This window comes from Micromonospora sp. NPDC049801, assembly GCF_040656575.1.
Lineage (GTDB): Bacteria > Actinomycetota > Actinomycetes > Mycobacteriales > Micromonosporaceae > Micromonospora.
Window position 1 is genome coordinate 98,836 of the sequence record NZ_JBFAMS010000014.1, and the last position, 57,547, is coordinate 156,382.

53 protein-coding genes and 1 pseudogene (2 of these 54 running past the window's edge) are annotated in these 57,547 nt (G+C 71.3%); 25 read left to right on the forward strand and 29 right to left on the reverse strand.

Annotated features, from left to right (window positions below; genetic code table 11):
* The 17 genes and pseudogenes from AB0I89_RS24320 to AB0I89_RS24400 all read left to right on the forward strand — a co-directional run.
* Positions 1–185: the 3' portion of a hypothetical protein gene (locus tag AB0I89_RS24320; RefSeq protein ID WP_357130982.1), read on the forward strand. The gene continues 634 nt to the left of window position 1, outside the view; only the last 185 of its 819 coding nucleotides appear in the window; the start codon falls outside the window, past its left edge; its stop codon occupies positions 183–185.
* A 3-nt stretch (positions 186–188) separates the two neighbouring features.
* Positions 189–638, forward strand: coding sequence for a hypothetical protein (locus AB0I89_RS24325; RefSeq protein ID WP_357130985.1), 450 nt, complete (start codon positions 189–191; stop codon positions 636–638).
* 183 nt (positions 639–821) lie between these two features.
* Complete coding sequence (locus AB0I89_RS24330) at positions 822–1,028, forward strand: hypothetical protein (RefSeq protein WP_357130988.1); 207 nt, start codon at positions 822–824, stop codon at positions 1,026–1,028.
* The gene (locus AB0I89_RS24335; protein ID WP_357130991.1) at positions 1,022–1,267 is read left to right on the forward strand and encodes a hypothetical protein; all 246 of its coding nucleotides are present in this window, start codon (positions 1,022–1,024) and stop codon (positions 1,265–1,267) included. Before AB0I89_RS24330 ends, AB0I89_RS24335 begins: the two co-directional genes overlap by 7 nt.
* Before the next feature lie 17 nt (positions 1,268–1,284).
* Entirely contained in the window at positions 1,285–1,617 is a 333-nt protein-coding gene (locus AB0I89_RS24340) for a hypothetical protein (protein WP_357130994.1), read from the forward strand.
* Positions 1,618–1,660: 43 nt separating this feature from the next.
* On the forward strand, positions 1,661–2,176 hold the full coding sequence (locus AB0I89_RS24345) for a hypothetical protein (RefSeq protein WP_357130997.1): 516 nt from the start codon (positions 1,661–1,663) through the stop codon (positions 2,174–2,176).
* Positions 2,177–2,248: 72 nt separating this feature from the next.
* On the forward strand, positions 2,249–2,890 hold the full coding sequence (locus AB0I89_RS24350; protein ID WP_357131000.1) for a hypothetical protein: 642 nt from the start codon (positions 2,249–2,251) through the stop codon (positions 2,888–2,890).
* A 98-nt stretch (positions 2,891–2,988) separates the two neighbouring features.
* Entirely contained in the window at positions 2,989–3,273 is a 285-nt protein-coding gene (locus tag AB0I89_RS24355; protein WP_357131003.1) for a hypothetical protein, read from the forward strand.
* Positions 3,270–3,641, forward strand: a complete 372-nt coding sequence (locus AB0I89_RS24360; RefSeq protein WP_357131006.1) for a hypothetical protein — start codon at positions 3,270–3,272, stop codon at positions 3,639–3,641. Before AB0I89_RS24355 ends, AB0I89_RS24360 begins: the two co-directional genes overlap by 4 nt.
* Before the next feature lie 20 nt (positions 3,642–3,661).
* A complete protein-coding gene (locus AB0I89_RS24365) occupies positions 3,662–3,988 on the forward strand; it encodes a hypothetical protein (RefSeq protein WP_357131009.1) in 327 nt (108 codons plus the stop codon).
* A gap of 113 nt (positions 3,989–4,101) precedes the next feature.
* A complete protein-coding gene (locus tag AB0I89_RS24370) occupies positions 4,102–4,494 on the forward strand; it encodes an endonuclease VII domain-containing protein (RefSeq protein WP_357131012.1) in 393 nt (130 codons plus the stop codon).
* A gap of 413 nt (positions 4,495–4,907) precedes the next feature.
* Positions 4,908–5,354 carry a winged helix-turn-helix domain-containing protein gene (locus AB0I89_RS24375; protein ID WP_357131015.1) on the forward strand — a complete coding sequence of 149 codons (447 nt, stop codon included), beginning with the start codon at positions 4,908–4,910 and terminating at the stop codon, positions 5,352–5,354.
* Positions 5,355–5,923: 569 nt separating this feature from the next.
* Entirely contained in the window at positions 5,924–6,304 is a 381-nt protein-coding gene (locus AB0I89_RS24380) for a hypothetical protein (protein WP_357131018.1), read from the forward strand.
* 88 nt (positions 6,305–6,392) lie between these two features.
* Positions 6,393–6,857 (forward strand): annotated as a pseudogene (locus AB0I89_RS24385) (ATP-binding protein); the annotation flags it as partial.
* Complete coding sequence (dprA, locus tag AB0I89_RS24390) at positions 6,854–8,050, forward strand: DNA-processing protein DprA (RefSeq protein WP_357131021.1); 1,197 nt, start codon at positions 6,854–6,856, stop codon at positions 8,048–8,050. The pseudogene AB0I89_RS24385 and the gene dprA, both read left to right, overlap by 4 nt.
* Before the next feature lie 128 nt (positions 8,051–8,178).
* Positions 8,179–9,222 (forward strand): tyrosine recombinase XerC, encoded by a 1,044-nt coding sequence (locus tag AB0I89_RS24395; RefSeq protein ID WP_357131024.1) that lies wholly within the window; start codon positions 8,179–8,181, stop codon positions 9,220–9,222.
* Between the two features lie 44 nt (positions 9,223–9,266).
* A complete protein-coding gene (locus AB0I89_RS24400; protein WP_357131027.1) occupies positions 9,267–10,448 on the forward strand; it encodes an aminotransferase class V-fold PLP-dependent enzyme in 1,182 nt (393 codons plus the stop codon).
* Here the strand turns inward: AB0I89_RS24400 and AB0I89_RS24405 are convergent.
* The 3 genes from AB0I89_RS24405 to AB0I89_RS24415 all read right to left on the reverse strand — a co-directional run bounded on the left by AB0I89_RS24405 (position 10,369) and on the right by AB0I89_RS24415 (position 19,798).
* Positions 10,369–11,046, reverse strand: coding sequence for a M23 family metallopeptidase (locus AB0I89_RS24405; RefSeq protein WP_357131030.1), 678 nt, complete (start codon positions 11,044–11,046; stop codon positions 10,369–10,371). The two genes, AB0I89_RS24400 and AB0I89_RS24405, sit on opposite strands and share 80 nt — an antisense overlap.
* Before the next feature lie 202 nt (positions 11,047–11,248).
* Positions 11,249–11,695 carry a DUF4240 domain-containing protein gene (locus tag AB0I89_RS24410; RefSeq protein ID WP_357131033.1) on the reverse strand — a complete coding sequence of 149 codons (447 nt, stop codon included), beginning with the start codon at positions 11,693–11,695 and terminating at the stop codon, positions 11,249–11,251.
* Positions 11,696–11,728: 33 nt separating this feature from the next.
* Positions 11,729–19,798, reverse strand: a complete 8,070-nt coding sequence (locus tag AB0I89_RS24415; RefSeq protein ID WP_357131036.1) for a LamG-like jellyroll fold domain-containing protein — start codon at positions 19,796–19,798, stop codon at positions 11,729–11,731.
* A 413-nt stretch (positions 19,799–20,211) separates the two neighbouring features.
* On the opposite strand from AB0I89_RS24415, the gene AB0I89_RS24420 reads away from it, so the two are divergent.
* The gene (locus tag AB0I89_RS24420) at positions 20,212–21,372 is read left to right on the forward strand and encodes a sulfite oxidase (RefSeq protein WP_357131039.1); all 1,161 of its coding nucleotides are present in this window, start codon (positions 20,212–20,214) and stop codon (positions 21,370–21,372) included.
* Between the two features lie 36 nt (positions 21,373–21,408).
* On the opposite strand, the gene AB0I89_RS24425 is transcribed toward AB0I89_RS24420, so the two are convergent.
* The 21 genes from AB0I89_RS24425 to ftsY all read right to left on the reverse strand — a co-directional run bounded on the left by AB0I89_RS24425 (position 21,409) and on the right by ftsY (position 41,634).
* A complete protein-coding gene (locus tag AB0I89_RS24425; protein ID WP_018218957.1) occupies positions 21,409–21,732 on the reverse strand; it encodes a DUF2469 domain-containing protein in 324 nt (107 codons plus the stop codon).
* A complete protein-coding gene (locus AB0I89_RS24430) occupies positions 21,729–22,541 on the reverse strand; it encodes a ribonuclease HII (protein ID WP_355051579.1) in 813 nt (270 codons plus the stop codon). The genes AB0I89_RS24425 and AB0I89_RS24430 overlap by 4 nt, the downstream gene beginning before the upstream one ends.
* Complete coding sequence (locus AB0I89_RS24435) at positions 22,535–23,050, reverse strand: NUDIX domain-containing protein (protein ID WP_357131264.1); 516 nt, start codon at positions 23,048–23,050, stop codon at positions 22,535–22,537. The genes AB0I89_RS24430 and AB0I89_RS24435 overlap by 7 nt, the downstream gene beginning before the upstream one ends.
* Before the next feature lie 55 nt (positions 23,051–23,105).
* Positions 23,106–23,741, reverse strand: coding sequence for a signal peptidase I (gene lepB, locus AB0I89_RS24440; RefSeq protein WP_357131043.1), 636 nt, complete (start codon positions 23,739–23,741; stop codon positions 23,106–23,108).
* Positions 23,742–23,751: 10 nt separating this feature from the next.
* Entirely contained in the window at positions 23,752–24,621 is an 870-nt protein-coding gene (gene lepB / locus AB0I89_RS24445; RefSeq protein ID WP_355051576.1) for a signal peptidase I, read from the reverse strand.
* 181 nt (positions 24,622–24,802) lie between these two features.
* Positions 24,803–25,159, reverse strand: a complete 357-nt coding sequence (gene rplS / locus AB0I89_RS24450) for a 50S ribosomal protein L19 (protein ID WP_030335223.1) — start codon at positions 25,157–25,159, stop codon at positions 24,803–24,805.
* Positions 25,160–25,302: 143 nt separating this feature from the next.
* Complete coding sequence (gene trmD, locus AB0I89_RS24455; RefSeq protein WP_357131047.1) at positions 25,303–26,076, reverse strand: tRNA (guanosine(37)-N1)-methyltransferase TrmD; 774 nt, start codon at positions 26,074–26,076, stop codon at positions 25,303–25,305.
* A gap of 11 nt (positions 26,077–26,087) precedes the next feature.
* Positions 26,088–26,645 (reverse strand): ribosome maturation factor RimM, encoded by a 558-nt coding sequence (gene rimM / locus AB0I89_RS24460; RefSeq protein ID WP_357131050.1) that lies wholly within the window; start codon positions 26,643–26,645, stop codon positions 26,088–26,090.
* Positions 26,645–26,878: an RNA-binding protein gene (locus AB0I89_RS24465; RefSeq protein ID WP_013284588.1), complete on the reverse strand. Its 234-nt coding sequence runs from the start codon at positions 26,876–26,878 to the stop codon at positions 26,645–26,647. Before AB0I89_RS24465 ends, rimM begins: the two co-directional genes overlap by 1 nt.
* Before the next feature lies 1 nt (position 26,879).
* Positions 26,880–27,350, reverse strand: a complete 471-nt coding sequence (gene rpsP, locus AB0I89_RS24470; protein WP_355051573.1) for a 30S ribosomal protein S16 — start codon at positions 27,348–27,350, stop codon at positions 26,880–26,882.
* Positions 27,351–27,580: 230 nt separating this feature from the next.
* On the reverse strand, positions 27,581–28,228 hold the full coding sequence (locus AB0I89_RS24475; protein ID WP_357131054.1) for a DUF402 domain-containing protein: 648 nt from the start codon (positions 28,226–28,228) through the stop codon (positions 27,581–27,583).
* 74 nt (positions 28,229–28,302) lie between these two features.
* A complete protein-coding gene (gene proS, locus AB0I89_RS24480; RefSeq protein WP_357131057.1) occupies positions 28,303–29,709 on the reverse strand; it encodes a proline--tRNA ligase in 1,407 nt (468 codons plus the stop codon).
* 363 nt (positions 29,710–30,072) lie between these two features.
* Positions 30,073–31,152, reverse strand: coding sequence for an amidohydrolase family protein (locus AB0I89_RS24485; RefSeq protein WP_357131060.1), 1,080 nt, complete (start codon positions 31,150–31,152; stop codon positions 30,073–30,075).
* A gap of 79 nt (positions 31,153–31,231) precedes the next feature.
* Entirely contained in the window at positions 31,232–32,785 is a 1,554-nt protein-coding gene (gene ffh, locus AB0I89_RS24490; protein ID WP_357131063.1) for a signal recognition particle protein, read from the reverse strand.
* A 109-nt stretch (positions 32,786–32,894) separates the two neighbouring features.
* Positions 32,895–33,551, reverse strand: a complete 657-nt coding sequence (locus tag AB0I89_RS24495) for a response regulator transcription factor (protein WP_357131066.1) — start codon at positions 33,549–33,551, stop codon at positions 32,895–32,897.
* Entirely contained in the window at positions 33,548–34,726 is a 1,179-nt protein-coding gene (locus tag AB0I89_RS24500; RefSeq protein ID WP_357131069.1) for a sensor histidine kinase, read from the reverse strand. Before AB0I89_RS24500 ends, AB0I89_RS24495 begins: the two co-directional genes overlap by 4 nt.
* Positions 34,727–35,239: 513 nt before the next feature.
* Positions 35,240–37,516, reverse strand: a complete 2,277-nt coding sequence (locus tag AB0I89_RS24505) for a [protein-PII] uridylyltransferase (protein ID WP_357131072.1) — start codon at positions 37,514–37,516, stop codon at positions 35,240–35,242.
* Between the two features lie 17 nt (positions 37,517–37,533).
* Positions 37,534–37,872 (reverse strand): P-II family nitrogen regulator, encoded by a 339-nt coding sequence (locus AB0I89_RS24510; RefSeq protein ID WP_007456507.1) that lies wholly within the window; start codon positions 37,870–37,872, stop codon positions 37,534–37,536.
* Positions 37,873–37,897: 25 nt separating this feature from the next.
* A complete protein-coding gene (locus tag AB0I89_RS24515; protein WP_357131075.1) occupies positions 37,898–39,307 on the reverse strand; it encodes an ammonium transporter in 1,410 nt (469 codons plus the stop codon).
* 275 nt (positions 39,308–39,582) lie between these two features.
* Positions 39,583–40,446 carry an aminoglycoside phosphotransferase family protein gene (locus tag AB0I89_RS24520; protein ID WP_357131078.1) on the reverse strand — a complete coding sequence of 288 codons (864 nt, stop codon included), beginning with the start codon at positions 40,444–40,446 and terminating at the stop codon, positions 39,583–39,585.
* A 6-nt stretch (positions 40,447–40,452) separates the two neighbouring features.
* On the reverse strand, positions 40,453–41,634 hold the full coding sequence (gene ftsY, locus AB0I89_RS24525; protein ID WP_357131081.1) for a signal recognition particle-docking protein FtsY: 1,182 nt from the start codon (positions 41,632–41,634) through the stop codon (positions 40,453–40,455).
* Positions 41,635–41,717: 83 nt separating this feature from the next.
* On the opposite strand from ftsY, the gene AB0I89_RS24530 reads away from it, so the two are divergent.
* The 5 genes from AB0I89_RS24530 (at position 41,718) to AB0I89_RS24550 (ending at position 46,661) form a co-directional block, all read left to right on the forward strand.
* Positions 41,718–43,430: an alkaline phosphatase D family protein gene (locus tag AB0I89_RS24530; protein WP_357131084.1), complete on the forward strand. Its 1,713-nt coding sequence runs from the start codon at positions 41,718–41,720 to the stop codon at positions 43,428–43,430.
* A gap of 26 nt (positions 43,431–43,456) precedes the next feature.
* Positions 43,457–43,897, forward strand: coding sequence for a MarR family transcriptional regulator (locus tag AB0I89_RS24535; protein ID WP_357131086.1), 441 nt, complete (start codon positions 43,457–43,459; stop codon positions 43,895–43,897).
* An 82-nt stretch (positions 43,898–43,979) separates the two neighbouring features.
* Positions 43,980–45,590, forward strand: coding sequence for an MDR family MFS transporter (locus tag AB0I89_RS24540; protein ID WP_357131089.1), 1,611 nt, complete (start codon positions 43,980–43,982; stop codon positions 45,588–45,590).
* A gap of 9 nt (positions 45,591–45,599) precedes the next feature.
* Positions 45,600–46,094 carry a universal stress protein gene (locus AB0I89_RS24545; protein WP_355051558.1) on the forward strand — a complete coding sequence of 165 codons (495 nt, stop codon included), beginning with the start codon at positions 45,600–45,602 and terminating at the stop codon, positions 46,092–46,094.
* Positions 46,095–46,139: 45 nt separating this feature from the next.
* On the forward strand, positions 46,140–46,661 hold the full coding sequence (locus AB0I89_RS24550; RefSeq protein WP_357131092.1) for a DinB family protein: 522 nt from the start codon (positions 46,140–46,142) through the stop codon (positions 46,659–46,661).
* A 244-nt stretch (positions 46,662–46,905) separates the two neighbouring features.
* Here the strand turns inward: AB0I89_RS24550 and AB0I89_RS24555 are convergent, their stop codons facing one another.
* The 4 genes from AB0I89_RS24555 to AB0I89_RS24570 form a co-directional block, all read right to left on the reverse strand.
* Positions 46,906–49,119, reverse strand: coding sequence for a hypothetical protein (locus AB0I89_RS24555; RefSeq protein WP_357131095.1), 2,214 nt, complete (start codon positions 49,117–49,119; stop codon positions 46,906–46,908).
* Between the two features lie 313 nt (positions 49,120–49,432).
* Positions 49,433–50,053, reverse strand: a complete 621-nt coding sequence (locus AB0I89_RS24560) for an HAD-IA family hydrolase (protein WP_357131098.1) — start codon at positions 50,051–50,053, stop codon at positions 49,433–49,435.
* Positions 50,053–53,667: a chromosome segregation protein SMC gene (smc, locus tag AB0I89_RS24565; protein ID WP_357131101.1), complete on the reverse strand. Its 3,615-nt coding sequence runs from the start codon at positions 53,665–53,667 to the stop codon at positions 50,053–50,055. The genes AB0I89_RS24560 and smc overlap by 1 nt, the downstream gene beginning before the upstream one ends.
* 372 nt (positions 53,668–54,039) lie before the next feature.
* Positions 54,040–54,234 carry a hypothetical protein gene (locus tag AB0I89_RS24570; RefSeq protein WP_007456482.1) on the reverse strand — a complete coding sequence of 65 codons (195 nt, stop codon included), beginning with the start codon at positions 54,232–54,234 and terminating at the stop codon, positions 54,040–54,042.
* Positions 54,235–54,608: 374 nt separating this feature from the next.
* Between AB0I89_RS24570 and AB0I89_RS24575 the strand changes: the two genes are divergently transcribed.
* Together AB0I89_RS24575 and AB0I89_RS24580 are read left to right on the forward strand one after the other, a co-directional pair.
* Positions 54,609–55,700 carry a CAP domain-containing protein gene (locus AB0I89_RS24575; RefSeq protein ID WP_357131104.1) on the forward strand — a complete coding sequence of 364 codons (1,092 nt, stop codon included), beginning with the start codon at positions 54,609–54,611 and terminating at the stop codon, positions 55,698–55,700.
* A 110-nt stretch (positions 55,701–55,810) separates the two neighbouring features.
* Positions 55,811–56,653 (forward strand): endo alpha-1,4 polygalactosaminidase, encoded by an 843-nt coding sequence (locus AB0I89_RS24580; RefSeq protein ID WP_357131107.1) that lies wholly within the window; start codon positions 55,811–55,813, stop codon positions 56,651–56,653.
* Between the two features lie 80 nt (positions 56,654–56,733).
* On the opposite strand, the gene AB0I89_RS24585 is transcribed toward AB0I89_RS24580, so the two are convergent.
* Positions 56,734–57,547, reverse strand: partial view of an MMPL family transporter gene (locus AB0I89_RS24585; RefSeq protein WP_357131110.1) — the 3' end only. 1,406 nt of this gene lie beyond the right edge of the window; 814 of the gene's 2,220 nt are visible here — the last part of the coding sequence; its start codon lies beyond the right edge, outside the window — the gene reads right to left on this strand; its stop codon occupies positions 56,734–56,736.

Genomic DNA, 57,547 nt, shown 5'->3' on the forward strand with positions numbered 1-57,547 from the left:
GTTTCCACCTGCTCGGTATCGAAGAGTCCACCAACGCGCTGGTGGTGCTCGCCGAGGCGACCGCCCGGTACGGGAAGACCGTCAACCTGCCGCACCACTGCCTGAACATTCCCGACGATGTCCATCAAAGGTACGCCCCGACATCAACCCGCGCGGTTGCCGCCCTGCCCGATAACGAGGACTAACCGATGCCCACCTGGACTGTGATTTCCACCGTTGAACGCCTCGGCGGCCTCAACGACGCCTGCACCGGTCACCAGCTCGCCGCCGTCGAGGGCCGGGCCGAGGTCGCCGGGTTCAACATTCACACCGCCACCGTCACCGCCGACACGGCCGCCGCCGCGTTCGATGTGGTCCGTGAGGCGTTCCGGATCGCCGGCAACGTCGCCACCAACCGCGACCCCATGGAGTCGCCGATCGCAGCCGACCGGTGGACGGTCATCGGCGAGGCCGACAACGGTGTCTGCGCCAACTACAGCACCCTCGCGGTTGTTGCCGGGGAGCACACGGTGCACGGCCGGTACGAGTCGATGCTGTCGCACCGCTGGGAGCGGGTTGTGGACGCGCCGGACGTGCACGCCGCCGAAGCGGCCGGGCACAAGGCTGCGGCCGAGGTGTACGACGAGACGTGGGACTGACCATGAAGTCGAATCGACTTGCCGGCCACACCCTCCCCAATGAGGGCCGCATCAACTACAACAGTGGCTCGGCCTGCTGCGGACCTGCCGTCTGTTCGTGCGGGGAGCAGTCCGAGGTGCTGCATGGCGCGAACGCCCGGAAGCGGTGGCACAAGCAGCACAAGGACGACGTGCGGGCGAGGCGTGCCTGACATGCCGGTGATCAAGAACCGGGCAGCGTTCGCCGAGTACGCCGCCCCGGAGGCCGTCGCCGCGTACCTGCGCAAAGCCCAAGAGGCTGCCGCCAGGGCCAACGCCGAGGTGCGCTGGCTGACGCAACTGCTCGCCGACAAGACCAACGCCGCCAGTGAGGGCGGCACCCAACCGACGGACGGAGGTACCGCATGCTGACCGACCAGGAGATCACCGAAACCGCCATCCGGCTGATCGACGGGGAGCTTGACCGGCTCGCCCGCTACGACCGCACCGACCAGATCGACCGACTTGTGCGCGAGCACCACGACGTGCCCATCGAGTCGGGCCGGGACGTTCGCGCCGCCCACCAGCAAATCCGGGAGGCTGTCGCGTTCCTGCGCCTCGACCTGGCCCAGTACGCCGCAGCCCGCAACATCGCCATTCCTGCCACCTGACGGAACGGAGACACCACATGACCGACACCGCAGCCACCCTCGCCGAGGTGGAAACCGCCATCAACACCGCCGTCGCCGACGGCCTGCCGCAACCCGCCCGGAAAACCGTCGGTGCCAACCACGGCAACCACGGCCCGTTCGTCAACCTTGGGCTGAACACCCCCGCCGATGTCGACCGGTGGGCGGCGCACGTCGGCGCGACCGTCGGCTACGGCGACATCACCTACACCCCGGCCGAAGGTGACCCGTTCCACGAGTACGGCACGAACGCGGAGGGCAGCGTGTACGGCCGCTGGCTGGGTCGCACCGTGTACGTGTCGTGCCAGGTGCCCGGACCGCACCCGGCCTGATGGGCGTACTCAACTACCCGCCAGCACACGAACGGAGCACCGCATGACCGACCAGCAGACCACCACCAGCATCAGCCCCGAGGAGCAGAACGCCCGCCTCAACGGCCCCGTCCACGGCTGGTTCGAGCTGACCTACTCCAACTACCTCGTCCTCAACCGCTCCCTCATGCAGTCGATGCCCGTCGACTGGCAGGAACGCATGGTGGCGTGCCTCAACGAGATCCACACCGCCTACAACCACCTCGACCACCCCGAGGTTTACGACGTGACCGCCGCCGTGGAGTGCACCTACAGCGACCTCAGTGTCGATGACATGCGTGAGTTGGGCATCACCCAGCCGGACGCCCCGGCCGGCGACTTCGACGACTCGTGGGAGGACCGCTACTACGACAAGGCTGGCAACGGGCACAGCGGCGGCGAACGCGTGCTGGTGCCGCGTCGGGGCGGTGACCCGATCCCGCACTACAACCGGGGGCGGACGTTCGTTGAGCCGATTTTCCTGGACGACGAAGCGTTCTTGGACGACGACGCCGCGTGGGAGCACGCCCGCACGGCCTGACCGGCGTACCGCCGCACCGGAACCCGTGTCCGGCGCGAGCGGCAGCCGACCAGACCACCAGGGAGTCCCAACATGGCAGACCAGCGCTACGAGATACGCCCCCTTGGTCCGTGGATCGGACCTGTCACCCGCAACCGCCAGTCCGGCTCAGCCTTCCGCGCCCCATGGTCGGCAACTCTCGACCTGATCGCACGGGAAACCGTGCTGCTGGGTGCTCGCCTGGTTGTCATTCAGGTGGACGCCACCGAAGCGGACCTGCGCCGCGACGGGATGCTCCGCGCCAACGCCAAGGTGAACTTCCCCGGCGTCAAGGTGTCGTTCGAGTCGAAGCACGGCCCGCTGACGTACGCCACCGACGAGTACGCCCACTGGCAGGCCAACGTCCGCGCGGTGGCCCTTTCCCTGCAAGCGCTGCGCGCAGTGGACCGGTACGGGGTGTCGAAGTCGGGCGAACAGTACCGAGGTTGGAACGCCCTGCCGGCTGGCTCCCCCGACGGGCAGATGACCGCCGATGATGCGGCGCGGCTGCTCGCCGGCTACGCCGACGCCGGGGTGACCGCTGAGCGGGTGCTGTCTGACGCTGAGGTGCGCCGGACCGCGTTTCGGCAGGCGTCACGGCGGACCCATCCCGACCACGGCGGCGACGCTGAAGCTTTCGCACGGGTAACCGCCGCTCGTGACCTGCTGGACGCCGCTGTGGGGGTAGGACGATGACCTGCCTTGAGATTGTCGCTGGATGCGCGGAGTGCGAGTCTGCCCCTCGGCCTGCGCTCCCCCACGAGTGCCACGAGTTGTGCCGTATGACCGGGGAGATGAAGCGCGCCAGCGACAGCTTCCACCGGCTGATGCACCAGCCCCACCGCCACGACTGCGGCACCGTCCTGGACGACCGCAAAGGCAACCACTTCGAGGTGCGGGTGGTGTGCGGATTCCGGTGCTGCGTGCAGTTGTTCTGCCCCGGCTGCCGCCGCGAGACGGGCGGGTGGGGTCCGATCGGCTGCCTTTGCCAGGGACGCAACGGGCACGGCACCCGCGCCGAGTTCAAACGGCCGGGTGCCGGACGGTTCGTGAAGCCGTCGAAGCGGAGGGGTCGATGACCACCCTCAACGACCTCAGCCAGGGTGACAACGCCTGCCACGCCTTCGGGCGGCCCGACGTGATCCAGCCGGACGGCACTGTCCCACCGCATGACGTGCTCGGGCTGGCGTCACCGTGCGACACGGCACCGAGCATCCTGCCGGGTAACGCGCGTGTCCAGCGGCTGCGGCACCCGTCCGCGCCTTCCCCGATGGGTTGCCGCTGGTGTGGTGTCGCCAAGCAAGAGCATCCGCAGTTGTGGGTGCCCGGCAAAAGCTGGCACGGCTGGACGGAACCCACCCGGGCGCAGATCGCGGCACGCCTACGGTCGCGGCTGTCCCCATCGCAGTGCGCAGAGTTCGCCGACACCGTCAACCTGCCCGCCTGACCCACCGAAGGAGATCCGCCATGGAGATCGACGTTCGCACCACGGAGTACTCCGTGTGCGCCCTGCCCGAGGACCACATCGACGCGGGCATGTTCACCATCGAGGTCGCGTACCGGGGCCCCGGGTCGTGGGCTGTGCTGCGTGGTCGCCTCTGCCTCGGCGCTGACGGCACGTGGGAGCTTGAGCCCATCCCGTCGGAGCGCACCGACGAGTGGAAGGCAGCGCACCGCTTCGACGAGAAGACGGCTGTCCGTTTGGCATACGAGGCGGCCCCAAAGCTGCGGATCAACGGCTGGACACCCGAGGCGATCCTCGCCCACGACCGCGCGGTTCAGGCCCAGCCGTGACCGCCCCCGCCGCCGTGCCGCAGCCGGGCGACCGCCACGCCCGGCGGTGTGCGACCTGTCGACAGCCGCGCCCGGACGATTCGTTTCTTAGCGATGGTCCAAGGTCGCGGTGCATGCCGTGCCGTCTCGATGCCGCGAACCGAAATGACCCCCGATCTTCCAGGGCCCGGAACCTGTGGAGCAACTACCGGATCACGCTGAACGACTACCAGGAACTACTGGTGGAACAGGACTACCGGTGCGCCATCTGCGGTGTGCATCAGGACGACCTACCGGAGCGGCGTGCGGGTAGACCTCGCGTCGACGGTGCGCCGCCGGCCGAGAATCCCCGACTCGCCGTTGACCATTGCCACGCGACGGGACGAGTTCGCGGACTGCTGTGCGTTCCGTGCAACGCGGCTCTTGGTGTCTTCAAGGACTCGCCGGACGTGCTGCGAGCAGTGATTGCGTACTTGGAGCGCGAGCCGAGGTTCCAGCCGTCCGTGCAGCCGCTCTTCGCGGCATGACTCCCATTTACGGACGAGATCAACAGAGGAGAAGCGAGATGGACACCTGCACAGATCCGGAGTGCTCGGCTCAAACTGACCTTCGATGTGACGGTCCGACCGGGCAGGGCTGCCGTGAGCCGTTCTGTGGCGAGCACCTGTTCGCCACCACCCGCGACGGCTACCTATGCTCCGTCGACTACGACAACGTTGAAGGCCACGCACTTGAGGGCGAGACCCAGCCGTGACCGCTCTCGCCGCCGCGCCGCAGCCGGGCGACCACCACGCCCGGCTCCTGGCCGCCTACCTCGACGGCCTCCGCAGCCCACTCACCGCCGATACCTACCGCCGCGACAACCCGGCTGTGAGCTGCGGCAACTTGTCCGTACATGCCCGGCCGCTGCCCCACTGGGCGGTTGACACACAATCCCGACGTGATCAGGCGGGATCCCCCGGACATCAGCTCAGAGGAGCTGGCGGGTGTCCTACGTGAACAGATCATGTCCGGGCAGCTAGCCCCCGGAGCCCGCGTCCCCTCCGAGCGGTGGCTACGCGAAACCCACGGGGTGTCCCGCGCCCTGGTGCGCCTCGCCGTCGCCACCCTCCGCAACGAGGGCCTGGTTGTCACCCGTCAGGGCCAAACTTCGAGGGTGCGGCCCGTGTACGACAAGCGCCCGATCGACCTCACCAGCGTGGTGAGGATCGAGACGCGCATGCCGACGGCGCCGGAGCGGGAACGCCTGGACGATGTGCTGCCGGACGGCATGGGTGAGGGTGTGCCCGTGTTCGTGGTGTGGCGCTCGGCTGTGGACTCGCCGGAGCTGCTGCCGGGCGACAGGTGGATGCTGCCCGGACCTGCGCAGGATCGTGAGCAACGCTAACGAGTAGTCCCGTCGGCGGGATATGCGTTCATGGAACCTTTTCACCATGAGCATGTCCGTACATGCGGGGGTTGCTTGCTGCGTCGATTCGGGCAGCATCGACTACTCAAACAAGCAACATCAACTACTCACTGGTGCTGGTCACAGCGTGCGTGACCCCCGAACAGCCGTCAACCGAACGGACACGACTTAAGGGATCTTTAAGGCAACAGCACCACCCGCACACCGGATAGTTCCCACAGCAAGCAATTTGAGAACGTGAACGACAGGTAACACGTACTACCACCGGCATCCACGGGGAGGAAGCCATGGCACCACCCACGCAGTCCAGACGAAGGCCACGCCTCCTGCTGCCCACCGCACCACCAGGCTGACCCCCAAGCCAGCCCGGCACGCGTGCCCTCACCGCACACGAGCCAACCGCCGCACCCCACCGGTCGGGACGACCGCGGCGGGGAGACGCCACCACCAGCGACGTCGTCTCCGACCCCTCCCCACGACGAATCGGAGCAAAGCCGCTCATGAGCCATGAATGGAAGACACAACCGACAGACGCCGCACCGGGCTACGTGCGCGCCGCCAACATCTGCGGAATCGCCGCCGCCGTCCTCGCCGCCGTGTTCGCTTTCTACTTCGCGCTGTACACCACCGGCACGCTGCCCACGCCGTCGATCGGCCTGACACCGGTGTGGACGACCGGCGTCGGCCTGCTCGCTGCGGTGAAGATCGTGCAGTGCGTGGCGGACCGAGCCGTGCAGCGCCTCTGCGATCTCGTTGAGATGCGGTTCGCCGCCGTCAACGACCGGCTCGACCGGGTGTCCGAGTCTTCGCTTGCCGCCGCTCAGGAGACGGGCCGGTGGAAGGGCATCGCCGCCACGCTGCGGGAGGCGCAGCAGGGTGACACCGGTGAGGTGATTGCGATCGGCGGTCAGCGGCGCCGTCAGAGCTGATCTGTTCGGAGGGTGCGGCGGGGCTAGGGTGACCTGGCCCCGCTTTTGTGTCTCCCTTGTGCAGTGAGTACCCCTCATGTCGACACGCGCTAAACCGTCCGGCGACGCGTACTGCGAGTGCACGCCGGTGGCCCGCCGCCGCTACCTGGGCCGGCTGTCAGGGCCGCTGCTCGACCGGATCGACGTGCAGGTGCGGCTGATGCCCGTACGGGCGGCGGAGCTGATGGCGTCCGGAGGTGACGTCGAGTCCTCGGCCACCGTCGCCGCCCGGGTCGCGGCGGCGCGCGGCGCGGCGGCCACCCGTTGGGCCGGCCTCGGACGGCGACTCAACGCCGAGGTGGACGGCCCGTTCCTGCGCCGCCCGCCCTGGCGACTACCGGCGCTGGTCACCGCCGAACTGCGCGCCCGGCTCGACTCCGGCTCGCTCTCGGCGCGCGGCTTCGACCGGGTGATCCGGATGGCTTGGACCATCGCGGACCTGGACGGTCGGGATCGGCCCGACCGTGAGGACGTCCGAGAGGCGACCCAGCTACGGACAGGAGAGACGGCATGAGCGCCGACGAGCAGAGCAGGCTGGCCCGGGTGGCGCTGACCTGGCTGGCCGAGCCCGGCACCCGCGTGGTGCACGCGCTGGTCGAGCAGCTGGGGCCGGTGGCCACGCTGGATCTGCTGCTCGACGGCGGCAGCCCCGACCGGCGGCTGGCCTCCGCCGTGACCGCCCGGATGTCGACCGGCGACGCCCGCGCGGCGGCGGACGAGGCCCTGGACCGGGCGGATCGACTCGGCGCGCGTCTGGTCACCCCGGACGACGACGAGTGGCCGGCCCGGGTCGCTGATCTCGGCACGCTGCGGCTCCCCGACCTGACCCGTCGCGTGGACGTGGAGACCGCCCCACCGCTGTGCTTCTGGGTACGCGGCGCGTGGCCGCTCGGTGAGGCGTTGGAGCGCTCGGTGGCCGTGGTCGGCGCGCGGGCGGCCACGGCCTACGGCCAGCACGTGGCCACCGACCTCGGGTACGGGCTGGCCGAGCGGGACTGGACGGTCGTCTCTGGTGGCGCGTTCGGGATCGATGCCGCCGCCCACCGGGGCGCCCTCAACGCCGAGGGCCGCACCGTGGCGGTGCTGGCCTGCGGGGTGGACCGGCCGTACCCGATGGGCAACACCGCCCTCTTCGACCGGATCGCCGACACCGGGCTGCTGGTCAGCGAGTGGCCGCCGGGCGCCGAGCCGCTGCGGCCCCGGTTCCTGATCCGCAACCGGGTGATCGCTGGCGGCACGCTGGGCACCGTCGTGGTGGAGGCGTCGGCGCGCAGCGGAGCGACGCAGACCGCCCGGCGGGCCATCTACACCGGTCGGGTGGCAATGGTGGTACCCGGGCCGGTGACCTCGGCGATGTCCGTCGGCGCGCACGAGTTGCTGCGCGAGAACGAAAAGGCCCGACTGGTCACCGGTGTCGCACACGTGCTCGATGAGGTGGGCCGGATCGGCGCGGACCTGGCCCCGCTGGCCCGCGGCCCGCAGCGGCCGACCGACGACCTGGACGACGACGCCCGGTCGGTGCTGGAGGCGTTGCCCCGCCGGGGCGCACGGGGGGTGGACACGCTCGCCGCCCGCGCCGGTCTGGACGTGCGTACCGCGCTACGCAAACTGTCCCTGCTCGAAGAGCTGTCCATGGTGGTACGACGCGGCGACGGCTACGCCCTCGCCCCGGTCGACAAACCAAAGGGTCCGGCCGCCCGCCGGTAGACGCGGCCGCCGACGTGGCCGGCGGAGCACAACCCTCGGCCGTACGCTGGTGCCGTGCCTGCTGCCAGCGAAGGTGCGCGTGCCGCCCGGCGGACCGCATCGGTGACGCCGCGAGAGGCGCGGCGGCCGTGAGCCGGTCCGCCCGGGGCACCCGGGCCACTCATCAGAACCTGCCACCGCCGCTGCGGGACGCGGTCGACGACTTCGCCAGGCACCTTTCCCAGGTTCGCAACCGGTCGGCGCACACCGTCCGCGCGTACGTCACCGACGTGGTCGCGCTGCTCGACCACGCGGTGCGGATGGGTTGCCGCGACCTGGGCGAGGTCGACCTGTCGGTCCTGCGGAGCTGGTTGGCCCGGCAGCGGACCACCGGCGCCGCCCGTACGTCGCTGGCGCGCAGAGCCGCCTCGGCACGGGCGTTCAGCGCGTGGGCACACCGCGCCGGGTTGCTCGCCGCCGACGTGGGGGCCGCGCTGGCCAGCCCTCGCGCGCACCGGGAGCTGCCCGGCGTCCTGCGCGCCGACCAGGCCGCCGCGCTGCTGGAGGCGCCGACCCGGCACCCGGCAACCGCACCCGGCACGCCCACGACAGGATCGCCCGCAAACGGCACGCCCGCGACGGGGTCCGCCCCCGGCGGGGAGCCCACGACGGACGGAGCCACCGACGCGGCGGTGGCGCTGCGCGACAGGGCGCTGCTGGAACTGCTCTACGCCACCGGCGTACGGGTCAGCGAGGCGTGCGGGCTGGACGTCGAGGACGTCGACCACGCCCGGCGCGTGATCCGGGTGTTCGGCAAGGGCCGCCGCGAGCGGTCGGTGCCGTACGGCGTGCCGGCGCAGCGGGCGCTCGACGAGTGGCTGCGGCAGGGCCGCCCCGCGCTGGTCGCCCCGCACTCGGGCGACGCGCTGCTACTCGGGGCCCGCGGCGGTCGGCTCAACCCGACCACGGCGCGTCAGATCGTCGGCGGGTACGCCGAGGCCGCCGGCCTGCCCCGGACGAGCCCGCACGGGCTGCGCCACTCCGCCGCCACCCACCTGCTGGAGGGCGGCGCGGACCTGCGCGCCGTGCAGGAACTGCTCGGGCATTCGTCGCTGGCCAGCACGCAGATCTACACCCACGTGTCGGTGGAGCGGTTGCGCGCCGCCTACCGCCAGGCGCACCCCCGCGCCTGATCACTGGCGGGCCGGTCGGACCACCCGACGGTTACGATCATCCGGTGAGCGTCCCGCAGCCTCCCGAGCCGATTCCGGGCGCCCGCCTGCTGTTCTCCCTGGACCCGGCGGTCAGCCACCTCAACCACGGCTCGTTCGGCGCGGTGCCGATCGGCGTGCAGCGCGCCCAGCAGCGACTGCGCGACGAGATGGAGGCCAACCCGCTGCGCTTCTTCACCCAGGGGCTCGTCGACCGGCTCGCGCACACCCGGCGGCACCTCGCCGGGTTCCTCGGCGCGGACCCGCAGGGCAGCGCGCTGATCGGCAACACCACCACCGGCGTCGCCGTGGTGCTCCAGTCGATGGGCCTGCGACCCGGTGACGAGATCGTCAGCACCGACCACGGGTACGGGGCGGTGAGTCTGGCCATCGCGCGGGAGTGCCGCCGCACCGGCGCGGTCAGCCGGGTGCTGCCGATTCCGCTGGACGCCGGCGACGAGCAGATCGTGCAGACCATCCGGGCCGGCCTGCGCCCGGGACGGACCCGGCTGCTCGTCGTCGACCAGCTCACCTCGGCCACCGCAAAGCTCTTCCCGACGGTCGCCATCGTGGCGGTGGCCCACGAGAACGGTGTGCCGGTCCTGGTGGATGCCGCGCACGCCCCCGGGATGCTCGCCACCACGGTCGCCAGCATCGGCGCCGACTTCTGGGCGGGCAACCTGCACAAGTGGGGGTACGCGCCGCGCGGCACCGCCCTGCTGGCGGTCGCCCCGCAGTGGCGCGAGCGGATCGAGCCGCTGGTGGTGTCGTGGGAGCAGGAGTCCGGCTTCCCGGCCCGGGTCGAATGGCAGGCCACCCTCGACTACACCTCGTGGTTGGCTGCCCCCGCCGGGCTGTTCACGCTGCGCAGCCTCGGTGTCGACCGGGTACGGGAACACAACGCCGCGCTCGCCGCGTACGGCCAGCGGGTGGTGGGGGACGCTCTGGGGGTGCCCCCCGCCCAACTGCCCGACCCCGGCGGACCGGGGGTGTCGCTGCGTCTCATCCCGCTGCCGGCCGGGACGGGCACCACGATCGACGCGGCGCGGGCGTTGCAGACGCGCATCGGCGAGCGGCTCGCCGCCGAGGTGGCGGTGATGAGCTGGAACGGCCGTGGGTGGCTGCGACTCACCGGCCAGGTCTACAACGCCGCCGACGAGTACGAGCGGCTGGCCACCCGGTTGCCGGCGCTGCTCGCCCAGCGCTGACCCCGCGCACCGGGTCGAGCGGGAGGAGCCGCACCGGGCCGAGGCCGAGCAGGGCGAGCGGGTCCAGGTACTCCGCACCTCGGCGCAGGCCCCAGTGCAGGCACGCGTCGGCCGGGCAACCGGGGTGGCCGGGCAGCAGTTCGCCCAGCGGCGCTCCTGCGGCGACCGCCTGACCGGGGCGTACCCCGGGTCGCACGGGCTCGTGGGTGGTTCGCAGCCCTCCGGCATGCCCCACGGTGACCACCGGTCGGCCGGCCACCAGACCGACGAAGAGGACGGTGCCCGGCCCGGCGCTGCGGACCACGGTTTGAGCCGAGGCGGCCAGGTCGACGCCCCGGTGGCCGGACAGCCACGGCTCAGGTGGCGGGTCGAAGCGGCGCACCAGTCGCGGTGGCCCGTCGAGCGGCCAGCGGAAGCGCTCGGTGGGAGCGGGAGGCTCGAACGCGATCGGCACGGTCGGCGTCGGTGGCAGGCCGGGCACCGACGCGACAAGCACCGCAAGACCGCAGAGCTGCATGATCAGAGCGAGGGGGAACGCCGCGCAGAGCAGCACGGTACGGAGGTTCGAGCCGAGACGGGTGGCGGATGGCGATCGCATGCCGGCAGCCTCGGCCCGGGGCCGGGTCGTCCGCCAGCCCGGCCAGCGAAGCTGTGGACAACAGACGGCCCTGTGGACGACCACCCGGAGGCGCCGATGATCTGCTATGCCGCGCTGGGGAGCTGCTGTGCGTGCCGGGCTCGCCGAGGCGTCGGGTAGGCCCTTTCACCTACCCGACATCCTCGGACGAGCCCGGGTCAGTTCACCACCACTGTTCGTTGGAACCGGTTTCGTAGTCGTACTCCTCGACGTGGTCCCACTCCACCCCGGTCAGCTTCTGATAGGCGTTCGAGGGGACGTCGAGGATCGAATCCGCGTGCGCGGCCTCGACGGTGGTGAAGCGGGTGAACGCCGCCGGATCGGCCAACACGGCATCGAATGCCGCGGGCCCCGCCACCACCACCGCGCAGCGCGCGTACAGGAAGCCGTCCTCAGTCAGTTGATCAGCGCCCGGTGGGACCGCCTGAGCGAGCACCCGACGGTCCAACTGATAGAGCTTGAAGGCGAGCGTCTCAGCAAAATCGATGATCCGCTCCACCGGCTCGTCCGACAGCACGGAGGTCAACCGCTCGTACGGCCGGTCGTCCTGGACTTCGGGCTGGCCGCCGAGCACCGCCACGAGCCGCCAGAATTCCTCGTCTGCAAGCATCGAAATCCTCAACCAATCGTCGACCAGGCCGAACTAGTGCCAGTTCTTGTTTCCGTCAGGGCGTTTTCCGAAGATCCGGAAGAAGCCTCTGATCAGTCGTGTTTCTATAGCCTTTGCCCGCCGCTTACCCGGGATGCCGCGCCGCAGGTACTTAGCGGTGTACTTGTCATTCGGATTCTTGCGATTGAGCTTCCTGAGCTGTTTCGGAAGCCGGTCACCCTTTCCTTCGCCGTACCTGTACACCTCGCCGTTCTTGTCGATTCGGTAGACGTAGTGGGGGCAGGAACAGTCGAGTGAGTTGCCGTGTTTACCGCACGCGCTGACGTTGTGCGCCAACACGTCGACACCGTCGACCCGGACAGCGTACGTGTGCACATCCCCGACGTTGAGGTTGTACACGGTCTGTGCCGGCACCCAGCCACGGTCCACAACAGAGGCCACCTGCACCGTCGTTCCGTTGGCGGCGCGTAGCCGATCGCCGGCCCGCACCTTCTCGGCGAACGTCCAGCCCACGCCCTCCACCCACAGCGGGTGCTCAGCCGTAGCCTCCAGCGCCCCGCCCTGACCCTCGTCGAGGTCGATGTCGATCAGGTGCTTCGCGCCAACGCCGTCGATCACGGCGAGGACGGGCTTGGCCTCGGCCACGCCAGTCGTGGGATCGACCGCCATGACCCAGTCGCCCAGTTGAACGTCCGAGATGGGCAGCGATGACCCGTCCGCCATCAACACCTGGGTCTGCGGCGTGAAGGAGTTACAGCGACTTCGATGCCTGCCCTTGTACAACCGTCGTGCCCGGCTGGCCTTGCGGGCCTTCTGGGCGGCCCTCGCGGCACCGACGGCGAAGCGGGCTCCGCGGACCGCCGCGCCCGCCCCCACGGTCGCGGCCAGCGCGCCGCCGATGGCCCAGGCAGCCTCCCGCCAGTTGCCGGTGGCGGCGTACGAGACCGCGGAGACCACCCCGGCGATGGTGCCGATCGGCCCCGGGATCATCGACGCGTAGGACGCGACCTTGGCGACCTTGGACAGGCCCTTCTTGATGCTGCCCCAGCCGAACTTGCCGTCCAGGTCGGTGCAGTTGACCGGGTCCCCGGCGCAGTAGTCGTAGGCGGTGGCGTTTCCGCCGTCGACCGGGTCGACCTGGAGGAACCGCCCGATCCCCGGCGAGTAGAGGCGGACACCCATGAGGATGACGTCGCCCACCGCGTCGCCGGAGCGCTGCTTGCCGCCGAGCCAGCCGTACCGCTGGTCGGCCTGCCCCGCCACCGGCACACCGAACTCGTCGTAGTCGAGGAACTCGGGCTCCAGCAACGCCGTGTCGATCGTGGCGGCCACGTCGCCGTGCAGGTTCAACAGCTGCAGCCGGACGTCCCCCGCGTCGGAGGTGGTGGCTGCCAGGTCACCGTCGGGGCCGGACACGTTGCGGGTGTAGCTGCCCAGCGTGGTGTCCTCGATGATCCAGCGGGGCTCGTCGGAGTCGTCGCCGTAGTGGTTCAGCTTGGAGGTGGCGTTGACCCAGTTGCCGTCGACCATGGTCTCGGTGGTGAACGCCCGGAACCGGTGCGCGGGGTCCAACGTCCAGCTCTGGCGGGAGTCCCCGAGTTGCTGCCGTTGCACCAGATCGTTCGCGAAGTACGCGTTCGTCAGGCCGTCCGGCATGGTGGTGGTCCGCCCGAAGGCGTCGTAGACGTAGCCGGCGTCGGTGAGCCGGTCGGCGGTGTCGTAGCTGTGCGTGCCGGACACCGGGGTGCCGGTCTCGTCACACGTACCGTCGGCTGCCGGCGCGTACCGCGAGTTCCCGGTCCGGTTGGTCCGGTCGTCGTAGGTGTAGGTGCGGGTGACGCAGCCGTCGGTGATGGCGCTGTCGTGCTGGGCACGTGTCAGTCGGCCCAGCCGGTCGTAGCGGTAGGCCTTACTGCCACCGGTGTAGGTGTGGTTCACCCACTGACCGGCGGTGTTCTCCTGGACCGACTCGGAGTAGATGACCTCGTTGTCGGAGTCGCGGGTGTAGGTCCGCTCCACCGGCTGGAGGTTCGCGTCGAGCCGGTCGGTCCGGGTCAGCCCGCCCGGGTACTTCAGCTCGGTGAGTTGGCCGTCCGGGGAGTACTTCGCCGAGAACGTGCCGGCGACGCTGTCGGTGACGCTGGTCAGCAGGCCGCGGGGCTCCGCCGCACGGTCGTAGGCGAAGGTCGAGTACCCGGTGGGGTCGGAGACCTTCACCGACTTGCCGAACCTGTCGAACTCGTTGGTCGTCGTGCCGCCGTCGGCGTCGGTGTAGGACGCCAGCCGGCCGAGCAGGTCGTACTCGCGGGTGACCGTCGAGGTGCCCATCGTGGTGACGGTGACGTCGCCGGACGTCGGGCTGTAGGCGGTGGTCACCGCCGGCACCGGTGCGCCCTCGTCGGAGCTGACCTGCGTGCTGGTCACGCGGGTGGCCGCGTCGTACTGGGTGGTGGTCGTGCGGGTCTTGCCGTTCGACGTCTCGGACACCACGGCCTCGTCGCCGTACCGGGTGTAGGAGTTGATCCTCCGCACCGGCAGGTTGGTGGTCATCCGAGCCGGATCGTGCCCGGTGACGGCTCCGACCGCCCGGGTGACGCAGGGCTCGCCGGCCCACTCGGGCCGGTTGCCGCACGCGCCGTCCTGAGCGTTGGCCCCGGTCGAGTAGTAGATGACCTCGGTAGCCATCGCGTCCGAGCCGGTGGAGCCGATGCCCCAGGACTTGAGCACCTGACCGCTGGCGTTGCGGACCACGTACGCGGTCAGGTTCTGCCCGCCCGCTCCGGCGTCCGCGATCACCTTCGTCGGGGACTTCAACGTCCAGCCGGACACGCCGCCGTACTCCGCGTCGTAAGCGTTCTTCGACACCCGCACGTCGGCGTCCGGATAGCCGACGATCTGCGCGCCTTCACTCTCCGTGGTCACCAGGTGGTAGGTGGCCCCGTCGGGCTTGCCCTCGTCGTACTTGTTGACGGCGTGCGACCGTCCGATCACCGTCGCGCCGGCCGGGATCGCCTCCAGCGGGCCGGTGCCGTCCGGATCGGCGAGGGGGTTCTCCAGTACCACCGTCGAGGTGGGCCCGACGGATTCGAGGAGGTCGACACCGTCGGTGCTGTACGTGTTGATGGTGGAGAGCGCCAGCGCTCTGCTGGCGGTGTCCGAGCCGGCCAGGCCCAACTCGTCGAGGTAGCGAGCGGAGCCCTGGAACGTGCCGAGGGCCAGTTCCCGGTCGGTGGCCTCCAGGCTGCGGACCACGTTGCCGAACCTGTCGTACTCGGCGGTGTCGAGGTGGCCACCCGGACTGGCCGTGTTGACCTCCTGTCCCCCGGCGTTGAGGTAGTGCACGGTGGCGTACGGGTAGCCGTTGCTACCCGGGCTGGCCGGGGTGGCGGCGTTGCGGCCGGGGTTGTCCTCGGGGCCGAACACGGCGGTCGCGTCGGTGGGCAGGTCGACCTGGCCCCACGTGGAGATGGCCGCCGAGTTCAGGTCGTACGGACCGCCGAGGGACCTGGCCAACGGCACGTTGTAGACGACGTTCGTGGCGACCTCACCGTCGGTGGCGGTCTTGGAGCCCTGCTGGAGCGCGGCCCGGCGGACCTTCAGCAGCCGTCCGGTGTTCTCGTCGCCGGAGAGGCGGGTGACCTGCTGGTCGGTGAGCGCCTTCCCGTAGACGCGGACGTCGTCGACTTCGCCGTCCCAGATGTTCGAGGCGGCACCGGCCCACTTGGCCCGGCCGATCACGTAGGCGCCGCCGGCGTTCCAGCCGCCGGTGGCCGCGGTGGTGCTCTGCAACACGCCGTTGACGTAGAGCTTCATCTTGGCGCTGGCGGTGTCGTAGACGCCGGTCAGGTGGGTCCACTTGCCCGCCACGGCGGTGCTGTTCGCGATGGCCCGAACCGGGGTCGCGCTGTCGCTGTCCGAGGTCACCCGCGAGAACGCGAACTTGTCCTCGGCGGCGACGTAGTTCAGGAACAGGCCGCTGGTCCGGGAGCCGTCCTTGGACACCGCGGTGCGGTTGACCGACTTGTCCTTGATCCGCACCCAGGCGGAGACGGTGTAGGAGGCGGTGTTGGACAGGGCCGTGCCGGCGACGCTGATCTGCTGGCCGGTGCCGCCGGTGAACACCGAGGCCCGGTCGGCCGGGTTGTCCGGGTCGTTGCCCTGCCCCCAGGAGACACCGCTGGCCATGGTGCCGTTGCGGCCGCTGCCGGAGGAGTCGGCGACGGCGGTGCCCGAGCCGGCGTCGAGGTCCCAGCGCAGTGCCGCGGAGTCGACGTCCGGGTTGCCGTAGTCGAAGTTCCACGGCAGCTCGCCGGACGGGGTGACCTTGGTGACCCGGCCGCCGCCGTACTCGTAGGTGGTCTTCAGCGCCGGGGTGGCCCGGGGGTCCCACACCTCACGGAGTTGGCCGAGGTCGTCGTACGCGTATCGGGTGACCTGGGTGGCGGTCGTCGCCGAGGTGTCCGGGTCCCAGGCCCAGAGCTTCACTCCGGAGACCCGGTCGGTGTAGTCGCCGAACACCGTCTGGCTCAGTCCGGATGAGGTGGTGGTGGCGTACTCGTACTCCAGGACCTCGCAGCCCCGCGCCGGTACGGCGGTGGTGCAGTGGTTGGTGTCGTCGACGCCCGGCTCGGCCGGGTTGATCACCTTCTTGAGCAGCAATCGGCTGCCGGTCGTGTCATAGATGTAGCGGGAGGTGGTGTCGGACTCCGGCGTCCAGGACGACGTGGCCGCCCAGACCCCACCCTGCGAGGTGAACTCGGTGACGGTGCCGTCCAACTCCGACAGCCGGTAGGCGGTGGTACCGACCTTGGTCAGCACCATCCCCTCGGAGCCCGGCTCCGGGGTGAAGGTCACGCCGTCGGTGTTCTTGGCGAAGGTGATCCAGCCGCCACCGATGCCGTTGACCCTGGCCAATGACGGTTCGGGCAGCGTCACGGTGCTGTACTCGATGTCCGCTGCGCCGCCGGTCGCGCCGCCGGTCCAGGCCGGGCCGAATGGGGCGATGATCTCGGTGAACGACAGGTTGTCCCAGTAGACCTTGCGGCCGGAGCCGCCCTGCATGCCGTTGTAGAGCCGGAAGAACGCCTCGGACGCGCCGGCCGGGACGGTCATGTCGAGCGACAGCTCCTGCCAGCCGTCGGTGTAGGCGGCCATCGCCGAGGAGGTCTCGGTGTAGGTGCTGCCGGTCTTGGTGAGGCCGACGATCCGCAGGCCACGCTGGGCGTAGGCCGGCACCAGCCCGGTCGCGCCCGGCACGAAGATCCACCCGGTCATCCGGTACGTCCGGCCGGCGGCCATGTTCAGCCGCATCGCCCCACCGTCGCCACCGACCGCCACGTAGGTGTCGTTACTCGTGGTGGTGACCGGGGTGATCTCCAACGAGTCGGCCGGGCTGGTCTCGCCCTGGCCACGTGCGGTGGAACGCGCCGCCGACGAGGTGGACGGCACGGTGAAGCCGGTCAGGTCGGTGGAGATCTGCTGCTGGTTGGCGGTCAACCGCTGCGCCATCGGCTGGTAGCCGGCGGCCCCGTCCCGCGACGACGTGGCCCGGGCGACCGAGAGTCCCAGTTCGTCAGCGTCCGTCGAGGAGATGGAGTAGTCGCCGGTGAGGAGGTTGACTGAACCGGCGCCGATCTCGTCGTCGGCGGCGCCGTCGCCGCTCGAGTCGACGGAGACCCGCACCCAGGGGATGGTGTACGCCGGCGTCGTGCCGGTTGCGGTGTAGAGGTGGGCTCGCACCTCGACGACACCACCGGTCAGGCCGAGAGTGTCGGTGGCGTTCCAGATCGCGTATCCGCCGAGCGCCGACAGGCCGACAGGGCTGGCGGAGGTCGCGGTGATCGGCGCCCCGGTGGCGGAGGTCAGGTTCGCCGAGGGCACCGGCAGGATCGCACCGCCCGGACCCCGGCGATATTCGAAGTACGTCCGGGTGTAGCCGGAGACCGGGGTGGTGATCCGCAACTTGGTTCGCTTGACGATCGTCGCGCCCGGCAGCGGTTCGGCCAGCGCGGCGTTACCCGCGTCGAAGACGTATTGGTTGAGGTCGGAGAGGTTGCCGGCCGAGTCCTTGGCCTGCACGGACAGGGTGCGGTGCCCGTCGCGTGGGCTGAGCGTGACCGACTTCGCCCCGGTCGCGGCCACCGTGGTCGCGGCCGTGTCGTAGTCGAACTTGTAGACGAAGGCGGCGAGGTCGGTGCTGCCCGAGGCGGGGGTGAAGGTGAAGGTGTCCGCCTGGCCCGCGCCGCCGTGCGGCTGGGCGTCGTTGAGGTAGATCGTCGCCGCCACGAAGGGAACACCGGGCTTCGTGGTGTCCACGGTCAGCGGGGTCCACGCCGTCGCCGTGCCGTAGGCGTACGGATCCTTGGCCCGGACCTGCCACTCGTACTGGACGCCGTTGACCAGGTCGACCGGCACCTGCCAGGAGGCGGTGGAGCCGTTGGTCCAGGCGGGACTGCCCGATCGCAGGCCGGACGACGAGACGACGGCCTGGGTGGTCTTGTTCCGCACCACGAACTCGGCCTGCAGGGTCTGCCCGGCGTTGGCGTCGGTCAGCTTCGCCGACAGGGTGGGCCGCAGCGAGGAAGTCTGGGCGCCGGATCCGCAGGCGGTGTAGCAGGGCGCGGCGGCCAGTGCCGACGGCACCGACGGCGCGCTGTTGTAGGTGATGGAGACCAGCGGCGGGTGGGTGCCCTCGGCCGAGTCGAAGCGCTTCCAGCCGGAGGTCGAGGTCTCGGATGTGGCCCGCAGCATCACGCTCGCGCTGGACGCGCTGGTGTCCGCCGCGTACTGCAGCGCCCCGCCGACCTCGACGTAGACGTAGCCGTCGCCGCAGGACGAACTGTAACCGCGGGTCTCGGTGGAGGTGCCCACCTTCGCCCGCGCGGTCGGCTGGGCCGTCCACCGCACCGACGAGTCGACCAGGTCGGTGCGCCAGGCCTCCCAGGACGCCGCCGTGCACGACCAGGAGTGGTAGTTCCACAGTCGCAGCTTCGCCGAGATCACCCGGCTGCCGGCGAAACCGCTGGTGTTGAAGCGGAGGTAGGAGCGGGCGGTGAACGAGCCACCGTCGTTCGAGTAGCCCAGCTTCAGGTCCGCCGAGCCGGACTGGTCGCTGGAGTAGGTGTTCTGCACGAAGGCGTCGAACGACGGCGACAGCGAGGTCGGTGGGTCGATCGTCACCGGGAAGGTCAGGTCCGGCCGTGCCAGGAACGTCGCGTCCGGCGTCAGCTCCATGACGGTACGACCCTTGCCGGCCGCGACGGCGCGCAACGCGACCCGGGCGTGGTTGAGGCGCTCGCCGGACTGCGGGGCCACCTCGGCGTCCCACATCAACGGCGTCTGGGCCCGGCCCACCTGCCGACCGCGCCGGTCCTTCAGCAGCAGTCCCCCCATGCCGTCGGTGGCGGCGGTGAGCTGGCCGGTACGCAGCGGCACCGACAGCTTGCGCACCTGCGCGAGCGCGGCCCGGTCCTTGACCACGAAGTGCTGCTCGTAGCCCGTGGCGTGCGCGTGGAACACCAGGTCGACACCCGGTCGTACGTCGGGGTAGGTGATCGTGCGTCCGTCGAGCACCGGCTCGGGCAGCGCGCCGGACCAGGCCAGCCCTGCCTGGTCCGCGCCCTCACCGATCTTCATCACCTCGTGCTCGCCGGTACCCGGTGTGGCGCCCGCGAACGTCAGCGCGAGGGGATGCGCGATCGGCGCCACCGAGCCGTCCGACCGGCGCTGCAGGGTGAGGTCGACCGGCACCCACTGGTCGCCCCGGCGCACCCGCACCGGGGCGAGTGCCTGCTCCTCGGTCAGGGTGCCGTCCGGGTTGGCGAAGACCTGGGTCGTCTCGGTCCGGCGGTTCTTCACCTCGACCCGGGAAGCGCAGAGCTTGGCCGCGATCGCCGCCGACACCTCGTCGGCACGGTCGTCGGGACACTTCGGCTTCGGTGCGGGTGTCGGTGCCGCCGCGGCGGCGGCCGGCGGCGCCGGGCGGGTGGGCACGTCCGCCATCGTGGCCACCAGGGCCAGGATCAAGAAGATCGACAGGCGACGAACCCACGCCGCGCAGCCCTCCCCGGCCAACGTGATGAACACGCGTGACTGTCGGTGCATCGGCACGACACCCTCCCCCGCTCCTGGCTCTCTGTGAGCGAGCGGAGCGTACGAAGGCGGTTAACAGCTTTCAATGTCTTGACGCCAGGTCGGATCATGGATATTCGCTCGCCGATAACGCTCCTAAAAGGACGTTAAGCCGCAGTCTGGGAATCCCAGGCAACGCAACACGCAAGAAGGATGTTGCGCAGGTCGACGGCGGCCGGGCGGACCGAACCCGGCGCTTGAGATCGGCGCACGCACGACAGCCGTCGATCGGCAAGCCCCACCGTCGATGATGTTTGTCACTGGCCCGGCGAATCCGCCGCTGAGCCACCCGCTCCCCGGAGGGGTGATCCGTCCTCCGGCGCAGGCGGAAGGCCTAGGCTGGGCCGCGTACGGCGGGTGCCGCCGTCTGTACCGGGGAGGCCGGCATGACCACTCTTGACGATCGGACGACGTCCCGCGCGGGCGGCGCCGAAGGTTCCGGCCCGACGGTGGCGGACGTGAGCGGCCCGTCCCGGCTCGCCGAGCCGGACGAGGCGATCAGCGCCGACGAGTTGCAGTTGGCGGCCCGCAACCACGGTCTGCCGCTGGAGGCGCTGCGCTACGACGTCACCCCCGCCGGGCTGCACTACCTGCTGATCCACTACGACATCCCGGAGGTGGACCCGGCGACGCACGCGCTCACCGTCGGCGGGGCGGTCGAGCGGCCGTTGACCGTCGGTCTGTCCGAGCTGCGCGAGCGGCCCCGGGTCACCCACCGGGTCACCCTGGAGTGCGCCGGCAACGGCCGGGCCCTGCTGCACCCCCGGCCGGTGAGCCAGCCGTGGCTGGTCGAGGCGGTCGGCAACGCCGAGTGGACGGGTACGCCGCTGGCGCCCCTGCTGCGCGAGGCGGGCCTCGGCCCGGACGCCGTGGACGTCGTCTTCACCGGCGCCGATCACGGCGTCGAGCGGGGGGTCGAGCAGGACTACCAGCGGGCGCTGCCGGTGGCCGACGCGCTGCGCGAGGAGGTGCTGCTGGCGTACGAGATGAACGGCGCTCCCCTGCTGCCGCAGCACGGCGCTCCGCTACGGCTGATCGTGCCGGGCTGGTACGGCATGGCACACGTCAAGTGGCTGCACTCGATCGAGGTGCGGACCACGCCGTTCGACGGCTACCAGAACGCGGTGGCCTACCGGCTGCGCCGTGACGCGGACGATCCGGGCGAGCCGGTTACCCGGATCGAGCCGCGTGCCCTGGTGCGCCCACCGGGCTTTCCCGACTTCATGACGCGCCGCCGGGTGCTGCCGGCGGGACCGTGCACGGTGGACGGTCGGGCCTGGTCGGGGCACGCGCCGGTGGTGGCGGTGGAGGTGAGCGTCGACGGTGGGGCGAGCTGGGCGCAGGCCGAGCTGGACCCGGCGACGGGCGGGGAGTTCGCCTGGCGACGGTGGCGGTACGAGTGGACGGCGACGCCGGGCCGGTACGTGCTCAGCGCGCGGGCGACCGACGCGTCCGGGCGGACCCAGCCGGTCGAGCAGCCGTGGAATCGTGGCGGCTTCGCCAACAACCTGGTGCAGCGCGTCGAGGTCGTGGTGCCCGCCGAGTGACCGCCACGGGTGGGGGCCCGGGGCGCGACGGTCCGGTCAGTTGCCGAAGCCGGAGTCGGCGGGCAGCGAGATGTCGGGCTTCTCCAGCTCTTCGACGTTGACGTCCTTGAAGGTCATCACTCGGACGTTCTTCACGAAGCGGGCAGGGCGGTACATGTCCCATACCCAGGCGTCGTGCATCTCGACCTCGAAGTAGACCTCGCCGTCGGAGTTGCGCACGTGCAGGTCGACCTGATTGGCCAGGTAGAACCGACGCTCGGTCTCCACCACGTAGGAGAACTGGCGGACAATGTCGCGGTACTCCCGGTAGAGCTGCAGCTCCATCTCGGTCTCGTACTTCTCGAGATCTTCCGCGCTCATCGCACTCCGCCTTCCATGACCACATCTTCCCCCACGGGCGTCGAAGGCCGAGGCTGCTCGCCCAACGCCACGCCGACGGTACCCCCTGACGCCCCGGAGTGCCCCATCGGCTCGTCCGAGCCCGGGTCGACCGGTCGCCGGGCGCGCGGTGGCCGGCCGTCGCGGCCGGAGACCGTCGCGACATTGACGTACGAGAAGCGGTGTTCCCGGCACGGCCCGTGCTCGCGCAGCGCCGCGCTGTGCTCCGGGGTGATGTAGCCCTTGTGCTCGGCGAAGCCGTACGCCGGGTACACCCCGTCCAACTCCACCATGATCCGGTCCCGGGTGACCTTGGCGAGCACGCTGGCCGCCGCCACGCAGGCGGCCACCCGGTCGCCCTTCCACACCGCCAGCCCCGGCACCCCCAGGCCGTCCACACCGAAGCCGTCGGTCAGCACGTACTCCGGTCGGGTGGTGAGCGAGGCGAGCGCCCGGCGCATCGCGGCGAGGTTGCACACGTGCAGCCCTCGGGCATCAACCTCATCGGCGGGGATGATCACCACGGCGTACGCCAGGGCACGGTCCACGACCTCGGCGTACACCCGTTCCCGGCTGGCCGGGGTGAGCAGCTTGGAGTCGGCGAGCCCGTCGATCTCGCCGCGCCGCCCCTCCGGGAGCACGGCCGCGGCGGCGACCAACGGCCCGGCGCACGCGCCCCGGCCGGCCTCGTCGGCGCCGGCCACGTGCCGGAAGCCGCGCCGCTGCAACGCCCGCTCCAGCGCGTAGAGCCCGGCCTCCCGACGAACGACGGTACGCGGCGGGGTCAGCACGACGCCTCGGCAGCCGGCGGCAGCAGCCGGGCCAGCAGGTCGGGCAGCTCCGGTGGGTAGTACCGCTCGCCGCTGGCGGCCAACTCGGTGGGCAGCCACCAGCGGTGACCGGCGATGCTGCGCTGCTCGACGTCGTTGAAGCCGACGGTGTCGACCTCGCACGACGGGACGCGGAGCAGGAAGAAGTCCTGCTCCTGGCGGTACCAGTCGCCGTCGAACGGGAACTCGGTGGCGTCGGACCAGACCGGCTCACCCAGCTCGGCCGGATCGACCCGCAGCCCGGTCTCCTCGGCCAACTCCCGCACCGCGCCGGACGCCGGAGACTCACCCCCGTCGAGCCCGCCGCCCGGGGTGAACCAGTAGCGGTGCTCCGGGCGGGCCGGGTCGAAGCCGTGGAACAGCAGGACCCGGCCGGCCGCGTCGACCAGCAGCACCCGCGCCGCGCGTCGAGGGATGTAGACGCGGTCGGCACCGTTCGCGTCTGTGGGGCTCGTCAGCCCACTCCTCACGGTCACCGCACCAGCCTGCCAGACGGGCGGCCGATCGCCCACGCCCCCACCAGTTCTACGGCTTGGGAATGCCGTCGAACTGGTCGGGCACCGTCAGCCAGGTGGCCCGGTTGACGGGCCAGAAGACGGTGAACGCCCGCCCGACGACCTCGCTCTCGGGGATCGTGGCCTCGGTGATGTTCTGGTTGGACTGCTGCCAGTGCTCCAGCGAGTCACCCGAGGCGGACCGGTGGTCGCCCATCACCCACAGCCGACCCTTCGGCACGGTGATGTCGAACTCCTGGTCGGCCGCCTTGTCCTGGACCCCGTCGATGGAGAAGATGTACGGCTCGTCGAGCGACTTGCCGTTGATCATCAGGCGCTCTTGCGGGTCGCAGCAGACCACGTGGTCGCCGCCGACGCCGATCACCCGCTTGATGAAGTCCTCGCCGTCGGGGTTGCCACTCCACTCGGTGGGGGCCTTGAACACGATCACCTCGCCGCGGTGCGGTGACCGGAAGTCGTAGACCAGCTTGTTGACCAACACCCGGTCATCGATCTTGAGAGTGTTCTCCATGGACGGGGACGGGATGAAGAAGGTCTGCAGCACGAAGGCGCGGACCAGCACCGCGACCAGGATCGCCACACCCAGCAGGATCGGCAGCTCCTTCCAGAAGGAGCTACGCGGCTTGTCGGTCTGCTCGTCAATCACGCCAAGGAGCCTACGTTGCCGGACCGGACGTCACCGTCCGGAACGCGCGGGAACCCCTCAGCGCGACCGTCAGCGGGAGTATCAGCAGCACACCGCCCTGCGGGGACGGGCGGGTCGGCGGCACACCGGACGAGGCCGTGGCCGGCGCGGCCACGTCGTCGAACGTCGCCGGCACCGACAGCGCCGCCCACCGCGACGAGGGCCAGACCACCATGAACGCCCGGCCGACGACGTTGTCGATGGGCACCGGCCCCTGACAGCGCGCGTCCTGGGAAACCTCACGGTGGTCGCCCATGACGAAGATCTGACCCGGGGGTACGACCACCTCGTCGAAGCGCCGCGAGCGGCACTCCTGCGGGTTGGGCGGCAGGTCCAGTGGCGAGTCGCGCAGCACGTACGACTCGTCGAGCGGGGTCCCGTTCACGGTGACCCGGCCCTGCGAGTCGCAGCACTTGACGCGGTCGCCGGGCACGCCGATCACCCGCTTGATGAAGTCCTTCTCGCCGGGGCGGCTCACCCCGACCAGGTCCCCGACGGTCCGGGCGAGCTTGCCGGCGAACCCGGGCTCGGGCTGCTGGTCGACCTGCGGCGCCCACCGGTCGGTGCCCCGGAACACCACCACCTCGCCGCGCACCGGGTCACGGACGTCATAGACGACCTTGTTGACCAGCACCCGGTCGCCGATCAGGAGAGTGTCCTCCATCGAGCCGGACGGGATGAAGAACGCCTGGAGCAGGAACGTGCGGATCAACACCGCGAGGCAGAAGGCCACCACCAGCAGCAGTGGAAGTTCCTGCCAGAGGGGCATCTGACGCCGGGTGCGGCGAACCCGCCGCCGCCACGGATCGACAGTGCCGTCCTCGTCAAGCGTCTGCACCACGCCACTCCCCGGTCCGCAGAAACACCACCGCCCGGGAGCCTCGTCGAGGCTCCACGGGCGGTTGTGGACGGCTGCCCGCCTCGTCGGCAGGGCCACCGCCTGGCAGCGCCCGTACGACCAGGGTAGTGCGGTCCGGTCGGTACGGCATACGCGCAGCTCAGGCGGCGTGGCGAGCGGGAAGTCAGCTGGGCTGCTTCTCCCGCTTCTCCTTGATCTTGGCCTTCTTGCCGCGCAGCTCGCGCAGGTAGTAGAGCTTGGCGCGACGCACGTCACCGCGGGTCACGACCTCGATGCGGTCGATGCCCGGGCCGTTGAGCGGGTAGGTCCGCTCGACACCGACACCGAAGCTGACCTTGCGGACCGAGAAGGTCTCGCGCAGACCGTCACCCTGGCGGCGGATCACGACGCCCTGGAAGATCTGGACACGGGACCGGTTGCCCTCGACGACCCGCGCGTGCACCTTGACGGTGTCACCGGCACGGAAGTCGGGGAGGTCGGTCCGCTTCGACTGGGCGTCAAGGGCGTCCAGGATGTTCATCGCTGCGTCCTCGTAAGGCTCACGGCGCACCGTCACTCGATGCGCGGATGGGTGATTCTGATTCCCGGGTGGTGGTCGGCGGGCCAACCCCGGTCGGGGATCCTCGCAGCCGCCCGCGGGCGCGGACGGATGCGGCAACCCCTCTACTTTGCCACATCCCCCGGCGGTGGTTGAAATCCGGCCTGTTCCAGTGCCGCGATGTCCCGTTTGTCGAGCCGCTCGGGGGGCAGCGCGGCCAGCAGGTCCGGACGTCGGGCCGCCGTGCGCAGCAGCCCCTCCTCGCGCCGCCAACGCGCGATCTTGCCGTGGTCGCCGGAGCGGAGCACGTCCGGCACGTCGTGGCCGCGCCAGCTCGACGGCTTCGTGTAGATCGGCGCCTCGAGCAGCCCGTGCGCGTGCGACTCCTCGTCCAGCGAGCCGGCGTTGCCCAACACCCCGGGCAGCAGCCGGGTGACCGCCTCCAGGACGACCAGCACGGCGACCTCGCCGCCGAAGAGCACGTAGTCACCGAGCGACACCTCGGTGACCGGCATGCGGGTGGCGGCGTGCGTCAGGACCCGCTGGTCGATCCCCTCGTACCGGCCGCAGGCGAAGAGCAGGTGCGGCTCGGCGGCCAGCTCGTGCGCCAGGGCCTGGGTGAACGGCACGCCGGCCGGCGACGGCACCAGCAGCCGGGGCGGCGCGGCCCCGGCCGGGGCGAGCGCGTCCAGCGCCGCACCCCACGGCTCCGGCTTCATCACCATCCCCGGGCCGCCGCCGTACGGGGTGTCGTCGACCGTGCGGTGCACGTCGTGGGTCCAGGTCCGCAGGTCGTGCACGGCGAGCTGGAGTACGCCGTTGGCCCGGGCACGGCCGATCAACGACAGGTCCAGCGGGGCGAAGTACTCCGGGAAGATCGACACGACGTCGACGCGCATGCGCGGTGGTCCTAAAGATCGAGCAGTCCGGCCGGCGGGTCGACGATCACGCGTCCACCGGCCAGGTCGACCTCCGGGACGATCGCCCGGACGAACGGGATCAGCGCGGTACGCCCCTCGGGCCGCCGCAGCACCAGCAGGTCGGACGAGGGCGCGTGGTCGATCCGGGCGACCTCGCCCAGACGTTCGCCGGACGGGGTGACCACCGCCAGACCGACCAACTGGTGGTCGTGGAACTCCTCCGGGTCCTCCGGAGGCTCGACGTCGGCGCTGTCCACCACGAGCAGGGTGCCGCGCAGCGCCTCGGCGGTGTTGCGGTCCAGGATCCCGTCGAACGCGACGAGCATCCGGCCCTGGTGGAACCGGGACTCCTCGATGGTCAGCTCGGCCGGAACCCGGAACACCACGCCCGGCCCGTCCGCCGGCGCGGGCGGCGGAACCGCCCCCGGCTCAGTGCGCAGCACTGTACCGGGGGCGAACCGCGCTTCGGGCTCGTCCGTCCGCACTTCCACGGTGACCTCACCGCGGACACCGTGCGGCTTGCCGATCCTTCCGACGACGAGCTGCATCAGTACGAGTCGACGATGTCGACGCGTACTCCGCGCCCACCGATGGAGCCGATCACCTGACGCAGCGCCTTGGCGGTCCGACCGGACCGCCCAATCACCGTGCCGAGGTCCTCGGGGTGCACGCGGACTTCCAGCCGCTTGCCCCGACGGGAATCGACCATCCGGACCCGGACGTCGTCCGGGTGGTCGACGATGCCCTTGACCAGGTGCTCCAAGGCGGGACGCAGCGGCATGTCAGGCCTGCTCACCGGCGTCGGCGGCGGGGGTCTCGGCCGGAGCCTCGGTCGCCGGGGCCTCAGCGGCCGGCGCCTCGGCGGCCTTGGCGGCCTTCTTGGCCGGCTTGGCCGGGGTCTCCGGGGCCAGCCCGGCAGCGGCCTTCGCCTCGGCCTCGTACGCCGCCTTGCGGTCGGCCCGCTCGGGGGCGACCTTCAGCGGCGGCGGGGCCGGCAGGCCCTTGAACTTCTGCCAGTCACCGGTCAGCTCCAGCAGCCGCTGCACCGCCTCGCTCGGCTGGGCGCCGACGGACAGCCAGTACTGGACCCGCTCCGACTTGACCTCGATGACCGAAGGGTCCTCCTTCGGCTGGTACACCCCGACGAACTCGATCGCCCGGCCGTCACGCTTGGTGCGCGAGTCGGCGATGACGATGCGGTACTGCGGGTTGCGGATCTTGCCCATCCGCAGGAGCCGGATCTTTACGGCCACAGTTGTTTCGCTCCTGTTGCGATCTCACCGGCCCACTACGGGCGGTGTGCATGGGTGAGCGCCGACCGGCACAGTGGGGTTGGGCCGGAGACTACTCGGTGGACTGGCGACGTGCCCGGGTTAGAGGGCGCCGGACGCGCGCCGGATACCAGCGACCCATTCTGCCAGATCCGACGCCGATCGTTCGCATCGGACCCGGACACCACGTCACCGGTGATCCGGAACACCTCTCAGCGCACCGGCGGGCGATCCCACCCTAGGGGCAGTTTGTCCGGCACGTCCCAATCTGCGGGCGGGGTGAAGTCACCCCAGGTGCCGTCGAACGGGAACGCGCCGGCCTCGGCGAGCGCGATCACCCGCTCCCCCTCGGCCCGGACCGCCTTCTCGTCGGTCACCCAGTAGTCGTCGCCGAAGGCGAGCCGCTCGACGAACTCGTCCTCGTCCTTCCACTGCCAGCTCAGGTCCGGACGCACCACCACGTCGAGGTCCTGGTCCACCACGTCGACGCCGGCCACCGAGCCGTCGTCCCAGCGGACGCCGGGCTCCTCCAGGTTGACGTACCAGTGGGCGAACCGACCCTGCGCGTCCCGGAACCACCACACCGAATGCGCCGCGCCCGTGGGCAGGAACTTCAACAGCGGCGGACCGTTCCAGTGGCCGTGCGCCAACCGGTACGACGACGAGACCCACTGGGCGAACGGCATCGCCCGCATGTTCAGCCCCGCCTCGGTGACCTCGTGGGCCACCGGCGAGTCCCGGGCGATCCACACCAGCAGGCCCCGCTCGTCGTCGCTGACCACCCGCCCCGGGCGCACCCAGCCGATCCGGCCGTGCCGCACGTTGCGGTGCATGATCAGCCGACCCGGTGCAAACCGCACGGCAACACCTCCGGACTGTAAGCAGGGGGCCCTTCCTCTACCGCAGACGGTAGGAAGGGGCCCTTCCTAACGTCTCAGTAGGCGCGGGCGAGGATGGCCACCAGGTCGGGCTCGTCCTCCGAGTCCGGCACCGAGCCGTCGGCCCGCAGCAGGCAGCGCACCGTCACGCCCTGGCCGTTCGCCTCGGCCTCGCCGGCCACGCCGACCGCCGACCACGGCACCATGGCCCAGCCGGTGGCGGCCGCCTCGATCGCCTCGGCCAGGGTCGACACCTCCACCGTGCGCGACGTGCGGTGGGCCAGCGCCTGGTCGTGCAGCACCTGCTGGTCGGCCTCCAGCGCCGCCAGCACCGCGCCGACCACGTCGGCCACCGGCGTCGGAGACTTCGATCCGTCGGTACGACGAACCACCGTCGCGTTACCGACGGCCAGATCGCGGGGACCGACCTCGACGCGTACCGGATAACCGCGCAGCTCGGCGTCGACGGCCCGGCGGCCGAACGCGGTGTCGGTCCGGTCGTCGAGCGCGACCCGGACACCGGCGTCGCGCAGGCCGTCGCGCAGCTTGGCCGCCGCCTCCGCGACGCCCTCGCCGTCCTTGACAACCATGATGTACGCCTGGATGGGCGCCAGCCGCGGCGGCACGCGCAGGCCGTTGTCGTCGCCGTGCGCCATGATCAGGCCGCCGAGCATCCGGGTCGACGTGCCCCAGGAGGTCGTCCAGGCGTGCTCCCGGCCGCCTTCCTTGGCCGAGTAGCTGATGTCGAACGCCTTGGCGAAGTTCTGCCCCAACTCGTGGCTGGTGCCCAGCTGGAGCGCCTTGCCGTCGCCCATCATGCCTTCGCAGGTGTAGGTGGCGGTCGCCCCGGCGAACCGCTCACGGGCCGTCTTCAGGCCCACCACCACCGGGATGCCCAGCACGTTGACCATCAGGTCCTCGTACGCCTCATGCAGGATCCGCCGCGCGTAGGCGCGGGCGTCCTCGCGGGTCGCGTGCGCGGTGTGCCCCTCCTGCCAGAGGAACTCGCTGGTCCGCAGAAAGATCCGCGGACGCAGCTCCCACCGGACCACGTTCGCCCACTGGTTGAGCAGCAGCGGCAGGTCCCGGTACGAGTCGATCCACTTGGCCATGAACTCGCCGATCACCGTCTCGCTGGTGGGACGCACCACCACCGGCTCGGCGAGCTGCTTGCCACCACCGTGGGTGACAACCGCCAGCTCCGGCGAGAAGCCCTCGACGTGCTCGGCCTCGCGCTTGAGGTAGCTCTCCGGGATGAACAGCGGGAAGTACGCGTTCTCCGCGCCCGCCGCCTTGATCCGGTCATCCATCTCGGCCTGCATCCGCTCCCAGATGGCGTAGCCGGCCGGTCGGATGACCATGGTCCCCCGGACCGGGCCGTTGTCGGCCAGCTTCGCCTTGGCGATCAGGTCCTGGTACCAGCGGGGAAAGTCCTCCGCACGGGGAGTGAGCACGCGTGCCATGACCGCACATCCTATGCGCCGGGCGAGGCGTCACCGCGCCCGGGAGGCGTCACGCCCTCCGCGTGGCGGCATGGCGCCCCTTGCAAGCGCTGCTCGGCTGGGCCGGCGACCGCCTGCCGGGCGCGGATCCGACCGCGCTGGCCTTCGCCGCCGACGATCGTCCGACTCGTGGTGAGCCCACGCCAAGATCCTCACAACATCACCGATGTTGCTGCCTCAGCCACGCCGGAAGCAGCAATATCCCTGATGCTGTGAGGATCTTGCGCGGCCCAGCACGGCCCAGCACGGCCTTGCGCGGCCCAGCGCGGCCCAGCGCGGCCCAGCGCGGCCCAGCACGGCCCAGCGCGGCCCAGCGCAGACGGGTCAGCGCACCACTCGGCCGCGCAGGATCGTGCGGGACGGGGCACGGACGACCCGCAGGTCGCGGCGGGGATCCTCGGGGTAGACCGTCAGGTCGGCGAGACCGCCCTCGACCAGCCCGGGAAAGCCGAGCCATTCCCGGGCGCCCCAGGAGGCGGCGGCGAGTACGTCCTCGGCGGGCATGCCGGCCCGCTCGTGCAGCAGCAGCATTTCTTCGGCGGCCAGCCCGTGGTCGATGCCGCCGCCGGCGTCGGTGCCCACGTAGATCGGCACACCCGCCTCGTGGGCGGCCCGCACCACCTCGGGGAAGCGGTCGCGCAGCGCGAGCATGTGTTCGGCGTACCCGGGGAACTTGGCTTGCGCCTGTTCGGCGATCCCGCCGAAGGTCGCGATGTTGATCATTGTGGGGACGAGCGCGGTGCCCCGGCGGGCCATCTCGTCGATCAGGTCGAGGCTCAGGCCGGTGCCGTGCTCGACCGAGTCCACCCCGGCGCGCACCATGATCTCGACGGCGGCCTCGGAGAAGGTGTGCACGGCGGCGCGTACCCCGGCGTCGTGCGCGGCCCGCACGGCGGCGGTCAGGGTGTCGGCGTCCCAGGCCGGCGCGAGGTCGCCCACGCCACGGTCGATCCAGTCGCCGACCAGCTTGACCCAGCCGTTGCCGGCCTTGGCCTGGGCGGCCACCGTCGCGGCCACATCGGCGGCGTCGACCTCGACGCCGATGTCCCGCAGGTAGCGCTTCGGCGGGGCGACATGCCGGCCCGCGCGGGCCAGTCGCGGCAGGTCGGGTTCGTCGTCCAACTCGGGGTACGGGTACGGCGAGCCGGCGTCCCGGATCGCCAGCACCCCGGCGTCCCGGTCGATGTGGGCCAGTTCGCGGGCCTGGTCGAGCGAGGTGATCGGGGCCCCACCTCGGGCGATGCCGAGGTGGCAGTGCGCGTCGACCAGCCCCGGCAGCACGAACCCGCCGTCGACGACGGTCTCCGCGTCGGGGACCGGGGTGAAGGTCACCCGTTCGCCGACCAGCCAGAGGTCCCGGACCTCGTCGTCGGGGAGCAGCACGCCGCGCACATGAAGGGCCATGCGCACAGTCCTACCCGATCACTCCCCGTCGGGGGCGAGCAGGTCGTTCTTCCGGGAGGTCAGCGCGGGCAGGTCCGCGTCAGCGCGGACCCTTGTCGCCGCCCTTGCCGAGCTTGTTGAAGTCGATCTTCGGGAGCTTGAAGCCGGGCGGGAGGCCCTGGCCAGCCGCCAGGTCGTTCGGGTCCATCCCCGGCGGGAGCTGCGGCATGCCACCCGGGAAGCCGGCCGGCATCCCGGCGCCGGTACGCGGACGACCGCCGCCCTTGGTGCCCTTGCGCTTGTTCTTCGGCGACTTGGTCGCCTTGCGGCGGCCAGCACCGGGCAGGCCCATCATGCCGCCCATCTGCTTCATCATCTTCTGCGCGTCGGCGAAGCGGTTGAGCAGCTGGTTGACGTCCATGACGGTGACTCCGGAACCGTTGGCGATACGCGCCCGGCGGGAGCCGTTGATGATCTTCGGGTTGTTGCGCTCGCCCGGGGTCATCGACCGGATGATCGCGGTGACCCGGTCGAAGTGGCTGTCGTCCAACTCGGCGAGCTGGTCCTTCATCTGACCCATGCCCGGCATCATGGCCAGCACGTTGGCGATCGGACCCATCCGCCGTACCGCGATGAGCTGGTCGAGGAAGTCGTCAAGCGTGAACTGCTCGCCGCCCATCAGCTTGGCGGTCATCTTCTCCTTCTGATCGGAGTCGAAGGCCTGCTCGGCCTGCTCGATCAGAGTGAGGACGTCGCCCATGCCGAGGATCCGGCTGGCCATCCGGTCGGGGTGGAAGACGTCGAAGTCCTCCAGCTTCTCACCGGTGGACGCGAACAGGATCGGCTGCCCGGTGACCTCGCGAACCGACAGCGCGGCACCACCACGGGCGTCACCGTCGAGCTTGGAGAGCACCACGCCGGTGATGCCGACGCCGTCGCGGAACGCCTCGGCGGTGCGGACGGCGTCCTGACCGACCATCGCATCGATGACGAAGATGACCTCGTCCGGGGAGACGGCGTCGCGGATGTCGGCGGCCTGCTGCATCATCTCGGCGTCGATACCGAGCCGGCCGGCGGTGTCGACGATGACGATGTCCCGGGCGGCGCGCTTGGCGTGCTCGATCGACGCGCGGGCCACCTGCACCGGGTCGCCGGTGCCGTTGCCGGGCTCCGGCGCGTACACCTCGACCCCGGCGCGACCACCGAGCACCTGGAGCTGCCCGACGGCGTTGGGGCGCTGGAGGTCGGCGGCGACCAGCAGCGGCTGGTGGCCCTGACCCTTGAGCCAGCGGGCCAGCTTGCCGGCGAGGGTGGTCTTACCCGAGCCCTGGAGGCCGGCCAACATGATCACGGTCGGCGGCTGCTTGGCGAACTGGAGTCGTCGCCCCTCGCCGCCGAGCACGTTGATCAGCTCTTCGTTGACGATCTTGATGATCTGCTGGGCCGGGTTGAGCGCCTGGGAGACCTCGGCGCTGCGGGCGCGCTCCTTGACGGCCGCGATGAAGCCCTTGACCACCGGCAGCGCGACGTCCGCCTCCAGCAGCGCGAGGCGGATCTCACGCGCGGTGGCGTCGATGTCGGCGTCGGTGAGCCGTCCCTTGCCGCGGAGCTTGGTGAAGATCCCGGACAGGCGGTCACTCAAGGTGTCAAACACGCGAACATCCCGTTTGTCAGTGTTCCGGCGGGCACAACGCGGCCGGCACTGCGGAGTCCGGCCACCGCTAGGGTAGCCGCCCGGCCGCACGGCCGCTGGCGGCCCGGCCTCACCCCGGAACCAAGCCCGATTGGTACGCGAAGACGACGAGCTGGGCCCGGTCCCGGGCTGCCAGCTTGCCCATCGCCCGGCTGACGTGTGTCCGGGCGGTCGCCGGGCTGACCACCAACCGGGCGGCTATCTCCTCGTTGTTCAGCCCCTCACCGACCAGGCCCACCACCTGGCGTTCCCGGTCGGTGAGCGTGTCCAGTCGGGGGTGCGGACGGGGTGCCCGCGACGGCCGGGTGGCGAACTCCCGCACCACCCGGCGGGTCACCGACGGCGACAGCAGCGCCTCCCCCTCGGCGACCAGCCGGATCGCCCGCAGCAGCTCCGGCGGCCGGGTGTCCTTGGTGAGGAACCCACTCGCGCCGTGGCGCAGCGCGTCGAAGACGTACTCGTCCAGCTCGAAGGTGGTGAGTACCACCACCCGCGTACCGGTCAGGTCGGGATCGGCGACGATCCGCCGGGTCGCCTCGATCCCGTCGATGCCCGGCATCCGGATGTCCATCAGGACGACGTCCGGCCGCTCCCGCCGGGCCAGCTCGACCGCCCGCAACCCGTCGGCGGCCTCACCGGCGAGCGCCAGGTCGTCCTCGCTCTCCACCAGCGCCCGCAGCCCGAGGCGGACCAGGTCCTGGTCGTCGGCGATCAGCACCCGGATCATGGGGACGGCTCCACCGGCAGCCGGGCCCACACGCGGAACCCGCCGGCCGAGCGCGGTCCGACGCTCAGCCGCCCGCCCAACGCCGTCACCCGCTCCCGCATGCCGGCCAGCCCGTGCCCGCCGGACCGGCCGTCGGCCGGTTCGAGGTCGCCGGCCGCGTCGAGCCGGCCCGGGACGCCGACGCCCCGATCGGTGACCTCGACCGTCACCTCGTCGGCCCGGTAGGTCACGGTCACCTCGGCACGCGCCACCTCGGCGTGCCGCAGCACGTTCGTCAACGCCTCCTGCACCACCCGGTACGCGGCCAGGTCGACCGCCGCCGGCAACTCCCGTGGGTCACCGGCCAGGCGCAGGTCGACGGCGAGACCGGCGCCCGCCAGGCGGTCGCGCAGTGCGGGGAGCCGCGCCAGACCGGGCACGGGCTCACGCTCCGCGCCCCGCCGCACCGCGCCCAACGTGACCCGCAGCTCGTCCAGCGCCTCCCGGCTGGTGCGGCTGATGGCGGTCAGCGCGATCTCCGCCTGCTCCGGCCGTTTCGGCAGCAGGTGCAGGGCGATGTCCGCCTGCATGCTGATCGCGGCCAACCCGTGCCCCACCACGTCGTGCACCTCCTGGGCGATGCGCAGCCGCTCCTCGTCGGCCTGCCGCCGACCCTGCTCGGCACGCTCACGGGCCTCCTCGGCTCGGGTACGGGCGGCCGCCTCCCGGCTGACCCGCACCACCACACCCACCGCGAACGGTACGACCACCCAGGCCGACGCGGGCAGCACTCCGGTCCAGCCCGGCGCGGGGCCGCGCGAGGCGAAGACATGCGCCAGCAGCACCACGAACGCGCCGCTGCCGGCGAGCGCCGCCGGACGCACCGGCAGTCGCACCGCCACGGTGTACACCGCGAGCAGGAACGCGAGCAGAATCGGCCCGTACGGGTAGCCGAGCACCAGGTACGTCGAGGTGGCAAGCGTAACCACGACGAGAGTCGCCACGGGAGCACGCCGTCGGAGCAGCAGGGCGAGCGCGGCGAGTGCGATCAGTGCCCGGCAGAGGGCGTCAACCGGCATCGAGCCCGGCTGGTTGTCCCCGGCCAGCCCGGTGGCGAGTTGTCCGAACCCGAACAGCACGAGGGCAAGCACGGCGTCCGACACCGCGTCCCGCCCACGCCACCCGTTCCCTCGCATGGCCGTCATTCTGCCCGCGCAGACGTCTCCTGACGTGCGTCCACGAGCGGCACCGCCGCTACGTCCCCGAACGTAGCCACGACCTCACCTCGCCCATGTCATCCCGGCCCCAGCCGCCGAGTGGGCCCGCGAGCCGGCGACGCACAGATGCCGACAGCCGACGACGCACGGATGCCGCCGGTGGCGGTAGCGCGGCGACGCCGCAGGCGCCCGAGGGGCCGGCAGCGTCTGAGCGGGCGCGGCGTATGGCGGCCGGAGTGTGTGGAGCGGGCGCTGCAACAAGCGTGATGACTCGGTGGCATCTTGATGCCACTGAGTCATCAGCCGCGAAGTGGCGCATGCGGGCCGCGGGCATCCCAAGGCTTCGCAGGGCCCACGACGAGCGCCGACCCACGACGGCCAGCGCGGGCCCAACACGCCCAGCGCGGGCCCAACACGGCCAGCGCGGGCCCAACACGGCCAGCGCGGGCCCAACACGGCCAGCGCGGGCCGTCGCACGGCGCGCATCGCTGGTCAGACGGCGGCCAGGACCGCGGCCTCCAGGCGGGCCCGGGTGGCGTCGTCCGGCCAGCCGCCCACGAGGTAGAAGGCGTCGACGACGTCCGCGCCGAGGGTCGAGATCCGTGCGGCCCGGACCAGGGCACCCGCCTCGTCGAGCGCGCCGGCCACCCGGTAGAGCAGCCCGGCGGCGTCGGCCGCGCGAAGTTCGAGCAGGACGGCGTCGGTGGCCGCCTCGCGGTGCCAGACGACCCGGGGTGCGGCGCCGCTGCCCCGGGCGGCGAGCGCACGACCCCGCAGCCGTTGGGTGACGGACACGTCGCCGGCGACCGCGCGGCGCAGGTCGGCACGGAGCGGGACCGGGTCGGCCGGTAGGCCGTAGCGGGGTTGCACCCGGCACTCGACGAGCGCTCGGCCGTCGACCACGGAGGCGTCGGCGGAGAGCACCTCCAGTCGGTGCAGGGCGAGGCAGCCGGCCACCGTGGCGAGTAGTCCCCGCCGGTCGGCGGCGGCCACCGCCACCCGGTCTCCGGTGAGGTGGACGACCGGCAGCGGCCCAGCCAGCAGCGCCGGGTCCGGGGCCGGGGGCTCGGGCAGCACACCGGTGTCCAGGGCGGTACGGACGCGGGCGACCAGTTCGGCGACGAGTCGGCCCTTCCAGTCCGACCAGGCGGCCGGGCCGGTGGCGGCGGCGTCGGCGCGGACGAGGGCGTGCAGCAGGTCGAGCGTGCCGGTGTCGCCCACCGCCTCGGCGACCGACGCGATGGTCACCGGATCGGCGAGGTCCCGCCGGGTGGCCACGTCCGGCAGGAGCAGGTGCAGCCGGACGAGCGTGCCGATCAGCGCCACCTCCGGGGCGGGCAGCCCGACGCGGGTCGCCACCGTCTCGGCGAGCGGCACCCCGACGGTGCTGTGGTCGCCGGGCAGGCCCTTGCCGATGTCGTGCAGCAGGGCGCCGAGCAGCAGCAGGTCGGGACGGTCCACCTCGCGGGAGTGCCGGCTGGCCTCGTGGGCGGCCTGCACGAGGTGCCGGTCGAGGGTGTATCGGTGCACCGGGTTGTGCTGGGGCAGGCTGCGCAGCCGGGTCCACTCGGGCAGCCAGCCGTCCACCAGCCCGTACCTGTCGCAGGTTTCCCAGGCCGGCACCAGGCCGGGACCGGCGCCCAGCAGCGTGGTGAGCGCGGCCCGGGCCTCGGCCGGCCAGGGCGCGGGCAGCGGAGGGCAGTACGCGGCCAGCCACTCGCAGGTGGCCCGCGCGATCGGCAGTCGGGTGGTGGCCGCTGCGGCGGCCACCCGCAGGGACAGGCTCGGGTCGGGGCGCGCGCCGATCGCCGTCCGGGCCAGCACCAGCTCGCCGTCGTGCTCGACCACGTCCCGGGCCACGGGCCGACGTACCGGGCTGCCGTTCCCACCCCGGGACCGGCCCGAGCGCAGCCGGTCGGCGGCGCGGAAGGCGTCGTCGAGGGCGTGGCTGACCGTGCGGGCGTCCCCGGCCACCCGCCGCAGGAGGGCGTCGCCGTCCTCCAGGCCGAGCAGCGCGGCGACGCCGTCGCGTTCCTGGGCGACCAGTCGGTCGACCCGGCGGCCGACCTGCTGGTGCAGGGCGTCACGGGTGTCCAGCAGCCGCAGGTGGGCGGCGCGGACGGCGGGACGCAGCGCGTCGGTGATCCCGGCGGCGGAGATCGCGCGCAGCAACCCCACGTCGCGCAGCCCGCCGGCGGCCTCCTTGAGGTCGCCTTCGAGGAGGAAGGCCAGCTCGCCGTGCGCCTGCCAGCGGGCGACGGTGATCTCACGCAGCCCCGGGAGCTGCCGCACGGCGGTCCGTCGCCAGTGGTCGGCGGCGGTGCGGGTCAGGGCGTCGGCCAGGGCCTGGTCGCCGGCCACCAGGCGGGCGTCGAGCAGCCCGAGGGCGACCTTGACGTCGTCCTGGGCCACCGACAGGGCCTCGGAGACGGTCCGCACGGAGTGGTCGAGGCGCAGTCCGGCGTCCCAGATCGGATACCAGACCGAGGCGGCCAACTCGTCCGTGCCGGGCACTCCGGCGTGCAGCAGCACCAGGTCGAGGTCGCCGTAGGGGGCGCACTGCCGCCGCCCCAGGCCCCCGACGGCCATCAGCGCGACACCGTCGCGCGCGGGCAGCAGCCCACGCAGGAACTCGTCGTACGCGGCCGCCCGCCCCACTCGGGCGGCCTCCCCGATCCCCCCGGGTACGCCGACGACCTCGTTGATCAAGAGGTTCGCGTCACCGTTCTCGGCGTTTCCTGACGCGTTCTTCTTGATCAACGAGGTCATGTCAGTCGTGGTCCGGATCAGAGGGCGTCGAGGCCGCGTTCGCCGGTACGTACCCGGACGACCTCTTCGACACCGGTGACCCAGACCTTGCCGTCGCCGATCTTGCCCGTACGGGCGGCGCCGACAATGGCGTCCACGATCTTTTCCACGTCGATCTCGTCGGTGAGCACCTCGACCCGGATCTTGGGCAGGAACTCGACCGTGTACTCGGCACCCCGGTAGACCTCGGTGTGCCCCTTCTGCCGTCCGTACCCCTGGACCTCGCTGACGGTCAGCCCGGCCACGCCCAGGGCGTGCAGAGCCTCCTTCACCGCGTCCAGCTGGTACGGCTTGATGACCGCGGTCACCAGCTTCATGTCCAACCCCTCCATCTAAGGAACGTTAACCGGCGACCTTGGCGCTGACCGGCTCGGTGGAGTCGGTCTCGGGAGCGGCGGTGCTCGGCGCGCCACCGGGGGTGCCGATGCCGGCCATCGCGAACGCGCCACCCGTGCCGCCGCCGGACGGGGACAGGTCGTAGCTGCTCTCGGCGTGCTCGGCGATGTCGATGCCCTCGACCTCGGCCTCGTTCTTGACGCGGAAGCCGATCGTCTTCTCGATGACGAAGGCGAGCACCCAGGCGATGCCGAACGACCAGGCGGTGACGATCAGGCCGGCCAGGGCCTGCCGACCGAGCTGGGTCACGCCGCCACCGTAGAACAGGCCGTCGGAGGCGCCGACCACGTCGCTGATCGCGGCGTTGACCGAGTTGGTGGCGAACAGGCCGAGCCAGAGCGAGCCGATCCAGCCACCGACGAAGTGCACGCCGACCACGTCGAGGGAGTCGTCGTAGCCCAGCTTGTACTTCAGGCTGACGGCGAGCGCGCACACGATGCCGGCGACGATGCCGAGCAGGACGGACGCCCACGGGGCGATGAAGCCACAGGCCGGGGTGATGGCGACCAGGCCGGCGACCGCGCCGGACGAGGCACCGACCATGGTCGGCTTGCGGTCCTTGACCCACTCGACCGCGATCCAGCCGAGCACCGCGGCGGCGGTGGCGAGCTGGGTGTTGATGAAGGCGAGACCGGCGACCCCGTCGACGGTCAGCTCCGAGCCGGCGTTGAAGCCGAACCAGCCGAACCACAGCAGACCGGCGCCGAGCGCGACGAGCGGGATGTTGTGCGGCTTCATGCCCTCGCGGGGCCAGCCGAGACGCTTGCCGAGCACCAGTGCCACGGCCAGGGCCGCCGCACCGGCGTTGATGTGCACCGCGGTACCGCCGGCGAAGTCCAGCGCGTGGATGTCACCGCCGATGATGCCGCCGCCCCACACCCAGTGGGCGACCGGGAAGTAGACCAGGGTGGCCCAGCCGAACGCGAACAGCAGCCAGCCGGCGAACTTGGCCCGGTCGGCGATGGCACCGCTGATCAGCGCGACGGTGATCACGGCGAAGACCATCTGGAAGGCCATGAACACGTAGAGCGGAATGCCGATGCCGCTGGGGTTCTCCGTCGTCGCGCCCCACAGGTCGGTCTCGGCGAGGAAGGTCTTGGTGCCGAGGTACGCGCCCGGGTCGCCCCAGAAGCCGTTCACGTCGGTCCCGAAGGCGACGCTGAAGCCGTAAAACCACCACAGAATAGAGATGAGCCCGATGGCGGAGAAGCTCATCATCATCATGTTGAGTACGCCCTTGGCCCGGTTGAGGCCGCCGTAGAACAGCGCCAGTCCCGGGGTCATGAGCAGCACGAGCGCGGTCGAAACCAGCAGCCACGTAGTATTGGCGCCGTCGATCGTCGGTGCTTCAGGCACGCTGGCCTCCTAAAGGTGAAGTCCTCCTTCGCGGCTTTCCGGGGCAGCGTCGCCCGTAGGCCGGTTGCGCGGAAGCTTTGTTGCCGGCTGTTTCACCCAGGGTCCCGTGCGGGTTTCCAATTCGTGACGGCTTGTTTCGTACGTGTCACGGAGTCCGCACAGTCGGCGGCATGGACAATGGTGGATCGTTCGGACGGCGCACGTCGATGGCTGACCGGCCAGGCCCATCGACCGGTCCGCTTGACGGGCCCGGCCGAGCATCGACCGGTCCGCGCTCAGCGGAGGGCGTTCTCCAGAGCGTGCCGCTCGTAGTCGAGCAGCCGCAGGTCGCGCATCGGACGCCGCAGGTGCCCCTTGTGCACGATCCGGACGAACGCCGGCTCACCGGCGGCGGCCATCCGGCGGATGCCCTCGACGTGATCCACGATCCGCTTGCGGATGGTGCGGATCAGTCGGTGCCGGTCCCGCGGGATCAACCCGTACGCGTCGGCGAACAGACGCAGCCGGCGCGGGCGGTCCGGGTGCTTCCAGCCCAGGGTGATCGAGTCCCGGTCGGCGAAGATCGGCACCCACGTCCACGCCGCGTACGCCACGTCGTAGATCCGCGCGCCGGGCGAGGCGAGGTCGAAGTCGATCAGCCCGAGGGTGCCGTCCGGACGCCAGATCACGTTGTGCGGGGCGGCGTCGTGGTGGCAGATCACCTCGGTGTCCGGCGGCGGAGGGCCGAACGAGCGCCAGACGGCCCCCGTCGGCGGGGCGAAGCCGTACTGCGCGTCGTGGAACATCCGCAGCATGGTGGCGACGGTGACCAGCGCCTCGTCGGTCACCCAGTGCGGGGCGAGCGGGTACTCCCCGCACTCCCCCTCCAGGTACGACAGCACCTCACGGTTGCGCTCGTCCATCCCGAGCGCCCGCGGAGCGCCGGTGAAGCCGACGTACTCCAGGTGCCGGAGCAGGGCGTGCACAGACGGGGTCCACGGCCCGGCGTTGCGACGGACCGTGTCGCCGACCCGGACCACGGTGCTCACGTTCCCGCCGTGCAGCGGGATCTCCTGCGAAGTCACGTACGGTCTCCCGAGGCGCTGCGAGGAATGGCCGGGATCACGCCAGCCCGCGTACGCGCGATCGTCACTGGTCACCCGAGACTACGCGTCCCGTCCAGCGGGCTCGGTGCCCAGCAGCGCGTCGACGAACTGCGCCGGGTCGAACGGCGCGAGGTCGTCCTTGCCCTCGCCGAGACCGACGAGCTTGACCGGGATGCCGAGCTTGCGCTGTACGGCGATCACGATGCCGCCCTTGGCGGTGCCGTCGAGCTTGGTCAGCACCACGCCGGTCACGTTGACCACCTCGGTGAAGACCCGGGCCTGCTCCAGACCGTTCTGGCCGGTCGTGGCGTCGAGGATGAGCAGCGTCTCGTCGATCGGTCCCTGCTTCTCCACGACGCGTTTGACCTTGCCCAGCTCGTCCATCAGGCCGACCTTGTTCTGCAGGCGACCGGCGGTGTCGATGAGCACCGTGTCCACGCCGGTGTCGATGCCCCGCTTGACGGCGTCGAAGGCCACGCTGGCCGGGTCGGCCGCCTCGGGGCCCCGCACGGTCTCCGCGCCGACCCGTTCGCCCCAGGTCTGCAACTGGTCGGCGGCGGCGGCCCGGAAGGTGTCGGCGGCGCCGAGCAGCACGGTACGGCCGTCGGCGACCAGCACCCGGGCGACCTTGCCGCACGTGGTGGTCTTGCCGGCGCCGTTGACGCCGACGACCAGCACGACCGCCGGCACGCCGTCCTTGGGGGCGGTGCGCAGCGAACGGTCCATGCTCGGGTCGAGGGCGTTGACCAGCTCGGCGGCGAGCAGCGCGCGCAGCTCACCGGCCGAGCGGGTGCCCAGCACGCGGGTCTGCTCGCGCAGCCGGTCGACGATGTCGCGGGTCGCGTCGACGCCGACGTCGGCGGTGATCAGGCTGTCCTCGATCTCCTCCCAGACGTCCTCGTCGAGGTGGTCGCGGGCGAGCAGGCCGAGCAGGCCCTTGCCGAACACGTTCTGCGAGCGCGACAGGCGGGAGCGGAGCCGGACCAGCCGCCCGGCGGTCGGCTCGGGGACCTCGACCTGCGGTTCGAGCACCGGCGGCGGCTCGACCAGGACACCGGTGGACAGATCGGACTCTGGTGCCTCGACCGGCGGACCGGCGAGATCCTCTTCGGCCCGGGTGTCGACCTCGGTGCGCGGAAGCGGAGGCTCGGGCCGCCGCCGCAGACGGGGCACGACCAGCCCGACTGTGCCGACGATCAGCACACCGAGCAGGACCAGAGCGAGGACGAGATATTCGGCCATGCCGGAATCCTGTCAGATGCCGGCGACGCCGTCCCAGCCACCGCACCCGGCCGGTGTCCGGAAACCGGCGGTAGGCTCGCGTCATGCCCGCCGCACACCTCCTGATCGGCCCACTTCTGCGGCGAGTGGTCGACACTCGGGCGACGATCTGGGTGGAGACCGCCGCGCCCGCCGTGGTCACCGTCCGCACCGCCGACGGCGCCACCGGCACCGCGCCCACCTTCTCGGCGTACGACCACCACTACGCCCTCGTCGTGGTGGAGGGCCTCACCCCGGACAGCACCACCACGTACGAGGTGCTGGTCGACGACGAGTTGGTGTGGCCCGTGGAGAGCAGCGGCTTCCCGCCCAGCGTCATCCGTACCCGGGCGGTCGACGACCTGGACCAGCCGGTCAACCTGATCTTCGGTTCGTGTCGCGAGACCACCCAGCACGCCACCACCCGCAAGCTCCCGCCGGACGCCCTGGACGCGTACGCCCGGCGGTCGATGGCGGACCCGGAGTCGAACCCGCTGCCGGACCTGCTGGTGCTCCTCGGTGACCAGGTGTACGCCGATGTCACCTCACCGACCGTGCGTCGGCTGCTGCGCCGACGCCGTCGGCGGCCGAAGGACGCTCCGGCCGACCAGGTGGTGAGCTTCGACGAGTACACGAAGCTCTACCTGGAGTCGTGGCGTGATCCGGAGATCCGCTGGCTGCTCTCCACCGTGCCCAGCGTGATGATCTTCGACGATCACGAGATCATCGACGACTGGAACACCTCGGCGTCGTGGCGTGCCGAGATGCGCGAGCAGCCGTGGTGGGCCGAACGGATCGGCAGCGGGCTGGCCTCGTACTGGGTCTACCAGCACCTGGGCAACCTCGCGCCGGACGAGATCGCCGCCGACCCGGTCTACGCCAAGGTCGTCGCCGCCGAGGACGCCACCGGCGTGCTGCGCGAGTTCGGGCACCGGGTCGACCAGGAGGCCGACCTGGCGCACGACACCGAGCGCTGGCGGGCCGTGCAGTACCAGTGGAGCTACGCGCTCGACCTGGGGCGTACCCGGCTGGTCATGCTCGACAACAGGTGCAGCCGGGTGCTTGAGCCGGGCAGCCGGGCGATGCTGCCGCCGGGTGAGTGGTCGTGGTTCCTGGACCAGGCCCACGGCGTCTACGACCACCTCGTGGTGGGCGCCTCGCTGCCCTGGCTGCTGCCCCAGGGCATCCACCACATCGAGGCGTGGAACGAGAAGCTGGCCGACTCGCGCCGGCCTTGGGTGGCCCGCACGGCCGAGAAGCTGCGCCGGGCTCTCGATCTGGAGCACTGGGCCGCGTTCCGGCGGTCCTTCGAGGCGCTCGGTGAGACGTTCGCCCGGATCGGCACCGGCACGCCGAGGGAGTCCGGCGCACGGGTCGGCGCCGGCCCGGCGTACGCCCCACCGGCGTCGATCAGCGTGCTCTCCGGGGACGTGCACCACTCGTACGTGGCCCGGGCCCGGTTCGCCGACCCCGCGGTGGTCACGCCGGTGCACCAGCTCACCTGCTCGCCGATCCACAACCAGGTGCCGGCCGGCATCCGACCGCTGATGAAGATGGGCTGGTCGTCGGGCCCGGCGGGGGCCACCCGGGCGCTGGCCCGCTCGGCGGGTGTCCGGCGGCCGGGGGTGCGCTGGCGCAAGCTGGCCGGGCCCTACTTCGGCAACGCGGTCGCCACTCTGACCCACCGGGGCCGGCAGGCTGAGGTGATCATCGAGGGTACGACCAGCGACGGGCACCTACGCCCGGTGATGAGCCGCCGCCTCTCCGGCGACGGGTGACCGGGCCTCGCCGTACTCTCTAGGCCGTGAGCGAGCATCAGCCGGAACCGATCCGGGCCGTCGAGCACGAGCTGACCGCGCTGCTGCGTCGCGGGCGGGCGGTCTCCTGGGAGATCGCCCGCGAGGTGCACCCGACCCTCGAACCGAACACCTACGGGCTGCTGCTCTGGCTGCGGCGCAGCGGGTCGATCCGGCTGACCGAGCTGGCGGCGCGGCTCGGCGTGGGCAAGGGAACGCTCAGCCGGCAGATCAACGGGTTGGAGGCACTCGGCCTGGTGCACCGCGAGCCCGACCCGAGTGACCGGCGGGCGGCGCAGATCAGCCTCACCGAGGAGGGCCAGCGACGGTTCGACGTGGCCCGGTCCGCCCGGTTGGGCGAGTTCCTGCGGGCGCTGGACGACTGGCCGGCCCGGGACGTGGAGGAGTTCGCTCGGCTCCTCGGCCGGTTCAACGATTCCTGGAGATGACCCGCGACGTGGGGAATGTTGTCACCTTCTCCCCAGTTGTTGCTTGAGGCAACCAAAGCGTCAAGGCTGGAGGCACCACACGATGACCCAGGCGACAGCGTCCCGAGCGCCCGCCGTCGACATGACCCACCGGCAGATCCTGGAGGCCCTCTCCGGGCTGCTGCTGGGCATGTTCGTCGCGATCCTCTCCTCCACGGTCGTCTCGAACGCGCTGCCGCGGATCATCACGGAGCTGCACGGCGGTCAGTCCGCCTACACCTGGGTGGTCACCTCGGCGCTGCTCGCAACCACCGCGACCACCCCAATTTGGGGCAAACTAGCCGATTTGACCAGTAAGAAGACACTGGTCCAGCTCGCCCTGGGCATCTACGTCCTGGGCTCGGTGCTGGCCGGCCTGGCGCAGGGCACCAGCGAGCTGATCGCCTGCCGGGTGCTCCAGGGCGTCGGCGCCGGTGGCCTCACCGCGCTGGCCCAGGTGATCCTGGCGACGATCATCGCGCCGCGCGAGCGGGGCCGCTACAGCGGCTACCTGGGCGCCGTGATGGCCGTCGGCACCATCGGCGGCCCGCTGATCGGCGGCGTGATCGTCGACACCTCGTGGCTCGGCTGGCGCTGGTGCTTCTACGTCGGCGTGCCGTTCGCCATCGCCGCGCTCGTCGTGCTCCAGAAGACCCTGCACCTGCCGGTGGTCAAGCGCCGGGCACAGATCGACTGGTGGGGCGCCACCCTGATCACGGCGGCGGTCTCGGTGCTGCTGATCTGGGTCTCCCTGGCCGGCGACCAGTTCGCCTGGGCGTCCTGGCAGACCGTCGCCATGGTGCTCGGCGCCCTGCTCCTCGGCGCGCTCGCCATCCGGGTGGAGACCCGCGCCGCCGAGCCGATGATCCCGCCGCGGCTGTTCCGCAACCGGACGATCACCCTCGCCGTCGTCGCCAGCGTCGCGGTGGGCGTGGGCCTGTTCGGCGCGTCGATCTTCCTGGGCCAGTACTTCCAGATCAGCCGGGGCGAGTCCCCGACGATGGCCGGCCTGATGACCCTGCCGATGATCCTCGGCCTGCTGGTCGCCTCGACCGTGGGCGGACGGATCATCACGAAGACCGGCCGCTGGAAGCGGTTCCTGGTAGCCGGTTCGGCGCTGCTCACCGTCGGCTTCGCGCTCATGGGCACGCTGCGCGCGGACACCAGCTACGCCCTGCTCAGCGTCTACATGCTGCTGGTCGGCGTCGGCCTGGGCCTCACCATGCAGAACCTCGTCCTCGCCGTGCAGAACACCGTCGGCACGCACGAGCTCGGCGCGGCCAGCTCGGTGGTGGCGTTCTTCCGCAGCCTGGGCGGCGCGATCGGCGTCTCCGCCCTCGGCGCGGTCCTCGCCCACAAGGTCAAGGACTACACCGCCGACGGACTGTCCCAGCTCGGCATCCCCGCGTCCAGCTCCGGCAGCGGCGGCACCCTGCCCGACGTGCACGCCCTGCCCGGCCCGCTGCGGGTGGTGGTGGAGGCCGCGTACGGCCACGGCGCCGGTGACATCTTCCTGGCCGCCGCCCCGTTCGCGCTGATCGCGTTGATCGCCGTGCTCTTCATCAAGGAAGTGCCGCTGCGGCAGCACAACGGCAGCCCGGTTTCCGGCGGGGGCGAGCGGGAATCGAATCCTGTCGTAGGCGCTGGCGCGGTGCCCGCCGGTGAGCAGAGGTGAGGTAGAGCCATGGGCGTGGGAGCACCGGACCGCGAGGAGTACGGCCCCCGGGTCAGCTCGCTTCCCTTCGAGCGCGGCACCGACGGCCCGAGGGTGATCATGGTGGGCGTCGACGGCACCCGCACCTCCGGGCGGGCCGGCTCCTACGCCGCAGGGCTGGCCCGCCGCCAGGGCGCCGCGCTCGTGGTGGTCTTCGTCAGCTCGGCGAGCGGCCTCACCTCCCTGGTGCCCGGGATGGACGCCGGCGCGGTCCAGCGCACCCACGACGAGCTGGCCGACGAGCTGCGCCGGGAGTGCCGACGCGGGGCCGAGCAGCTGGGCATTCCGGTGACGCTGCTGTGCCGACGCGGCGACGCGTACGCCGAGCTGTGTGCGGCGGCCGACGAGTTCCGGGCCGACATGGTCGTGGTGGGCGCGTCCGAACAGGCCGGGCACCGGCTGGTCGGCTCGGTCGCCACCCGGCTGGTTCGCAAGGGGCACTGGCCCGTCGTCGTGGTGCCCTGAATAACCCGTCGCGTGTTGTCCCACGTCCCGGGCAGGATGCGCGCCATGACGTGGACCGCACCGGAGCTCACCCGGACCCCCGAACCGTACGTCGGCGACGAGCGCACGATGCTCGACGGCTGGCTCGACTACCACCGGCAGACACTGCTGCTCAAGTGCGCGGGCCTCACCGAGGAGCAGTTGCGCACGCCGAGCGTCGAGCCGTCCGGGCTGACCCTGCTCGGCCTCGTCCGGCACCTCGCCGAGGTGGAGGCGTGGTGGTTCCGGGAGTGCTTCGCCGGCGAGCGGGTCGACTACCCGTACTTCACGCCCGAGAACCCGGACGCCGACCACGACGTGAGCGCCGCCGACGCCGAGGCGGACTTCGCCACCTTCCACCGGGAGGTGGCACTGGCCCGCGCGGTCGCCGCCGGGCACTCCCTCGACGAGACGTTCATCGAGGTCGGCAGCAAGAAGCGCACCTTCAACCTGCGCTGGTTGTACGTGCACATGATCGAGGAGTACGCCCGGCACAACGGCCACGCCGACCTGATCCGGGAACGCATCGACGGCGTCACCGGCGAGTGACCCCATCCGCCCGGCCGCCAGCGTGTGCGCGCCCAGCGGCGTAGGCAGCACCGACGAACCGGCGGGGTCGGGTAGGTCGGCACCAGGCGGGCCCAGCCACCCGCTTCCAGGGCCTGTTTCATAAGGGCGGTCGAGCCGAGGCGGAGTCCGGGCGGCGGGACAGCCCAGGTCGGGGCCGGGTAGCCCCGACCTCGCCGCCGCGCGTCTGACCGCGCCAGGGTGCGCCTGCGACGGTCTTCGACAGCTAACGGCGTCGGCGGTGTTTTCTGCGCCCCTGTTCGGGAGTCGGTGGCCGCACTTCGTCGAAGCTGTAGTCGGCCTGTTGGTTCGCCGGGCGCGCTGATGACTGGACGCCTGCCACGTCATGCTGCCAACTGTTGGTCGTGATGCTCATGGAGTCCATCTGTTGTGTCGTGTAGCTGATGGCTTCCTGGTTGACGCTGCTGCTGCCGTACTGATAGTTCGGCGCGCTGACGACTCGGGCGTAGTCGTGGTAATTGGACAGGCTCGGGCCGGCGGAGGAAGGGTTGGGACCTCCGCTCTCGGAGTATCCGGTGTATCGGGAGGCATCGGTGGTGGGCTGGTTGAAGCCGTAGGACGCGCTCGTCCCGTAGTCAGATGTGTACCCACTGACGTCGTGGGAGGGATGGGATCGTTGGAGCGCGAGCGGCGGCTGGGCCTCGACCGCATAGGGATTTACGCTCGGGTACCTCAGATCCGGTCCTGCCGGTCCTGGACCGGCGTACTGGAATTGCGCCGAGGACGCAAACTCGTACGGATTTTGCGCATAGTCGCCCTGCGGCGCAGGGTCGGCGGCGTACTGCCCGGAGGGCGCCGAATAGGCAAGGGCGGGTGCTCCTGGTGCGGGCAGCCGGTTGCCAAGCGGGTCGAGAACCTGGTCGTGCTGGCGCGCCTCGGCGGGAACGCCCGGTCGCCAGCCCGCCGGCAGACTGATCCTGGCCGCCGCCGCCTGTTCCGGGTTGGCACCATAGGGGAAGCGGTCGGGGTGTGACTGTAGGAAGCAGTTCCCGCCCTCTCTGGGCAGGGTGTACGAACCTCTGGGGAGTCCATGGGCATCGGTGAAATCGTTCAACACAGCCACGGTCATGTTTGAACTGCTGGCGTGGGCGAGCCGGCCGGTGTCGCGAGCCCAGGCTTGCAGGAGTCGGTCATCGACGATGCATGGATTGTCGATGACTTCCTGGTAGGCGGCGGGCGTAAAGGTTCTCACCCAGCCGGCGGGCAGGGGAATTTTTTGAGCTGCCGCCTGGGTCATGTCGGCACCATAGGGCGCGCGGTCCGGGTGTGACTCCACGAAATATTCACGACCCACTTTGGCGAGAGTGTAATACCCGTTGGGCAATCCGTGGGCAGTGGCGAAGTCGTTCAACACCCCCTGTCTCAAGTTCGCCAGTCCAGATTTCGGGTCAGCGAGTCGGCCGGTCTCCCGCGCCCAGGCCAAGGCGAGCCGGCCGTCGACGATGCCGGGGCTGAATATGACGTCCAGGTAGGCGGCCGGCGCATAGGGTTTTTCCCCCGCGAGGGAAAACTGCATCCTCTTCGCCGCTGCCCACGCTCGATCGGCACCGTTGGGGAAATTCTCGCGGTGTGCCCGCAGCCGATATGACTTCGTCGATACGGCGCTGCCGCGACCGTCGTAGGTGAGGGTGTATGAGGCCGGGGGGAGCCCGTGGTCGGCGGCGAAGTCCACCAACATGTCCCGGCCAACTTTGTCGATTGTTCCCGAAGCGGGGAGTCGGCCGGTCGCCCGCGCCCATCTTACGAGGAGTTTGACATCGGCGACTTCTGGGTTGTCGATGACCTCATCGTAAGCCAGCCTTTCATAATTTCGCCCCCAGCCGTCGGGTGGGCGGATCCTGATGGGTGCCGCAGAATTTGGGTCCGCGCCGCCGGGAAAAAGATCCGGGTTCGATTGCAGCCGGTAAGACTTCGGCGAGTAGACCGAGCCTTCGCCGCTGTAGATGAGGGTGTACGAGCCTGCGGGTAGCCCGTGTGCGGTGGCAAAATCGTTCACCACCCCCGGAGTCACCCTGGCTATGTCCAAGCGGGACAGACGACCCGTTTCATGCGCCCAGGCCGCTACTAGCAGGGGATCGGCGAGCCCAGGTAAATCAATGACCTCCTGATACGCCGCCGCTGTGAAAACACGCCCCCATCCGGCGGGCGGTCGAATTCGCTGAGCTGCCACAGCTCCCAGGTTGACGCCGCCAGGGGCACGCTCAGGATGGTCCTGCAGGAGGTGTTCGGAACCCTTCCGCTTCAGTGTGTAGTAGCCGGAGGGGAGCCCGTGAGAATCGGCAAAGTCGTCCAACACTTTCTGGTTCAGGTCAGTGTATTTCCTGGTTTTGGGATTCAATCTGCCGGAGGCGTGTGCCCAGGCCATCACGAGGCGGGCATCGGCGACGCCAGGGTCGGCGATGACCTCGTCGTAGGCCATCGGATCATAAGCTCTGGGGCGTCGGGGCATGTTTCTGCTCCTCTCGTACGGGTGGCCGGGTCCAACTCCCCTACGGTGCGCCCATCACGAAAGTTCACCGCGTCACCGGGTCAAGTCGAATCAATGCGGGGCCGGGAGCTACGGCCGTTCCTGCCGGCGTGCCCGGACACGTACCCGGGCTGACCGCTGGAGGGGGCCGGTCGCAGTCACCGACCACCGCCGGCCGTCTGCACTGGGAACAGTCAGCTCCACGCGCCCAGTCCAGCCCGGCCGTTCACGGTCACCCAGGTCCCCGGCCTGCGCTGATCGTTCCTCACGCCGCCAGCGCGGCCCGCAGGTAGCGCAGGTCGGCGTGGCCGCCCCAGCGGTGGGCCGACAGCCCGGCGGCGCGGGCGCCCCGTACCGCCCAGTCCTCGTCGTCGACGAAGAGCACCCGGGCCGGTGGGGTGGCCAGCGCCTGGCAGGCGGCCTGGAAGTACTCCGGAGCGGGCTTGTGCACGCCGAGGGTGGACGAGTTGACCACCACGTCGAACTCGCCGACCAGGCCGAGCACGGCGAGGTCGGCGTCGAGCAGGTCGGTGGCGTTGGTGCCCAGGCCGACGGGAATGCCGGCGGCGCGCACCTCCCGGACGAAGTCGAGCACCTCGGTGTCCACCTCGCCCCGGTAGCGCTGCCACTGCTCGACGGCCGCGCGGGCCCGGTCCGGCCCGCCGGCCGGCTCAGCGAGCGCGTCGGCCACGCTGCTCACCCAGTCGGCGTGGCTGACCTGGCCGGTGAGCACCGGCTGGAGCCTCCCCCACTGCATGGCGATCTCGGTGAGCACCCCTTCGGAGAGGCCGTACTCCCGCTCGACGTCGGCGGCCACCGCCGGGTCCCACCGGCGCAGTACGCCGTCGAAGTCCAGCAGGAGCGCCTTCGCGCGTTCCCGAGCCACTACCCGTTCTCCTCGCCGCGGCCGGGCCGCTGGTCGTCCTCGTCGGTTCGGTTGAGCCGTTGACTGATCACCTGGGTGACCCCGCTGCGCATGGTCACCCCGTAGAGCGCGTCGGCGATCTCCATCGTCCGCTTCTGGTGCGTGATGACGATCAGCTGACTCTTCTCCCGCAACTGTGCCAGCAGCGTGATGAGCCGGCCCAGGTTCACGTCGTCCAGGGCCGCCTCCACCTCGTCCATGATGTAGAACGGGCTGGGCCGGGCGCGGAAGATCGCCACGAGCATGGCCACGGCGGTCAGCGACCGCTCGCCACCGGAGAGCAGCGACAGGCGCTTGATCTTCTTGCCCGGCGGGCGGGCCTCGACCTCGACGCCGGTGGTGAGCAGGTCCTCGGGGTCGGTGAGGATGAGCCGGCCCTCGCCGCCGGGGAAGAGCACCGTGAACACCTGCTGGAACTCGCGCGCGGTGTCCTCGAAGGCGCTGGCGAAGACCTCCAGGATCCGCTCGTCCACGTCCTTGACGACGGTGAGCAGGTCCCGTCGGGTGGCCTTGAGGTCCTCCAACTGCTCGGAGAGGAACTTGAAGCGCTCCTCCAGCGCCGCGAACTCCTCCAACGCGAGGGGGTTGACCTTGCCGAGCAGGGCGAGTTCGCGTTCCGCCTTGGCGGCCCGTTTCTCCTGCACCGGCCGCTCGTAGCGCACCGGCTCGGGCACCGGCAGACCGTCGCGTTCGGCGGCGGCCACGTCGACCTGGGTCGGTGGGACGAGCTGGCTCGGGCCGTACTCGGCGACGAGGGTCTCCACGTCCAGCCCGAAGTCCTCGGCGGCCTTCGCCTCCAGTTGCTCGATCCGCAGCCGCTGCTCCGCGCGGGCCACCTCGTCGCGGTGCACCTGGCTGGTCAGCCGCTCCAGCTCGGCGCCGAGGCGCTTGGCCGCTCCGCGTACCTCCTGAAGCTCCGCCTCGCGGGCGGCGCGTTCGCGCGCGACGGCGTCGCGGTGCTGCTCGGCCGTCGCGATCGACGTGGTGAGCCGGGTGAGCGCCGCGCGCGCTCCGCCCGCCACGGCCCGGGCGATGCCCGCGCCCCGGGCGCGCGCGGCCCGCCGGGCGGCGGCGCGTTCGCGCGCGGCACGTTCCGCGGTGGCCTGCCGGGCGAGCGAGTCGGCCCGGCCGGCGATCGAGGAGACGCGCTCCTCGGCGGTACGCACCGCGAGCCGGACCTCCATCTCGTTCTGCCGGGCCTGCGGCACCATGGCGGCGAGCTGGTCCCGCTCCTCGGTGGAGGGCTCGGCATCGACCGGGGTCTCCTCGGCCAGCCGCAGCCGCTCCTGGAGCTCGTCGAGCGTGGCGAGATCCCGCTGCCGGGCGGCCTCGGCGCGCGCGTGGGACTCCCCGAGCCGGTCGGTCTCCGCCTTGGCGGAACGGGCGGCCGCGCCCAGCTCGGCGAGCCGGCGGGCGGCGGCGTTGCGGTGGCTCTCCGCCTCCCGCTTCTCGGCGGCGGCGTGCTGCACGGCCTCCTTCGCGGTCGTCACCTCGGCGCGCGCCTCGACGAGCTGGTCGCGCAGCTCCGCGCCGGTCCGCTCGGCGGTGAGCCGGTTGGCGCGGGCCTCCTCGACGGCCGCCTGCACCTCGATGTAGCTGGGCGCCTTGGCCGACCCGCCGGCCGCCGCGTACGCCCCGACCACGTCACCGTCCGGCGTGACGGCCCGCAGCTCGGGGTTGCCGGCGACCAGCTCGGCCGCCGCCGCGAGATCGTCGACGAGCGCCACGTCCCGCAGCGCCCGGTGCACCGCCGGCCGGATGTCGGGCGCGCACTCCACCAGGTCGGGAGCCCAGCGGGCGCCGTCGGGGAGCTTCGGGCGCAGCGCGTCGGCCGATCCGGTCATGCCGGGCCCGGCGGGGCTGCCGACCAGCAGACCGGCCCGCCCGGCGTCGGAGATCTTGAGCAGCCGCATCGCCTCGACGGCCTCGTCCACCCCGCTGACGGCGACCGCGTCGGCGAGACCGCCGAGCGCGGCGGCCAACGCGGCCTCGTGTCCGGGCGCGACGGTGAGCAGCCCGGCCAGGCTGCCGAGCAGGCCGGGTACGTCCCCGGCGCGGGCCAGCAGCGCCCCGGCGCCGTCCTTGCGCCGCAGGCCCAGCGCCAGGGCCTCCTCGCGGGCTTTCCAGGTGGCGGCGTCCTTCTCCGCGGCCCGCTCGGCGTCGGCAAGCGACCGGACGGCCGCCTGGGCGCGCTCCTGGACGGCGAGCGCCTCGGCGTGCCGGGCGTCCAGGTCCGCGTTGTCCCGGTCCGCCTCGGTGGACTGGGCGGCGACCTCGTCCAGGTCGGCCTGCGCCTGTTCGGCGCGACCCAGCGCGTCGGCGTGCGCGACGGCGAGGCGTTCGATCTCCTCACCGGCGCTGGTGGTCCGGGCGCGGGCCGAGTTGACCTGGCCGGTGAGGCGGGCCAGGCCCTCGCGTCGGTCGGCGATGGCCTTGGCGGCGGCGACCAGCTCGCGCTCGGCGGCGGCGAGCTGCCGTTCCAGCTCCTGGCGGTGCTCGACCGCCTCGGCCAGCCGGATCTGGTCGTCGGTGAGCGCCGCGCGCAGCTCATCCTCCTGCTCGCGGACGCGCTCGGCCTCGGCCTCCAACTGGTCGGGGTCGCGGCCGGGCCGTTCGTCGTCGCCGCTGGCGCTGAGGTGCCGCAGCCGCTCCCGGGCGAGCTGTTCGATCGAGCGGAACCGCTCCTGCAGCGCGGACAGCTTGTACCAGGTGTCCTGCGCCGCGGCGAGCAGCGGCGCGTCCTCGGCGAGGGCGGCCTCCAACTCGCCGAGCCGGCCCTGCACCTCGGCGTGTTCGCCCTCGATCTGCTCGCGACGCTCCCGCAGCGCGGTCTCGTCGGCGATCTCCCGGTCGAGCGTGGTCCGCAGGGTGGCCAGGTCGTCGGCGAGCAGCCGCAGCCGGGCGTCGCGCAGGTTGGCCTGGATGGCGGCCGCCCGGCGGGCGACCTCGGCCTGCCGGCCGAGCGGCTTGAGCTGACGGCGCAGCTCGGCGGTGAGGTCGGTGAGCCGGTTCAGGTTGGTTTGCATCGCGTCGAGCTTGCGCAGCGCCTTTTCCTTGCGCTTGCGGTGCTTGAGGACGCCAGCCGCCTCCTCGATGAACGAGCGGCGGTCTTCCGGCTTGGCGTGCAGCATGCCGTCCAGGCGGCCCTGCCCGACGATGATGTGCATCTCCCGGCCGATGCCGGAGTCGGACAGCAGCTCCTGGATGTCGAGAAGTCGGCAGGTGTTGCCGTTGATCTCGTACTCGCTCTCGCCCGAGCGGAACATCCGGCGGGTGATGGAGACCTCGGTGTACTCGATCGGCAGCGCGCCGTCGGTGTTGTCGATGGTGAGGGTGACCTCGGCGCGGCCCAGCGGGGCACGGCCGGCGGTGCCGGCGAAGATGACGTCCTCCATCTTGCCGCCGCGCAGCGCCTTGGCGCCCTGTTCGCCGAGCACCCAGGCGATGGCGTCGACGACGTTCGACTTGCCGGAGCCGTTCGGGCCCACCACGCAGGTGATCCCGGGCTCCAGCTTCAACGTCGTGGCGGAGGCGAAGGACTTGAAGCCCTTCACCGTCAGGCTCTTGAGATACACCTTCTCGATCCTCGTCCGGTGGCCGCCGTACCGTCGCCGGCTGCGGGGACCTGGGTGAACCCGCAGACTAACCCGGTGACGGCACCCGCCCGGCACGCGACCCGCCCCGGCCGGGGCGACGACCCGCGCTCCCCGTCAGGCGGGAGGTGGCCCTGGTCTCGTCGCGGCGGTGGCGGAAAGACAAACACCGCTCATGATCGAAAGGTGCCAGCCGGCGTTCTGTCGAAACTGCGGGAGCGCTTGAGAGCGAGCCAGTTACAAGATCATAAATCGTCGGCCGTGAAAGGGGCCGGACAGCGTTGCGCGCCGGCACACGAGTGTCGGCGCGCATTTTTGCGGTGGTGCTGCGATTCAGTTTTCCAACCCCGAAGATCAGGTCAGCGCCGGCTCGGCGAGACGGAGCAGGTCGTCCGCTTCCGCCGCAGCCGCCGCGAGCCGATCATTGTCGGCACGCAGACGCGTGATCTCGAACTCCAGTGCCTGAACCCTGGCACGCAGTCGGGTGACCTCGTCGAGCAGACGCCGGTCGGGCGCTGCACCTACGTGGCCGTAGAGGGCCTTCGCCATGCTGACTCCTTGATATGCGCTGCCGGAAAGGCCGGCCAAGCGCGCGCCCATTAAGTACGCGGCTGTCATTCCAGGTGTATCTGGGCATGACCGGGCGCGACTGGCGACACCTATATATTGAGCCGCAAACCCCTCCTTCGTCAAGTTCTCGCAGGCCGTAGATCATCTCCACGTCGACCTGTCCACTTGTCGGGGGGGCTGCCGCAAGGCACGGACACGCTCTGTCCGGACGCCTTTACTGTACGCCCGTATTCCCGGAAGTCACCGCCTTGGCGTCCGACTTCCTCTTAACTCTTCCTTAGCCACGTTGCCGCAGGTCGCGGGCGAGTCGTAGCGTCACCCGGGCCCACAACCGACCCCGTGGAGGCAGAGGCGTGTACGGCTGGACCGACCCGATGGACCCGAACGGCGCCGCCCGGCGCGCCGAGCGGCCGACCGACGAGCCGGACTGGCTGACAGACCGCCCGGAGCCCCGCTCGGCGTACCTGTTCGGGGACGACCCCGACCAGCCCGCTGACGAGTGGCACGCCGCCGAGCCCTCCCCCCGCTGGGAAGCCGCCCCCGTGGACGCGCCGACCACGAGCTGGCCGGGACACGCCCGAGGCGACGAACCGACCGGTGACACCCGGGCGACTGAGGTCACGGACGGGTGGCGCGCCGGGACCGACGCGTACCCCACCGGAGGCCGGAACACGGCGGCCGCCGGCGACGGGCGGACCGGCACCGGACGGCACCGCTCGCCGCGGAACTGGCGTCGCCCGCTCATGATCGGCGGCGCGGCCGCGACGGCCACCCTCGTGGTGAGCATCGGCGTCGGCGCGCTCGCGATGCCCGGCGGCAACGGCACGGCCGACGAGCCGACCGCCGTCGACGACACCGTCGCCGCCGCGCCCGCGGTCCCCACCGAGCAGGCGACCAGCGACACCCCGGCCCCACCGTCGGCGACCAGCTCGCCCAGCCCGGCACGGCCGAGCCCGTCGCCGAGCAAGGTCGTCAAGCCCACCCCCGCCTCGTCGCGGACCACCGCCACGTCCCGCCGCAGCGTCGATCGCAGCACCGCGCCGAGCACCGCCAGCGGCACCGTCAGCGACCAGGCCCGCGAGGTGGTGGACCTGGTCAACGCCGAGCGGGCCAAGGCCGGCTGCAAGGCGCTCAGCATCGACGACAAGTTGATGACCGCCGCGCAGCGGCACAGCCAGGACCAGGCCGACCACAGCAAGATGACGCACACCGGCAGCGACGGCAGCGACACGGGCGTCCGGCTGGACCGCGTCGGCTACGCGTGGCGCACCTACGGCGAGAACGTGGCGTGGAACCAGAAGACGCCGGCCGCCGTGATGGATGCCTGGATGAACAGCTCCGGGCACCGCGCCAACATCCTGAACTGCGCGTTCACCGAGATCGGCGTCGGCATCGCCAGCAGCGACGGGCCGTACTGGACGCAGGTCTTCGCGGCGCCGCGCTGACCGCGCGTCGTCCGCGCCCCCGCGCTCGTTGACCCGGTTGGGTACGCCGGGGTACACGGCGGCGTGCCGGTGGGGGCGGCGACGGGCCGCCCGGGACCCGGGAGCTGCCGATGCGGATCCGGCCGCGGCGACGTCGCGCCGCACGCCCGCTACGCCGGATCGCGTCGGCCGCCGTCGCGCTCGTCCTGGTGCTGCCGGCGTACGGCTGCCGGCGCGAGCTGACCCCGCCCGGCGCGCCCACCCCCTGGCCGGCCGCCCAGTCCCGCCACTGGCAGTGGCAGTGGCAACTCGACGGCCCGCTCGACGAGACGGTGGACGCGGACGTCTTCCTGCTCGACCCGGTGGCGACCACGGCGGCGCAGACGGCCGAGCTGCGCGCCCGGGACCGACGGCTGATCTGCCAGGTGGCGGTCGGCACGGTGCGCCCGACCGACCCGGACGCCAGCCGACTGCCCGCCGTCGCGCTCGGCGCTCCCGGTCGACAGTCCGGCAGTCGGTGGCTGGACGTACGGGCCTGGGACGCGCTGGAGCCGGTGCTGACCGACCGGTTCCGGCTGTGCCGGGGCAAGGGCTTCGGCGCGGTGGCGCTGGCCGACGCCGACGGGTACGCGCACCGCAGCGGTTTCCCCCTGGCCTTCGACGACCAACTGCTGTTCAACCGCCGGCTGGCCCGCCTGGCCCGGTCGCTGGACCTCTCCCCCGGGCTGGTCAACGACGTGCCGCAGCTCGCGGCCCTGGCACCCGACTTCGACTTCGTGGTCAACGAGGAGTGCGTCCGGCTCGACCAGTGCGCCAAGCTGCTGCCGTTCGCGGACGCCGGCAAACCGGTCTTCCACGTCGAGTACGTCGGCACGACCGACGACTTCTGCGTCACCACGGTCGGCTACGGCTTCGCGTCGATCCGCAAGGACCGGGAGTTGGACGCCTGGCGGGAGCCCTGCCCGCTGCCGTGACCGCCCGGCGCCCCCGTGCACGCCGGTAAGGCACGTGCCGGGCCGCGAGTCGCGGCCCGGCACGGGGAACGATCTGCTGCTCAGGAGACGGGCACCAGCTCCGGGGCGGAGGTCGGCGGGTCGGTGGGAGCAGGCTCCGGACGCCGGCGCAGGAACCGCGGCGCCCACCAGTTCGCGTCCCCGAGCATGGTCATCAGAGCCGGCAGCACCACACCCCGGATGATCGTGGCATCCAGCAGGATCGCCGCCGCCAGACCGATGCCGAGCTGCTTCATGTCGATCGTGCTCAACGTGGCGAAGATCGAGAACACCCCGACCATCACGATCGCCGCGCTGGTCACCACCCCGGCCGACGACGTGATGCCGTACGAGACCGCGTCCCGGTTGGACATACCGGCCCGTACCCCCTCGCGGATCCGGCTCACCACGAACACGTGGTAGTCCATCGAGAGGCCGAACAGCACCACGAACAGGAACAGCGGCAGCCAGGAGACGATCGCCCCCATCGACGTGAAGCCGAGCAGTCCCTCGGCCCAGTCACCCTGGAAGACAAGCACCAGCAGCCCGTACGCGGCGCCCGCCGAGAGCAGGTTCAGCACGATCGAGCTGGCCGCCACCACGACCGAGCGGAAGGTGAGCGTCATGACGAGGAACGTGAGCGCCAGCACGAAGCCCATCACCAGCGGCAGCTTGTCGCGGACGTGCGCCGCGTAGTCCTCGCTGTCGGCCACGCTGCCGCCCACCGCGTACTCGATGCCGGGGATGCCTCGCAGCTCGGCCGGGACCAGGTCGGCGCGCAGCTTCTCCAGCGACTGCACCGACCGGTCGTCGCGGCTGGCGTACGGGGTGGCGACGTCCAGCACCGACACCCGCCGGTCGGCCGACACCTTGATC

What these genes read in the sequence shown, in the direction of transcription:
- AB0I89_RS24325 (WP_357130985.1), top strand. Translation starts at nt 189, where the DNA reads ATGCCCACCTGGACTGTGATTTCCACCGTTGAACGCCTCGGCGGCCTC.
- AB0I89_RS24335 (WP_357130991.1), top strand. Translation starts at nt 1,022, where the DNA reads ATGCTGACCGACCAGGAGATCACCGAAACCGCCATCCGGCTGATCGAC.
- AB0I89_RS24340 (WP_357130994.1), top strand. Translation starts at nt 1,285, where the DNA reads ATGACCGACACCGCAGCCACCCTCGCCGAGGTGGAAACCGCCATCAAC.
- AB0I89_RS24345 (WP_357130997.1), top strand. Translation starts at nt 1,661, where the DNA reads ATGACCGACCAGCAGACCACCACCAGCATCAGCCCCGAGGAGCAGAAC.
- AB0I89_RS24350 (WP_357131000.1), top strand. Translation starts at nt 2,249, where the DNA reads ATGGCAGACCAGCGCTACGAGATACGCCCCCTTGGTCCGTGGATCGGA.
- AB0I89_RS24355 (WP_357131003.1), top strand. Translation starts at nt 2,989, where the DNA reads ATGAAGCGCGCCAGCGACAGCTTCCACCGGCTGATGCACCAGCCCCAC.
- AB0I89_RS24360 (WP_357131006.1), top strand. Translation starts at nt 3,270, where the DNA reads ATGACCACCCTCAACGACCTCAGCCAGGGTGACAACGCCTGCCACGCC.
- AB0I89_RS24365 (WP_357131009.1), top strand. Translation starts at nt 3,662, where the DNA reads ATGGAGATCGACGTTCGCACCACGGAGTACTCCGTGTGCGCCCTGCCC.
- AB0I89_RS24370 (WP_357131012.1), top strand. Translation starts at nt 4,102, where the DNA reads ATGCCGTGCCGTCTCGATGCCGCGAACCGAAATGACCCCCGATCTTCC.
- dprA (WP_357131021.1), top strand. Translation starts at nt 6,854, where the DNA reads ATGAGCGCCGACGAGCAGAGCAGGCTGGCCCGGGTGGCGCTGACCTGG.
- AB0I89_RS24405 (WP_357131030.1), bottom strand. Translation starts at nt 11,046, where the DNA reads ATGCGATCGCCATCCGCCACCCGTCTCGGCTCGAACCTCCGTACCGTG.
- AB0I89_RS24410 (WP_357131033.1), bottom strand. Translation starts at nt 11,695, where the DNA reads ATGCTTGCAGACGAGGAATTCTGGCGGCTCGTGGCGGTGCTCGGCGGC.
- AB0I89_RS24415 (WP_357131036.1), bottom strand. Translation starts at nt 19,798, where the DNA reads ATGCACCGACAGTCACGCGTGTTCATCACGTTGGCCGGGGAGGGCTGC.
- AB0I89_RS24420 (WP_357131039.1), top strand. Translation starts at nt 20,212, where the DNA reads ATGACCACTCTTGACGATCGGACGACGTCCCGCGCGGGCGGCGCCGAA.
- AB0I89_RS24425 (WP_018218957.1), bottom strand. Translation starts at nt 21,732, where the DNA reads ATGAGCGCGGAAGATCTCGAGAAGTACGAGACCGAGATGGAGCTGCAG.
- rplS (WP_030335223.1), bottom strand. Translation starts at nt 25,159, where the DNA reads ATGAACATCCTGGACGCCCTTGACGCCCAGTCGAAGCGGACCGACCTC.
- trmD (WP_357131047.1), bottom strand. Translation starts at nt 26,076, where the DNA reads ATGCGCGTCGACGTCGTGTCGATCTTCCCGGAGTACTTCGCCCCGCTG.
- rimM (WP_357131050.1), bottom strand. Translation starts at nt 26,645, where the DNA reads ATGCAGCTCGTCGTCGGAAGGATCGGCAAGCCGCACGGTGTCCGCGGT.
- AB0I89_RS24465 (WP_013284588.1), bottom strand. Translation starts at nt 26,878, where the DNA reads ATGCCGCTGCGTCCCGCCTTGGAGCACCTGGTCAAGGGCATCGTCGAC.
- proS (WP_357131057.1), bottom strand. Translation starts at nt 29,709, where the DNA reads ATGGCACGCGTGCTCACTCCCCGTGCGGAGGACTTTCCCCGCTGGTAC.
- AB0I89_RS24485 (WP_357131060.1), bottom strand. Translation starts at nt 31,152, where the DNA reads ATGGCCCTTCATGTGCGCGGCGTGCTGCTCCCCGACGACGAGGTCCGG.
- AB0I89_RS24495 (WP_357131066.1), bottom strand. Translation starts at nt 33,551, where the DNA reads ATGATCCGGGTGCTGATCGCCGACGACCAGGACCTGGTCCGCCTCGGG.
- AB0I89_RS24500 (WP_357131069.1), bottom strand. Translation starts at nt 34,726, where the DNA reads ATGCGAGGGAACGGGTGGCGTGGGCGGGACGCGGTGTCGGACGCCGTG.
- AB0I89_RS24505 (WP_357131072.1), bottom strand. Translation starts at nt 37,516, where the DNA reads ATGACCTCGTTGATCAAGAAGAACGCGTCAGGAAACGCCGAGAACGGT.
- AB0I89_RS24510 (WP_007456507.1), bottom strand. Translation starts at nt 37,872, where the DNA reads ATGAAGCTGGTGACCGCGGTCATCAAGCCGTACCAGCTGGACGCGGTG.
- ftsY (WP_357131081.1), bottom strand. Translation starts at nt 41,634, where the DNA reads ATGGCCGAATATCTCGTCCTCGCTCTGGTCCTGCTCGGTGTGCTGATC.
- AB0I89_RS24530 (WP_357131084.1), top strand. Translation starts at nt 41,718, where the DNA reads ATGCCCGCCGCACACCTCCTGATCGGCCCACTTCTGCGGCGAGTGGTC.
- AB0I89_RS24540 (WP_357131089.1), top strand. Translation starts at nt 43,980, where the DNA reads ATGACCCAGGCGACAGCGTCCCGAGCGCCCGCCGTCGACATGACCCAC.
- AB0I89_RS24545 (WP_355051558.1), top strand. Translation starts at nt 45,600, where the DNA reads ATGGGCGTGGGAGCACCGGACCGCGAGGAGTACGGCCCCCGGGTCAGC.
- AB0I89_RS24550 (WP_357131092.1), top strand. Translation starts at nt 46,140, where the DNA reads ATGACGTGGACCGCACCGGAGCTCACCCGGACCCCCGAACCGTACGTC.
- AB0I89_RS24555 (WP_357131095.1), bottom strand. Translation starts at nt 49,119, where the DNA reads ATGGCCTACGACGAGGTCATCGCCGACCCTGGCGTCGCCGATGCCCGC.
- AB0I89_RS24570 (WP_007456482.1), bottom strand. Translation starts at nt 54,234, where the DNA reads ATGGCGAAGGCCCTCTACGGCCACGTAGGTGCAGCGCCCGACCGGCGT.
- AB0I89_RS24580 (WP_357131107.1), top strand. Translation starts at nt 55,811, where the DNA reads ATGCGGATCCGGCCGCGGCGACGTCGCGCCGCACGCCCGCTACGCCGG.